At 73.7% G+C, this 57,671-nt stretch carries 48 protein-coding genes and 1 tRNA gene; 23 read left to right on the top strand and 26 right to left on the bottom strand.

Annotated elements, in window-relative coordinates; translation table 11 throughout:
- The first annotated feature begins 293 nt into the window (after positions 1-293).
- From RM812_RS21740 to RM812_RS21725, 4 genes are all read left to right on the top strand, one after another.
- Positions 294-803, top strand: coding sequence for a tyrosinase family oxidase copper chaperone (locus RM812_RS21740; RefSeq protein ID WP_311574890.1), 510 nt, complete (start codon positions 294-296; stop codon positions 801-803).
- Positions 787-1,653 carry a tyrosinase family protein gene (locus tag RM812_RS21735; protein WP_311574889.1) on the top strand — a complete coding sequence of 289 codons (867 nt, stop codon included), beginning with the start codon at positions 787-789 and terminating at the stop codon, positions 1,651-1,653. The genes RM812_RS21740 and RM812_RS21735 overlap by 17 nt, the downstream gene beginning before the upstream one ends.
- A 254-nt stretch (positions 1,654-1,907) precedes the next feature.
- Positions 1,908-2,177, top strand: a complete 270-nt coding sequence (locus RM812_RS21730) for a hypothetical protein (protein ID WP_217142668.1) — start codon at positions 1,908-1,910, stop codon at positions 2,175-2,177.
- A gap of 149 nt (positions 2,178-2,326) precedes the next feature.
- Positions 2,327-2,599 carry a hypothetical protein gene (locus tag RM812_RS21725; RefSeq protein ID WP_311574888.1) on the top strand — a complete coding sequence of 91 codons (273 nt, stop codon included), beginning with the start codon at positions 2,327-2,329 and terminating at the stop codon, positions 2,597-2,599.
- A gap of 227 nt (positions 2,600-2,826) precedes the next feature.
- Here the strand turns inward: RM812_RS21725 and RM812_RS21720 are convergent, their stop codons facing one another.
- Together RM812_RS21720 and RM812_RS21715 are read right to left on the bottom strand one after the other, a co-directional pair.
- Positions 2,827-3,801, bottom strand: coding sequence for an alpha/beta fold hydrolase (locus RM812_RS21720; RefSeq protein WP_311574887.1), 975 nt, complete (start codon positions 3,799-3,801; stop codon positions 2,827-2,829).
- A gap of 330 nt (positions 3,802-4,131) precedes the next feature.
- Positions 4,132-4,204, bottom strand: a tRNA-Arg gene (locus RM812_RS21715).
- Positions 4,205-4,525: 321 nt separating this feature from the next.
- On the opposite strand from RM812_RS21715, the gene RM812_RS21710 reads away from it, so the two are divergent.
- The 4 genes from RM812_RS21710 (at position 4,526) to RM812_RS21695 (ending at position 10,703) form a co-directional block, all read left to right on the top strand.
- A complete protein-coding gene (locus RM812_RS21710; protein ID WP_311574886.1) occupies positions 4,526-6,139 on the top strand; it encodes a dynamin family protein in 1,614 nt (537 codons plus the stop codon).
- Positions 6,140-6,142: 3 nt separating this feature from the next.
- Positions 6,143-8,353 carry a YfjP family GTPase gene (locus tag RM812_RS21705; protein ID WP_311574885.1) on the top strand — a complete coding sequence of 737 codons (2,211 nt, stop codon included), beginning with the start codon at positions 6,143-6,145 and terminating at the stop codon, positions 8,351-8,353.
- A gap of 222 nt (positions 8,354-8,575) precedes the next feature.
- Complete coding sequence (locus tag RM812_RS21700) at positions 8,576-9,043, top strand: single-stranded DNA-binding protein (RefSeq protein WP_311574884.1); 468 nt, start codon at positions 8,576-8,578, stop codon at positions 9,041-9,043.
- A gap of 250 nt (positions 9,044-9,293) precedes the next feature.
- Entirely contained in the window at positions 9,294-10,703 is a 1,410-nt protein-coding gene (locus RM812_RS21695; RefSeq protein WP_311574883.1) for a TQXA domain-containing protein, read from the top strand.
- Positions 10,704-10,876: 173 nt separating this feature from the next.
- On the opposite strand, the gene RM812_RS21690 is transcribed toward RM812_RS21695, so the two are convergent.
- Entirely contained in the window at positions 10,877-11,962 is a 1,086-nt protein-coding gene (locus RM812_RS21690; protein WP_311574882.1) for a hypothetical protein, read from the bottom strand.
- Between the two features lie 562 nt (positions 11,963-12,524).
- Here RM812_RS21690 and ettA point away from each other — a divergent pair.
- From ettA to RM812_RS21675, 3 genes are read left to right on the top strand one after another with little or no spacing between them, the layout of a single operon-like run.
- The gene (gene ettA / locus RM812_RS21685; RefSeq protein WP_311574881.1) at positions 12,525-14,189 is read left to right on the top strand and encodes an energy-dependent translational throttle protein EttA; all 1,665 of its coding nucleotides are present in this window, start codon (positions 12,525-12,527) and stop codon (positions 14,187-14,189) included.
- Positions 14,190-14,191: 2 nt separating this feature from the next.
- Positions 14,192-14,602 (top strand): acyl-CoA thioesterase, encoded by a 411-nt coding sequence (locus tag RM812_RS21680; RefSeq protein ID WP_311574880.1) that lies wholly within the window; start codon positions 14,192-14,194, stop codon positions 14,600-14,602.
- A complete protein-coding gene (locus RM812_RS21675) occupies positions 14,599-15,342 on the top strand; it encodes a hypothetical protein (protein ID WP_311574879.1) in 744 nt (247 codons plus the stop codon). The genes RM812_RS21680 and RM812_RS21675 overlap by 4 nt, the downstream gene beginning before the upstream one ends.
- 237 nt (positions 15,343-15,579) lie before the next feature.
- Here the strand turns inward: RM812_RS21675 and RM812_RS21670 are convergent, their stop codons facing one another.
- From RM812_RS21670 to RM812_RS21655, 4 genes are all read right to left on the bottom strand, one after another.
- Complete coding sequence (locus RM812_RS21670; protein WP_311574878.1) at positions 15,580-16,542, bottom strand: ABC transporter ATP-binding protein; 963 nt, start codon at positions 16,540-16,542, stop codon at positions 15,580-15,582.
- A 98-nt stretch (positions 16,543-16,640) separates the two neighbouring features.
- Positions 16,641-19,370 carry an FtsX-like permease family protein gene (locus tag RM812_RS21665; protein ID WP_311574877.1) on the bottom strand — a complete coding sequence of 910 codons (2,730 nt, stop codon included), beginning with the start codon at positions 19,368-19,370 and terminating at the stop codon, positions 16,641-16,643.
- Positions 19,371-19,608: 238 nt separating this feature from the next.
- Positions 19,609-22,977, bottom strand: a complete 3,369-nt coding sequence (locus RM812_RS21660; protein ID WP_311574876.1) for an FtsX-like permease family protein — start codon at positions 22,975-22,977, stop codon at positions 19,609-19,611.
- Between the two features lie 233 nt (positions 22,978-23,210).
- Complete coding sequence (locus RM812_RS21655; RefSeq protein WP_311574875.1) at positions 23,211-23,624, bottom strand: globin; 414 nt, start codon at positions 23,622-23,624, stop codon at positions 23,211-23,213.
- 71 nt (positions 23,625-23,695) lie between these two features.
- Between RM812_RS21655 and RM812_RS21650 the strand changes: the two genes are divergently transcribed.
- Positions 23,696-24,670 carry a methyltransferase domain-containing protein gene (locus tag RM812_RS21650; RefSeq protein WP_311574874.1) on the top strand — a complete coding sequence of 325 codons (975 nt, stop codon included), beginning with the start codon at positions 23,696-23,698 and terminating at the stop codon, positions 24,668-24,670.
- A 48-nt stretch (positions 24,671-24,718) separates the two neighbouring features.
- On the opposite strand, the gene RM812_RS21645 is transcribed toward RM812_RS21650, so the two are convergent.
- From RM812_RS21645 to RM812_RS21595, 11 genes are all read right to left on the bottom strand, one after another.
- Positions 24,719-26,368 (bottom strand): FHA domain-containing protein, encoded by a 1,650-nt coding sequence (locus RM812_RS21645; RefSeq protein WP_311574873.1) that lies wholly within the window; start codon positions 26,366-26,368, stop codon positions 24,719-24,721.
- Between the two features lie 55 nt (positions 26,369-26,423).
- A complete protein-coding gene (locus tag RM812_RS21640) occupies positions 26,424-27,770 on the bottom strand; it encodes a vWA domain-containing protein (RefSeq protein ID WP_311574872.1) in 1,347 nt (448 codons plus the stop codon).
- Positions 27,771-27,986: 216 nt separating this feature from the next.
- Complete coding sequence (locus tag RM812_RS21635; RefSeq protein WP_311574871.1) at positions 27,987-29,351, bottom strand: PP2C family serine/threonine-protein phosphatase; 1,365 nt, start codon at positions 29,349-29,351, stop codon at positions 27,987-27,989.
- Positions 29,352-32,228 (bottom strand): serine/threonine-protein kinase, encoded by a 2,877-nt coding sequence (locus RM812_RS21630; RefSeq protein ID WP_311574870.1) that lies wholly within the window; start codon positions 32,226-32,228, stop codon positions 29,352-29,354.
- 22 nt (positions 32,229-32,250) lie between these two features.
- Entirely contained in the window at positions 32,251-33,585 is a 1,335-nt protein-coding gene (locus RM812_RS21625) for a hypothetical protein (RefSeq protein WP_311574869.1), read from the bottom strand.
- 100 nt (positions 33,586-33,685) lie between these two features.
- Complete coding sequence (locus tag RM812_RS21620; RefSeq protein WP_311574868.1) at positions 33,686-34,747, bottom strand: glutamate ABC transporter substrate-binding protein; 1,062 nt, start codon at positions 34,745-34,747, stop codon at positions 33,686-33,688.
- A gap of 89 nt (positions 34,748-34,836) precedes the next feature.
- Positions 34,837-36,252 carry a hypothetical protein gene (locus RM812_RS21615; RefSeq protein WP_311574950.1) on the bottom strand — a complete coding sequence of 472 codons (1,416 nt, stop codon included), beginning with the start codon at positions 36,250-36,252 and terminating at the stop codon, positions 34,837-34,839.
- Positions 36,253-36,484: 232 nt separating this feature from the next.
- Positions 36,485-37,456, bottom strand: coding sequence for an N-acetylglucosamine kinase (locus tag RM812_RS21610; protein WP_311574867.1), 972 nt, complete (start codon positions 37,454-37,456; stop codon positions 36,485-36,487).
- A complete protein-coding gene (locus RM812_RS21605; RefSeq protein WP_311574866.1) occupies positions 37,447-38,712 on the bottom strand; it encodes a 6-phospho-beta-glucosidase in 1,266 nt (421 codons plus the stop codon). Before RM812_RS21605 ends, RM812_RS21610 begins: the two co-directional genes overlap by 10 nt.
- A 90-nt stretch (positions 38,713-38,802) precedes the next feature.
- Positions 38,803-40,014 (bottom strand): ROK family transcriptional regulator, encoded by a 1,212-nt coding sequence (locus RM812_RS21600; protein WP_311574865.1) that lies wholly within the window; start codon positions 40,012-40,014, stop codon positions 38,803-38,805.
- Between the two features lie 154 nt (positions 40,015-40,168).
- Positions 40,169-41,269: a mechanosensitive ion channel family protein gene (locus RM812_RS21595; RefSeq protein ID WP_311574864.1), complete on the bottom strand. Its 1,101-nt coding sequence runs from the start codon at positions 41,267-41,269 to the stop codon at positions 40,169-40,171.
- 333 nt (positions 41,270-41,602) lie between these two features.
- Between RM812_RS21595 and RM812_RS21590 the strand changes: the two genes are divergently transcribed.
- Positions 41,603-42,139 carry an HNH endonuclease gene (locus tag RM812_RS21590; RefSeq protein WP_311574863.1) on the top strand — a complete coding sequence of 179 codons (537 nt, stop codon included), beginning with the start codon at positions 41,603-41,605 and terminating at the stop codon, positions 42,137-42,139.
- A 113-nt stretch (positions 42,140-42,252) separates the two neighbouring features.
- On the opposite strand, the gene RM812_RS21585 is transcribed toward RM812_RS21590, so the two are convergent.
- The gene (locus tag RM812_RS21585) at positions 42,253-42,837 is read right to left on the bottom strand and encodes a Uma2 family endonuclease (protein WP_311574862.1); all 585 of its coding nucleotides are present in this window, start codon (positions 42,835-42,837) and stop codon (positions 42,253-42,255) included.
- On the bottom strand, positions 42,834-43,328 hold the full coding sequence (locus tag RM812_RS21580; RefSeq protein ID WP_311574861.1) for an ATP-binding protein: 495 nt from the start codon (positions 43,326-43,328) through the stop codon (positions 42,834-42,836). Before RM812_RS21580 ends, RM812_RS21585 begins: the two co-directional genes overlap by 4 nt.
- Positions 43,329-43,533: 205 nt before the next feature.
- Here RM812_RS21580 and RM812_RS21575 point away from each other — a divergent pair, with 205 nt between their 5' ends.
- Positions 43,534-44,418: a helix-turn-helix domain-containing protein gene (locus tag RM812_RS21575; RefSeq protein WP_311574860.1), complete on the top strand. Its 885-nt coding sequence runs from the start codon at positions 43,534-43,536 to the stop codon at positions 44,416-44,418.
- Complete coding sequence (locus RM812_RS21570) at positions 44,418-44,597, top strand: DUF397 domain-containing protein (RefSeq protein WP_311574859.1); 180 nt, start codon at positions 44,418-44,420, stop codon at positions 44,595-44,597. The genes RM812_RS21575 and RM812_RS21570 overlap by 1 nt, the downstream gene beginning before the upstream one ends.
- A 21-nt stretch (positions 44,598-44,618) precedes the next feature.
- Here the strand turns inward: RM812_RS21570 and RM812_RS21565 are convergent, their stop codons facing one another.
- The 4 genes from RM812_RS21565 to RM812_RS21550 form a co-directional block, all read right to left on the bottom strand.
- On the bottom strand, positions 44,619-45,296 hold the full coding sequence (locus RM812_RS21565) for a class I SAM-dependent methyltransferase (protein ID WP_311574858.1): 678 nt from the start codon (positions 45,294-45,296) through the stop codon (positions 44,619-44,621).
- Between the two features lie 284 nt (positions 45,297-45,580).
- The gene (locus RM812_RS21560) at positions 45,581-46,939 is read right to left on the bottom strand and encodes an FtsX-like permease family protein (protein WP_311574857.1); all 1,359 of its coding nucleotides are present in this window, start codon (positions 46,937-46,939) and stop codon (positions 45,581-45,583) included.
- Positions 46,936-47,631, bottom strand: a complete 696-nt coding sequence (locus tag RM812_RS21555) for an ABC transporter ATP-binding protein (protein WP_311574856.1) — start codon at positions 47,629-47,631, stop codon at positions 46,936-46,938. Before RM812_RS21555 ends, RM812_RS21560 begins: the two co-directional genes overlap by 4 nt.
- Positions 47,628-48,161, bottom strand: a complete 534-nt coding sequence (locus RM812_RS21550; protein WP_311574855.1) for a PadR family transcriptional regulator — start codon at positions 48,159-48,161, stop codon at positions 47,628-47,630. Before RM812_RS21550 ends, RM812_RS21555 begins: the two co-directional genes overlap by 4 nt.
- A gap of 257 nt (positions 48,162-48,418) precedes the next feature.
- Between RM812_RS21550 and RM812_RS21545 the strand changes: the two genes are divergently transcribed.
- The 3 genes from RM812_RS21545 to RM812_RS21535 all read left to right on the top strand — a co-directional run bounded on the left by RM812_RS21545 (position 48,419) and on the right by RM812_RS21535 (position 51,209).
- Positions 48,419-48,724, top strand: coding sequence for a hypothetical protein (locus RM812_RS21545; RefSeq protein ID WP_311574854.1), 306 nt, complete (start codon positions 48,419-48,421; stop codon positions 48,722-48,724).
- 14 nt (positions 48,725-48,738) lie between these two features.
- Positions 48,739-50,862, top strand: a complete 2,124-nt coding sequence (gene malQ, locus RM812_RS21540) for a 4-alpha-glucanotransferase (RefSeq protein ID WP_311574853.1) — start codon at positions 48,739-48,741, stop codon at positions 50,860-50,862.
- Positions 50,863-50,933: 71 nt separating this feature from the next.
- Positions 50,934-51,209 (top strand): hypothetical protein, encoded by a 276-nt coding sequence (locus tag RM812_RS21535; protein WP_311574852.1) that lies wholly within the window; start codon positions 50,934-50,936, stop codon positions 51,207-51,209.
- A 177-nt stretch (positions 51,210-51,386) separates the two neighbouring features.
- Here RM812_RS21535 and RM812_RS21530 read toward each other — a convergent pair whose 3' ends face one another.
- Positions 51,387-52,019 (bottom strand): TetR/AcrR family transcriptional regulator, encoded by a 633-nt coding sequence (locus tag RM812_RS21530; RefSeq protein ID WP_311574851.1) that lies wholly within the window; start codon positions 52,017-52,019, stop codon positions 51,387-51,389.
- Between the two features lie 293 nt (positions 52,020-52,312).
- Between RM812_RS21530 and RM812_RS21525 the strand changes: the two genes are divergently transcribed.
- Positions 52,313-53,824, top strand: a complete 1,512-nt coding sequence (locus RM812_RS21525) for an FAD-dependent monooxygenase (protein WP_311574850.1) — start codon at positions 52,313-52,315, stop codon at positions 53,822-53,824.
- 15 nt (positions 53,825-53,839) lie between these two features.
- Here the strand turns inward: RM812_RS21525 and RM812_RS21520 are convergent, their stop codons facing one another.
- Positions 53,840-54,364 carry a MarR family winged helix-turn-helix transcriptional regulator gene (locus RM812_RS21520; protein WP_311574849.1) on the bottom strand — a complete coding sequence of 175 codons (525 nt, stop codon included), beginning with the start codon at positions 54,362-54,364 and terminating at the stop codon, positions 53,840-53,842.
- Between the two features lie 132 nt (positions 54,365-54,496).
- On the opposite strand from RM812_RS21520, the gene RM812_RS21515 reads away from it, so the two are divergent.
- From RM812_RS21515 to RM812_RS21500, 4 genes are read left to right on the top strand one after another with little or no spacing between them, the layout of a single operon-like run.
- Positions 54,497-55,444, top strand: coding sequence for an EamA family transporter (locus RM812_RS21515; protein WP_311574848.1), 948 nt, complete (start codon positions 54,497-54,499; stop codon positions 55,442-55,444).
- Between the two features lie 36 nt (positions 55,445-55,480).
- Positions 55,481-56,452 carry a DMT family transporter gene (locus RM812_RS21510; protein ID WP_394816499.1) on the top strand — a complete coding sequence of 324 codons (972 nt, stop codon included), beginning with the start codon at positions 55,481-55,483 and terminating at the stop codon, positions 56,450-56,452.
- Positions 56,453-56,461: 9 nt separating this feature from the next.
- Entirely contained in the window at positions 56,462-57,418 is a 957-nt protein-coding gene (locus RM812_RS21505; protein ID WP_311574847.1) for a LysR family transcriptional regulator, read from the top strand.
- Positions 57,419-57,436: 18 nt separating this feature from the next.
- A complete protein-coding gene (locus tag RM812_RS21500; protein ID WP_311574846.1) occupies positions 57,437-57,622 on the top strand; it encodes a DUF1737 domain-containing protein in 186 nt (61 codons plus the stop codon).
- Positions 57,623-57,671: the final 49 nt, after the last annotated feature.

The raw sequence follows: 57,671 nt of genomic DNA, 5'->3' as shown, positions 1-57,671 counted from the left end.
GCACGCCTGACACGGCGCCACACGAAAGCCGGCCCCCGGGCTCCCGGGAGCCGGCTTTCGTATGTCCCCGGTCGGTGACGCCGCTCTACACCAAGCGATCGGCGGACCGGTCGGCGGCGGGCCGGTCGGCGGGCCGGTCGACGGACCGGTCGGCGGACCGGTCGCTCGGAAGACTCCGAGCGACCGCCCGGCACCGCTCGCCGCCGCCGTTCACCGTCTTGCCGCACGGCGGTGACCGAGGCGTGCGTTCGTCGGTTACTGCTGGCGACAACCGCACGGACGAGGAGTGGACCATGGTCATCAACATGGGCGGGGCACCGGCGGGTGCCGAGGACGGGACGCCTGGCCCGAGGCCGCCCGAACCGGGGGGAAGAACACGGCGGGACGTGGCGCGCGGTCTGCGCGCCGCCGCACTCGCCGCCGCCCTGGCCCCGGCACTCACCGCCTTCCGGTCCGCGCGCCCCGGGCCCCGATCGGGGAGCGCCGCGCGCGACACGTCCTTCGACGTGTCCTATCGGGGACACCACATCCGTGGTGTCCGGACCTCCACCCCGGGCACGGCCGAGGACGATCGGTGGCACGTCACCGTCGACGGCCGCCCCCTGCACCTGATGCGCCGCGCCGACGGCACCTGGCTGAGCATGGTCGACCACTACTGCTCGTACGGCACACCGCTCGAGGCCGCCCGTGCCGCCGTCGACGCGCTCGGCCCCGGCCGACGGCTGCGCGACCCGGCGTCTGCGCCGACGGGCACGGGAGGCGCACACGAGCACGCGGAGGGCCGGCATGGCGTACGTGCGTAAGGACGCCGCCACGCTCACGAAGGCCGAGCGGCGCCGGTTCGTCAACGCCCTGCTGGAGGTCAAACGGCGGGGCGAGTACGACGAATTCGTGCGGATGCACATCGCGTACAACGCCCCGGACGGCGGGCGCGGACTGCGCACCGCGCACATGGCTCCCTCCTTCCTGCCCTGGCACCGCCGGCTCCTGCTCGACCTGGAGCGCGCCCTGCGCCGGGTGGACTCCTCGGTGACCCTTCCGTACTGGGACTGGACCCGCGACCGCACGACCACCTCGGCGCCCTGGACGGCGGACCTCATGGGCGGCAACGGGCGGCGCTCCGACCACCGGGTGACGACCGGTCCGTTCGCCCATCGGGAGGGCAACTGGCCCATCCGGGTGGGCGTGACCGACGGGGGCTTCCTCACCCGGGACCTCGGCCGCCGGAGCGCACCGATCGACCTGCCCGCGAAGAGCGACCTCGAGTGGGCGCTCAAGGACCCCGCCTACGACGTGACGCCCTGGGACTCGACGGTCGAGAAGGGCTTCCGCAACAAGCTGGAGGGATGGGGCACCGGCCGTGGCAGCGTCTCCTGGCGCAACCACAACCGGGTGCACCGGTGGGTCGGCGGCGACATGCTCGGCGCCGCCGCCGTCAACGACCCCGTCTTCTGGCTGCATCACGCGTTCGTCGACCTGCAGTGGTACCGCTGGCAGCGCCGCCACGCCGGGGCCCGCTACCTCCCCGCGACACCGCCGGGCTCCGGCGACACGCAGCACGGCCGCGTCGTGGCACGCCACGAGAGGCTGCCGCCGTGGAACGTGACGCCGGGCGAGCTGGAGGACGTGGGCCGGATCTACCGGTACGCGTGAGGCGCCGCGGTTGCCCTTGTCCAGGCCGCGTCCAGGCCGCGTCCAGGCCGCCTTCCGGGCCGTGTCGAGGCCGTGTCGAGGCCTTCTCCGGGCGGACTGCCGACGAGAGCCGGACGGCCCCAGACTGTGATTTCTGAAGAAATTTACGCGTTTGGGTGTTTCGACTACCAGGAGTCCCGAAGACCGCCTATAGTCGTGACTGTCGGTGAACAGCCCATAACGGGCTGTATCGACGCAACCGAAACGGAGAGGTAATGCGCAAGATCCAGAAGGCTGCGGTCGTCGCGGCCATGCTCGGCAGTGTTGGTTTCCTCGGCGCCGGCGTCAGCCACGCCGGTGAGGACCCGCACTTCAAGCTGGACAACGACCAGACCACCTCGTGCTCGGCGGACGAGTCCGCCTTCGGCGGCCTGGTGAACGTCAGCGACGTCAACGTGGTGGCCAACGTCCTCGCGGGCGTCCAGGGTCAGGCCACGGACATCAGCTCCGCGACCTGCAACGCCACCCTCGGCCTTGGCGGCTGACCATCGCTGATCCAGTGATGATCTAGGCAGGCCCGGGACTTGAGCCCAGGTGCTCGAGTCCCGGGCCTGTTCGGCTTGTGAGCCGATCCAGCATTCGGAACGACCCTGCCGTTCAGTCACGGAGGGTCGCCCGTAAAGGAAAAGAGCAGATGTTCATTTCGAAGAAGATCGCAGCGACGGTGGGCGCCCTGGGGGGCATTGCTCTGGCAGGCGTCGGTGCCGGCCATGCCTCTGCCGAGGGTGAGCCCGCGAAGTGCGTTGAGGACAGCAATGGCAACGTTCGCTGCGTTCAGAAGAGCGAGTACCGGCTGACCGACGAGGCCGGGAAGTTCGAGCTCGTCAACAAGCAGTCGCAGACCTGCTCGGGTGCGGGTTACGTGAGCTGCAGCAGCAACACGGTCGTGCAGAAGAAGAAGCCCTGACCCCACGAGGCAGCCGGGACGCCTCTGGTGGCGACGGCGCCCGTCGCGCGAGTCACTCTTGCAGCGGAGATGGCCGGGACCCGATTTCGGGTCCCGGCCATTCTCCGCGTGCTCTCCGGAAGTCCGGAAGAAGGTCCGGAAGCCCGGAAGAAGGGGGCGGACGACGCCGACCGCGTCGTCCGCCCCCTTCGGCGAGGAACGGGAGGGCACTGGATGGGGGCGAGTTCTCACCGGCATGCCGTGGTGTGCACGGGATCGGCGCACAGCGACTCGACGGCGTTGCAGTACGGCAGGTCGTCGATGGAGCGGTGGGTGACGAACCGGCCGATCAGGTCCGAGGACTCCTGCCTGCGTTCGACGGTGACGAGGTGGTCCGCTTCCTTGATGGTGGTGAACCGTGCCGCGGGCATCGTCGCGGCGAGTTCGCGCCCCATCTGCGGGGTGCACAGGGTGTCGTATTCCCCCGTGAACACCAGGGACGGCACGGCGGGGACCGGCAGGGGCCGGTAACAGCCGTGTGTCATCAGCCTCGTGTTGTGCTCGACCGCTTTCTTGATCTCGTCCGGTGTCTGGTTCAGGAACTGCTGCTGGAGCAGACGTGCCACGGCCGCGTGCTTGCGGACCCGCCCGGCTCCCGGGTTCGACATGAACAGCCGCACCAGTCCGCCGGCGGCCTCCTCGATCTCGCCGCGTTCGAGTGCCTGTGACAGGCGCGGCACGGCGTCGGTGTAGATCTCGGGAAGGTGCTTCGCCGCGCCGCAGAAGACGATGCGACGGACGAACTCGGGATGGAGCTGCGCGAAGCGGAGGCCGACGACCTCACCGAAGCAGCCGCCGAACAGATTCACTCGCGGGACGTCGATGGCCGCCAGCATGTGCCTGAGCGCGGCGGCGAGGAAATCGATGCCGTACCGGGCGGGCAGGAAGTCCGAGCTGCCGTAACCGGGAAGATCCACGGTGATCAACGTGCACAGGGGTGACAGCCATTTCTCGTGGCCCTGCCACGAGTACCTGTTCTGGGAAGAGCCTCCGAGCAGCACCAACGGGGCGGTCAGCGCCGCGGGTTGGTGGACGATGCGGCACTCGTACCCGAAACCGTCGAAGACGAGCCTTCGCTCCTCCACCTGCCCCGGCACCGGAGGCACGGGCCCGGAGCACCTGGCGGCGGGTGGGTCCTGGGCGGCGATGTCGGCAGTACGCATGAGCGGCTCCGGGAGGCGGCGGAAAGATGGCGAACCGTTCCATCATTACCAGGAACCGCACTGTCCCGGCGTAATCACTCAATTGTGGGCGATCCCCCCATGAGGCCACGTACGGGCCCAGTGGCGACCGTCCGGTGCGGTGGGTCTGTCCAGGTGTCACGGCATCGGATCGACCGTCGCGGCGTGGCTGGTCGAGACCGAGGTGGCCGACCCGGCGCGGCTCGGCCCCCTGCTGGATGCCGAGGCGTACCAGGAGTACTGCGCCGAGGCCGCACCGGGCAACCGAAGAACGCCCTCCCGGAGGGAGGGCGTGAACACGCATGAGCGGAGCGCCCCCGGCAGGACTCGAACCTGCGGCCAAGCGCTTAGAAGGCGCCTGCTCTATCCACTGAGCTACGGGGGCCTGGTGTGGTGGCCTCGGTCGTGGTGGCCGGGAATGGGCCGGTCCGTGACGTCGCCGGGGACAAGGATAGGGCTCCCGGCTCCTTGCCCGAGCTGCTTCCCCTCCGTGGCTCGATGTGGAGGTTCGGTGAAGCGGTCCCGATAATCGCAGGCAGGTACGAATCCTGCATCGCTTTTGGCGTCCAGAGCACCTGGTGTTGTGCACTCGTTATGGCTGGACTGTCCACATGCCCCACAAGTCCCTTGCGCCCCTTGTGTCCGGTCGGCACGCAGACATGCTCATATGCTTCAGAATTCGCCTAAAATTGGGCATTCTTCACATGTGGTGACATTGGACGTACGGCCTCAGCTGCTCGACGCACTCTCCGCCCTGCGCGACCGTGTCGCGGCCGCACGCTTCCCGCTGCCCCTGGCGGGGGCCCCACGCGCGCGTGCCAACCGCGACGAACTGCTCGCACAGCTCGACGACTACCTGGTGCCCCGGCTGAGGGAGCCCGATGCGCCCGTGCTGGCCGTCGTGGGCGGATCCACCGGCGCCGGGAAGTCCACACTGGTGAACTCCCTCGTGGGGCGGCGGGTCAGCGAGGCGGGTGTGCTGCGGCCCACCACCCGGACGCCGGTGCTGGTGTGCCATCCGGAAGACCAGCACTGGTTCAGCGGCCTGCGGGTGCTGCCCCACCTCACGCGCGTGTGGGAGCCGCACCGGGAATCGGACGACAACCTGCTCCTGCCGGGCGAGGGCGAGAACCCCGCGCGCGTGCTGCGTGTCGAGACAGCCGACACCCTGCCGCCCGGCATCGCCCTCCTCGACGCGCCCGACATCGACTCCCTCGTCGCCGACAACCGCGTCCTGGCGGCCGAACTGATCTGTGCTGCCGACATCTGGGTGATGGTCACCACGGCCGCCCGGTACGCCGACGCCGTGCCCTGGCAGCTGCTGCGCACCGCCAAGGAGTACGACGCCACCCTGGTCACCGTGCTCGACCGGGTGCCCCACCAAGTGGTGGCCGAGGTGTCACGGCAGTACGCGGCGCTGCTCACCAAGGCCGGGCTCGGCGACGTCCCCCGCTTCACGGTCCCGGAGCTGCCCGAGTCGGCCTGGGGCGGCGGCCTGCTGCCGGCCAGCGCCGTGGCGCCGCTGCGCTCCTGGCTCGTCCACCGGGCACAGGACGTCGAGGCTCGGCACCACGCCATGGCCCGCACGGCGCACGGCATCCTGGACTCGCTCCGGTCCCGGATGCCCGAGCTGGCCGGCGCCACCGCCGCGCAGTACGCCGCCGCGCTGCGGCTCACCGCCGCCGTCGACGGTGCGTACGACGGCGAGCACGCGCGCGTGCAGGGGCGGTTGCGGGCGGGGGCGGTGCTCGCCGGGGACGCGCTGAAGCGGTGGCGGGCCTTCCCGCTCGACTGCTCCCCCGGGGAACTCCTCGACTCACTGGTGGAGAGCCTGGGAGCCCTGCTGCTGTGCGCCGTCACCGCCGCCGACGAGCGCGTCGACGAGGTCTGGCGGCACGAACCGGCGGCGGCCGCTCCGGAGCTCGCGGGCCGCGACCCCGTACCGGAGCGGGCCGAACACCGCATCGGGGTGGCCGTACGGCGGTGGCGGCGGGAGCTGGAGGAGTACGCCGAGGAAGAAGTACGCCCGCTCGACCGGAGCACGGCACCGGACCCGGAGGTGGTCGCCGCCCTGGTCGCCACCGCGCTGCTCGGCGGGCGGCGGGCGCGCAGCGCCGGGGAGAGACTCGCGGAGCGGATCGGCGCCCAGGGTGCCGTGCGGCTGCGGGACCGGGGCGGGCGGCTGCTCACCGAACACGTGGACCGGGTCATGCACGTCGAGCGCGAGCGCCGGCTGGCGCCGCTCGACGGGCTGGAGATCCATGCCGAGCCACAGGCCGAACTCATCGCCGCGTTGTCCGTACTGCAGAAGGAGAGGTGACCGGTGACCACCGTCACTGATCAGGACCCCACCGAGCACACCGACCACGGGACTGGGGAGATGCACCAGGCGGCTCAGGCGGCTCAGGCGGCACTGGGGGCTCAGGCAGCTCAGAGGGCTCCGGCGGCTCAGGCCGGTCAGGCCGGTCAGGCCGGGCGGGCCGGTCGGGTGGGCACTGCGGGCTCTGCGGACCCCCGGGGCGGGCGGAGCGGAGAACGGACCGCCGGGGAGGACACCGCGCGGGAAGGTGCCGCCGTGGACGCTTGGCGGGAGGGGCGGACGCAGGAGCGCGAGAGCGAGCCGGCTCGCGGCTTCCACGCGCGCGTGAAGGACGTCGGAACGCCCCGCCGCACGGACCGGGACCAGGACTGTGAGGACGAGCGGCGGGAACGTGTGGAGCGCGGCGCGGCCGATCGGGGGCGTACGGCGGGTTCGGAGCGTATGGCGGGCACGGGGAGCGCGGCGGGTTCGGGGCGCGCGGTCGGCGGGTCGTCCGGTACCGGGGACGGGGAGGACGCGTGGGGCGACGGGCTGATCGCGCGGCGGGTGGACGAGAACGCCGGGCCGGAGCAGTGCGCCGTCGTGACGAGCCGGCCCGCCGGTTCCGCGGCCCTGATGCCGCTGGCGTACGACGGTCAGCTCCGGTCGCGGCTCGACGCGCTGCGCGAGCTGGTGGGGCTCTCCCGCGCCCGGCTCGACAGCGAGACCCTGGCCGAGGCGGGCCGGGTCCTCGACGAGGCCGCCGCGCGGCGCAGGCTCTCCGGGCAGCACACCGTGGTGGCCATCGCGGGCGCGACCGGCAGCGGCAAGTCGCAGCTGTTCAACACGCTCGCCGGGGTGACGATCTCCGAGACGGGCGTCCGCCGGCCGACCACCGCGGCGCCCATCGCGTGCAGTTGGAGCGACGGCGCGGCCAGCCTCCTGGACCGGCTCGGCATTCCCGGCCGGCTCCGCCGCCGCCCGCTGCAGCACCCGGACGCCGAATCGCCGTTGCGCGGGCTGGTCCTGATCGACCTGCCCGACCACGACTCGGCGGCCGTGCAGCACCGTGAGCAGGTCGACCGGATCCTGGCGCTCGTCGACGCCGTCATCTGGGTCGTCGATCCGGAGAAGTACGCCGACGCCATGCTCCACGAGCGCTACCTGCGGCCGATGGCCGGCCACGCGGAGGTCACCTTCGTCGTCCTGAACCAGGTCGACCGGCTCCCCGGAGAGGCCGCCGAACAGGTCCTCGACGACCTGCGGCGCCTGCTCGACGAGGACGGCATCGCGCTGGGGGAGCACGGCGAGCCCGGCGCGGCCGTGCTCGCCCTGTCCGCGCTCACCGGGGACGGCATCGGCGAACTCCGTGAGGAACTGGGACGGTTCGTGGCCGAACGGCAGGCCCCCGCGCGCCGCATCGCGGCCGACGTGGACGCCACCGCCCGGCGGCTGCGTCCCGTGTACGTCGCCGGACGGCGGACCGGACTCAGCGAGGAGGCGCGGGAGGAGTTCGCGGACCGGCTCGCGGACGCGGTGGGCGCCACCGCGGCGGGCGAGGCGGCCGAACGCGCCTGGCTGCGCAACGCCAACCGCGCGTGCGGTACGCCCTGGCTGCGGCTGTGGCACTGGTGCCACGACCGGCGCGAACCTCCCACGGGACGGCTCCCGCTGCGCGCCCAGGCGGACGAGGAGGCCACGGCCCGGCAGCGGGTCGAGCAGGCGGTGCGCACGGTGTCCGACCGGGCGTCGGCCGGACTGCCGGCGCCGTGGGCGCAGGCGTTGCGCGAGGCGGCCGTCCGCGGCGCCGACGGGCTGCCGGAGGCCCTCGACGAGCTGGCGGTGCGCACGGGCCTGCCGCCGGGGCGTCCGCCGCGGCCGGGGTGGTGGCCGGTGGCCGTGCTGGCCCAGGCGTCCATGACCCTGCTGCAGGTGGTGGGCGGACTGTGGCTGCTGGGTCAGATCATCGGCTTCCTCCCGCCGTACCTGAGCGTGCCGGTCCTGCTCATGGTGGCCGGCATCGTCGGTGGTCCCCTCATCGAGTGGAGCTGCCGCATGGCCGCACGCGGACCGGCGCGGCGCTACGGACACGAGGCGGAACGCCGGTTGCGGGAGGCGGCCGCGGGGTGCGGCCGGGCCCGGGTACTGGATCCGCTGGCGGCGGAACTGCTGCGGTACCGGGAAGTGCGGGAGCAGTACGGGCGGGTCATGGGGGTGGGGGCGGCGGTCAGGTAGGTCCCGTGTCCCCGCCCGGCTCACCCGCCGGGATGACGGAGTTCTCCACAGGTGGGGAGGCGGTCCACAGCGCTCAGCGGGCTCGCCCGGACGGGGGCAGTCTGGCCTCGCGGCGATCGCGACGGACGCGGTCGTCGCGCCGGCGGCGGCGTACGGAACAGGACGACCGCCGCGGCAGACGCAGCCGTACGGGACGGGCCCGTACGCGAGGAAGGACTCGCGATGAACGAGACGATGATCTGCGCCGTGGGCAACGTGGCGACGCAGCCGGTCTTCCGGGACCTGGCGAACGGGCCGTCGGCGCGGTTCCGGCTGGCGGTCACCGCGCGCTACTGGGACCGGGAGAAGAACACCTGGACGGACGGCCACACCAATTTCTTCACGGTGTGGGCCAACCGGCAGCTCGCCACCAACGCGTCGGCGTCGTTGGCGGTGGGCGACCCGGTGGTCGTGCAGGGCCGTCTGAAGGTGCGGACGGATGTGCGCGAGGGGCAGAGCTGGACGTCGGCGGACATCGACGCGGTGGCGATCGGCCACGACCTCGCGCGCGGCACCGCGGCGTTCCGGCGCACCGGCAAGGCGGAGCCGACGGCCTCCCCGCCGCGGCCGGAGCCCAACTGGGAGACGCCGGCCGGTGAACCGGCCGATGCGGCAACGGAACAGCGGCCGGAGCCCGCCGTGGTGGCGTGACACCGCTGGTGACCGAGGTGCGGCTTATCGGCGCATGCGCCCCGGACGGTCCTGGGTTGATTTGTCGATAAGCCCTGCTCACGAGGCTGTCGGCGATAACGATTCCGATTCGGATCACCGTGCGGACGAACATCACCGGCAGCACGGTGTCGTCACGTCCTTAGGATGCCGAACGAGCCTTGAGGGGCTGCTGATTCTGCAGGTGGGACCGTGCCCCCCACGCCAACGGGTCCTGCTCGAAGGGGAATTTGTGTTTTCTTCGCTCACTGCGCCGTCTCCGTCCGGCCGAGGGGCGGCGCGCCTCGCCGCCGCGGCGCTGGTGTCCGCGCTCGCCGTCGCCGGAGTGGTGACCGGTGCCGCCCCGGCCGCCGCGCAGGGGGCGGTGCAGGGTCAGGGCGGGGCGACGGCCACCATCGGCGGCCTCAAGACGTACGGCGCCGCGGTCATCCACGGGGACGGTGGCGACCAGGAGGTGTCCGCCGGCCTGTTCGAGATGTCCGTCGAGGGCGGCGGGATGCTGCAGACGTACGGTGTCGACGTCCAGAACCCGACCCAGAAGGACGCCAGGTACCACGAGACGCCCTGGAGCGGCACCTCGCTGGGCGCCGACAAGGACGCGGGACGCATCCGTTGGATCCTGCAGAACTCCTACCCCCAGGTCAACAATCTCGCCGCGCTCGCCGAGAAGGCGGGCTTCCGCGGCGGGCTGACCGAGCAGGACGCGGCGGCCGGCACGCAGGTGGCCATCTGGCGCTACTCGGACGACACGGATGTCGAGGCCGTCGACCCCCAGGCCGAGCGGCTCGCCGACTATCTGGAGAAGAAAGCCCGCGACCTCGCCGAGCCCGCGGCGTCCCTCACCCTGGACCCGCCCGCGGTCTCGGGCCGCCCCGGTGAGCGGCTCGGCCCGGTGACGGTGCGCACCAACGCCGGCGCCGCGACGGTGACACCGCCGGTGGACGCCACCACCAACGGCGTGCGGATCGTCGACAAGAAGGGTGACCCCGTCACCTCCGTCGCCTCCGGCACCCAGATCTTCTTCGACGTGCCGCAGGACGCCGCGGCCGACACCGCCGAGCTGACCGTCCAGGCCTCGACCACCGTGCCGGTCGGCCGCGCCTTCGCCTCCGAGAGCCGCAGCCAGACCCAGATCCTGGCCGGCTCCAGCGAGTCGACGGTCGCGGCGACGGCGAGGGCCACCTGGGCCGAGCAGGGTGCCATACCCGCCCTGTCCGCCGAGAAGAACTGCGCCGAGGGCGCCCTGGACGTCACCGCGGTCAACAAGGGCGACGAGGCGTTCGCCTTCGAGCTGCTGGACAGCGAGTACACCATCGCGCCCGGCGAGACCCGGACCGTGACGGTCCCGTTGCCGGAGGACCAGGCCTACGACTTCACCGTCCGCAGCCCGGCCGGCTTCGAGCAGCGCTTCACCGGCGTCCTCGACTGCCGGACCCGGAGCGCCGCGGCGGGCGACACCACCCGCACCCTCGCCGAACCGGCCCCCACCACCGTCGTCACCCCCTCCGCGAGCCCCAACCTCGCCGAAACCGGCAGCTCCGGGACGACACCCCTGATCGGCGGCGCGGCCATCGGCCTGGTCGTGATCGGCGGCGCGGTCCTGCTCCTCCTCCGCAGGAAGGGCGATCCGGGCCAGGACTGAACGCCACCGGACCGCCTGTCGGGCGCCGACCACCTGTGGGGCAACTCGCCGAGCCACCTGCAAGGCACACCCTCCGCGCACGCGTGACGGGCGAACACGTCGGACAGTCCGTGCCTCCCACGTCAGCGCGTTCCACGTCAGCGCGTTCCACGTCGGCGCGGACCGCGCGGAGGTCAGCGCACCGGCTTCTCCCCCGTCACGTCCGTCTCGCCGACGATCCAGGAGGGCCACGCATGGAGCCCCGAGTCGCCTCCTGGGACGAGGTGGTACACCTGCCACAGCCCGGTCTCGTCCCGGGCCGTGGCGAGGGCGCCGCCGTCCTGGGCGACGGCCACCTCGCTCTGCGCGGGATCGAGCACGGTGCGCCGGGATCCGTCGAGGGCGGACACCGTGCTCACCCGCGCGGGCGCGCCGGAGTCCGGCTCGGCGCCGCCCAGTACGAGGTGGTCCCCGACGACGGCGCGCAGCTGGTAGGGACCGGCGTCACCGAGTGCGGTGGGCTCGGTGCCGGGCACGGAACCGACGCGCACCACGCGCAGCGTGTGCTCCGGTCCCTCGTCGGTGGCGAACCACCGGTCGTTGTAACGGATCTGGGCGCTGGTCGGCAGGCCGGTGGCGTACGGGGTGAAGGCGTCCGTGGTGAGGTCGACGAGCCCGACCGTGGAAACGCCCTGGTACCGGTAGGCGACGGCGACGTACCGCACGGAGCCGCCCGGCTGGACCCGGTACACCGTGGCGCCGGAAGGTATCCCGGTCACCGGCATTCCCCCGATGCTGTTCGCGACCGGCAGCAGGGCGGTGGCGCGCCACACGCGCAGCGGGCCGCCGCCCACATTCCCGCCCGCCAGGACACTCCACCCGGTGGCGGCCCGGAAAGCCTGCCCCCTGGGCAGGGTGAACCGGGTCGCGTCCCCGCTGGACCGGTGGGCCTGGGAGACGGTGGTGACATCACCCTCGCTCGTCACGGTGCTGCGCACGTCCGCACCGCTGGCCAGGTCGCTGGGCTTCGCAGAGGAGAGCGGAGGCTCCAGGTTCTGGTAGTAACCGGTCTGAGTGGTCGCCCCACCGTCGAGGCTGAAGTCGAAGGTGTGCGAACCGGCCCAGAGGTATGCCACCGAAGGCACGGACGCCTCCGCCGCGACCCGGACGGACGGAACCGGCCCCCCGGCGGCCGGCTCCCCGGGCGCGGCGCCGAGCACGGCGGCCCCTACCAGTACGAGGGCGGCGAGGGCCTTGGGAGAGCTACGCGGGTGGTTCACTGCGCCTCCGGACGGTGTCATGTACAGGCACCCGGTGGTGCCCCGAGGCCAGCCAACCACGTGGGCCGGGAGAGCAGGAGGGACACATCAGCGCCGCGGCGCCCAGGCCTGTCCCCAGTGCGGCCGGCCCCTGAAGTCGGGCGGTCACGTGCCGGTCAAGCGAGAGGACGACGGTCGGAAAACCTGCCGATCCCCATGGCGGTGCGCTGATCGGCACCTCTGGTGGCGGTGTCGACGACGGCACCAGGGGAGGGCGTAGGTCGGATCAGCGGGCCGTCGACGTCGGGGAAGAGGAGAGGACGCTCCGCTGAGCTGGTCACGGCCAGACGCTGAGCCGGCGCGGTGGAGGAGCGGCACCCCCGGGCTGAGCCGTCCCTGGGCCGTGCCAGGGTGGCCGAGGCCGACCGGCGGTGACCGAGAGCGACACGTGAGGTTCGGGCGGCACCCGGGAAAGGCCAGGTCAGGGGCGTCGGGCGGAACGCGTTTCCTCACAGGGGTGGCGGTGCGGCAAGATGGGGTGTATCTGCCCACTGCCTGATTTCAAGCTGCCGGACGGTTTCTCTTGGCTGAGTACATCTACACCATGCGCAAGGCGCGCAAGGCGCACGGCGACAAGGTGATCCTTGACGACGTCACGCTGAACTTCCTTCCCGGCGCGAAGATCGGCGTGGTCGGCCCGAACGGCGCCGGTAAGTCGACCGTACTGAAGATCATGGCGGGGCTGGAGCAGCCGTCGAACGGCGACGCGTTCCTGTCGCCGGGCTACACGGTCGGCATCCTGCTGCAGGAGCCCCCGCTGAACGAGGAGAAGACCGTCCTGGAGAACGTCCAGGAGGGTGTCGCCGAGGTCAAGGGCAAGCTCGACCGGTTCAACGAGATCGCCGAGCAGATGGCGACCGACTACTCGGACGCGCTGCTGGAGGAGATGGGCAAGCTCCAGGAGGAGCTCGACCACGCGAACGCCTGGGACCTCGACGCCCAGCTGGAGCAGGCCATGGACGCCCTGGGCTGCCCGCCCGGCGACTGGCCCGTGGACAACCTCTCCGGTGGTGAGAAGCGCCGCGTCGCCCTCTGCAAGCTGCTGCTCGAGGCGCCCGACCTGCTGCTGCTCGACGAGCCCACCAACCACCTCGACGCCGAGTCGGTGAACTGGCTGGAACAGCACCTCGCCAAGTACGAGGGCACCGTCGTGGCCGTCACCCACGACCGGTACTTCCTGGACAACGTCGCCGGGTGGATCTGCGAGGTGGACCGCGGCCGCCTCCACGGCTACGAGGGCAACTACTCCAAGTACCTGGAGACCAAGGCCACCCGTCTCAAGGTCGAGGGTCAGAAGGACGCCAAGCGGCAGAAGCGCCTCAAGGACGAGCTCGAGTGGGTCCGCTCCAACGCCAAGGGGCGGCAGGCCAAGTCCAAGGCGCGTCTGGCCCGGTACGAGGAGATGGCCGCCGAGGCCGACAAGATGCGGAAGCTGGACTTCGAGGAGATCCAGATCCCGCCGGGCCCGCGACTGGGCAACGTCGTCGTCGAGGTGAACAACCTCACCAAGGCCTTCGGGGAGAAGGTCCTGATCGACGATCTGTCGTTCACGCTTCCGCGCAACGGCATCGTCGGCGTGATCGGCCCGAACGGCGCCGGCAAGACCACCCTCTTCAAGATGATCCAGGGGTTCGAGGAGCCGGACTCCGGGAGCATCAAGGTCGGCGACACCGTCAAGATCTCCTACGTCGACCAGAGCCGCGAGAACATCGACCCGAAGAAGACGCTGTGGGCCGTCGTCAGCGACGAGCTCGACTACATCAACGTCGGACAGGTCGAGATGCCCTCGCGGGCCTATGTCTCCGCCTTCGGGTTCAAGGGTCCGGACCAGCAGAAGCCGGCCGGCGTCCTGTCCGGTGGTGAGCGCAACCGGCTCAACCTCGCCCTCACCCTCAAGCAGGGCGGCAACCTGCTGCTCCTCGACGAGCCGACCAACGACCTCGACGTCGAGACCCTGTCGAGCCTGGAGAACGCGCTGCTGGAGTTCCCCGGCTGCGCCGTGGTCGTCTCCCACGACCGGTGGTTCCTCGACCGCGTCGCGACCCACATCCTCGCCTACGAGGGTGACTCCAAGTGGTTCTGGTTCGAGGGCAACTTCGAGTCGTACGAGAAGAACAAGGTCGAGCGGCTCGGTGCGGACGCCGCGCGTCCGCACCGCGCCACCTACAAGAAGCTGACCCGGGGCTGATCTTGCGGCACATCTACCGCTGCCCACTGCGCTGGGCGGACATGGACGCGTACGGCCACGTCAACAACGTGGTCTTCCTCCGCTACCTGGAGGAGGCCCGTATCGACTTCCTGTTCCGCCCGGACAAGGAGTTCAAGCAGGGGTCGGTGGTGGCACGCCACGAGATCGACTACAAGCGGCAGCTCGTGCACCGGCACGCCCCCGTGGACATCGAGCTGTGGGTCACGGAGATCAGGGCGGCGTCCTTCACGCTCGCCTACGAGGTCAAGGACGGCGACCAGATCTACGTCCGCGCCTCGACGGTGATCGTGCCGTTCGACTTCGAGTCGCAGGCGCCCCGCCGTATCACCGCGGAGGAACGCGAGTTCCTCCGCGAGTACACGGAGAAAGAGGAGGAGGCCGTCGCCGCATGACGGTGCTCCACCTCGCCGACGAGGGGGAGGCCGCGGACCTCGCGGCCTTCCTCTCCCGGCTGCTCCACTACGACCGTTCGGCCGCGGTGCGCCTGCAGGCGGCCGGCACGGCCCTCGCCGTCTTCGGCCGGCCGCCCTCCTTCGAGGTACTGGCCGTGCGGGCGGTGCGGCTGGCCAAGCCGTACGAGAACGGGCTCGACGTCACGCTGGACGTCACCGTGTCCGCCGGTGAACTCCTGGAGACCGTGGACGAGACGGCGGCCACCGCCGGCGTCCCGGGCGCGGTGACCGGGCCCCCCTGGGCCGGGATGCTGCCTCCCCGCGGCGGCTGGCGGACCGAGCCAGGGCTGCCCGCCCCGGACGAGCTGCGCACGCTGGTCGCCGCCGCGGTGGCCGAGTTCCGCTCCCGCACGGGGGAGCTGGCGCCCGAGCGGCGTACCCGGGCCGAGCTGGACCGGATCGGGCGGGAGATATGGTCCCGGACGGTCGGGGACACCGGGCTGCCGGTGCGGGCCGTGCACGCGGCCCAGTCCCTGGGCTTCCTGCGGCCCACAGGGGCGTACGAGGCGGGTCAGGCCGAGGCTTCCGGGGCTCCGGAGGTGTCCGGGGCCTCCGGGGCATCCGGTGAGGATGCGCCGCGGCTGTTCTCCTCGGGCGCGTGGCTGCGGCTGCGCACCCCCTTCGGGTCCGTCGCCCTGCGCCGGGCGGGGAGCGGAGCACTGGGCATCAGCGTCCGCTGAAACTCCCTGGGCCGTGGGCTGTGGGCCGTGGGCTGTGGCCCCGGAGCGAGCCTTGTGCCCTGGCCCGGGAGCCTTGTGGCCGTGGCCGTGGCCGTGACCCTTCGCCTGTCGCCCGTGGCCCGTTGCCCGGAAGTCTTGTGCCCCGCGGCCCCCTTGCCCCGGCGATCCCGGCGCCCTGGGTCCGAGAGGTCGTGGCCCGAGAGCCGGAGCCCAAGACCCCGGCGCGGATCGGGCCGTTCAGTTTCGGTCGCTGTTGTCCGGCCATACGCCGATGTGATCCGGCTCCAGTTCCAGGGCGACGCGGTCGCGCATGCCGAGGGCCCGGGTGTACTCGGTGGGGAGCTGGAGCCGCCCGGCGCGGTCGAGCATGGCGTACTCGCGGGCCACCACCGTCTCGTGGCCGGTCGCGGCGTCCACCTCGCTGCGGCGCAGGACCTCCGTGGAGGTGCGGCCGTCGCGGATGGCGACCGTGCGGCGGACCTCGCCGGCCACCGCCTGGTCGTGGGTGACGACGACGATGGTGGTGCCCAGCCGCTCGTTCGCGGTGCGGAAGGCGGCGAAGATCTGTTCCGCGGTGTGGGAGTCCAGCTCGCCCGTGGGTTCGTCGGCCAGCAGGACCGCGGGACCGCCCGCCAGAGCCACCGCGATGGCGACCCGCTGCTGCTGCCCGCCGGACATCTGGTGCGGGCGGCGGTCGCGGCAGTCGGCGACGTCCAGGAGTTCCAGGAGCTCCAGGGCGCGTTCGGCGCGCGCCCGCCGGCCGGTGCGGCCGCGGGTGCCCGCCAGGTGCACGGGCAGGGTGACGTTCTGCGCCGCCGTCAGGTACGGCAGGAGGTTGCGGGACGTCTGCTGCCAGACGAAGCCGACCACCTCGCGCCGGTAGGCGAGACGGTCCTTCGCGGTCATCGTGAGCAGGTCGCGGCCGGCCACGCGCGCCGCCCCGGCGGTCGGGGTGTCCAGGCCGGCGAGGATGTTCATCAGCGTGGACTTGCCGCTGCCGGAGGCGCCCACCAGGGCCATCAGCTCACCCTCGCGGACCAGCAGGTCGAGGCCCTGAAGGGCCTGCACCTCCACGCCGTCCGCGCTGAAGACGCGGACGAGTCGGTCGCAGGTGATCAGGGCGTCGTGGCCGTAGGCGGGCCGGTCGCGGGACGCGGCCGCGCGGTCGGCCAGGTCGGCGAGAGTGGGGTTCGTCGTCATCGTGCCTCCTGCGCGGGTGTGAGCTCATGGGGTGCGGTGGGCGGCTCATGGGGCAGGCGCCCGCCTCGCGTGTCCGACGCGTCGCGTGTCCGGCGCGCTCACCGCGTGTCTCCCGCCCTCAGCTCGGTGACCGACGCACGCCTGCCCGACCACCACGCCTGCACCCCCGCGACACCCACGGCCACCACCAGCACCGCGACCGCCGGCACCGCCAACGACCACGGGTCCGTGCGCAGCTGGGCGCGGCCCACCGGGGACGAGGTCGTCGCCAGGGCGATCGTCGTCAGGTCGATGCCGGGCGAGAGGAGACGGACGGTCGCCCAACCCGTCAGGGCACCGCCCGCCGCGGCCGGCACGGCCAGGGGCAGGGACTCCAGGACGAGCAGGCGGCGGCCCTGGGACCGGGTGAGGCCCATGGTGCGGAGGCGGGCGAGGAGGGCGGCGCGTTCCGGTGCGGCGCGCAGCAGGGACAGCAGCAGGGCGAGGACGGCGTAGCCGGCACCCGCCGCCACGGCCGCCGTGTAGACGCGTTCGGCGCCGGACTGCAGGGGTGAGTCGACGTACCGGGCCCGGTCCTCGGACCGCAGGTGCAGGGAAGCGGCGTCGCCGGTCGCCCGGCGCAGCGCGCCCGTGTCCAGGTGGTCGCCGGTCAGCAGCAGCACGGTCGGGCGGGCCGCCTCGGCGGACAGTCCGGCCCGGTCCACGACCAGGAAGGCGTCGCCCGTGACGGCCGGGGTGAGGTCGCGGACGAGGGCGGCCCGGAGGGTGACGGAGGTGCCGTCCTCCAGGCGCATCGGGAAGGGCTCGGTGCCGAACCGTTCGGCGACCGCGGGAGAGACCAGCGCCCGGAGCGGCTCCGCGGGGCCGCCGCGCCGTTTCAGGTCGTCCGCCGGGAAGGCCCCCATCCCCGTCCGCGCCGCCAGGGCCGCGTAGGTGGCGGGGTCCACGCCGGCCAGGGGCAGGGTCTCGCGGCCGTCCTCGGTCTTGGCCTGGTAGGCGAGGCCGACCTCGGTGACCTCGCGCACGCCGGACGTGCCGCGCACGCGGCCCGGCAGGCCGGACGGCAGCGGCCCGGTCGCCTCGATCCGGGCGTCGGCGCCGATGGTGAGCAGCGCCGCGCGGTCCCGGGCGTCCGCCACGCCGGCCAGGACCGAGCCGCCGAAGGCCGCGGTGGTGAGCGCGGTCAGCAGGGCGAGGAGGGGAAGCACGGCGGAGGCGGACGTACGGCCTGCCCGGGCCAGGGCCAGATGCCCCACCGCGCCGCGCAGCCGCCCCGCCGGGCGGGTCAGCCGACGCAGGGGCAGCGGATAGAGGCGGACCAGCACCAGCGCGGCGATCACGCCGACCAGCACCGGTGCCAGCGACACCAGGTCCCCGGCGGAGCCCGTCGCGCCCCGTCGGCGCAGGGTCTCGACGGCGCCGAGCGCCAGGGCCACGGCCGTGAGCTCGGCGACCGTACGGCGCCGGGACGGACGTACCGAGGCCACGTCCTGCCGGCCGCCGTGGACACGCACGGTGCGGTGTTCGACGGCGGCCCGCAGGGGCAGTCCGGCGCAGGCCACGACGGTGACCGCGACGGCGGCGCCGACGGCGGGGGCGGGGCGGCCCCCGGGGAGCGCGAGCAGTGCGGCGGCGAGGCCGAGGGCGCCCGCGGGCAGCGCCACCACCGCCGTCTCCGCCAGCAGCCTGCCCGCCAGCCCTGGCAGGGAGGCGCCGCGGGCGCGCAGCAGGGCCAGTTCGGCGCGGCGGCGGTCGGCGGCGAGGCCGCCCGCCATCAGCAGGACGACGCCGGCGACCGTGGCGGCGCCGACGAAGGCGACCGCGATCAGCGGGCCGATGCTCGACCGCAGTCCTTCGAAGGAAGCGAACACCTCGTCGAGGTCGGTGCTGACGTCGGTGGCCGGGTCGACCGCCGAGCGCACCTCCCGCAGCCCCGGCCCGGTCTCCAGGGCGGCGACGGCCGAGCTCAGGCGGCCCAGGTCGCGGGCGTGCAGTGCGGCCGTGTCGGGGGCCAGCTGCCAGTAGCGGAGGGGGTTCCCGGCGGTGCCCAGCAGCGCGGGCGCCGCGTCGGGGGCGAGCAGCAGGGTGCCGACCCAGTACTTGTCGTTGTTCGGGTCGGGCGACCCCGGCACGGTCTTCAGCGCAGGGGTGCGCAGCGCGGGCTGGGTGGCCCAGTAGGCGCCGTCGCGGTCGCGGGGGGCGAGGACGCCGGTGACGTGGACGGTGAGCGGGGCGCGCACCACGCCGGGTATGTGCAGGACCGACCCCACCTTGATGCGCAGACTCCTGGCCGTCTCGGTGGTGACCACCGCCTCCACCCGGTCGGTCGCGGCGGTCACCGGGGCGCCCGGTGCCCGCGGCAGCCGACCGGAGCTCAGCCCGGCATGGTCGCCGAGGCCGTGCTGGGCGGCGAGGAAGAACTGCGGCGGCAGCCCGCTCGGCCGCGGAAGCCAGGGCTCCGGCACCTCCAGGCTCCGGGTGGTGCGCACCCCGTACGTGGACCGCGCCCGGTCGACGACCAGCCGCCCGTCCACGGCGGCGAGCGCCTTGGCGTACCGCTCGCCCAGCGGGCCCGGGCGCAGCGCGTCCTGCCGCTGCTCCATCGACCAGCCGAATTCGGGCTGGGGGGCGGTCAGCAGCACGCTGGTCCGATCGGGGCGGCCCTGCTCCAGGGCGGCGCCCAGGCCCGCGTCCGCGTACCGGTCCAGTGCCCTCGGGAACGCGGCGGCCAGGCACGCGGTCAACGCCACCAGCAGTGCCAGCGCGCCCGCGGCACCGGGCGCTGCCCGCAACCGGGTGCGCACCCACGGCACGGCTCCGGAATTCACCGTGGCTCACCTTCCTGTCTCCGGACGAGCGGGGCCGCCGGGACGGACGGGACTGGCAGGACAGGCGGGACGGGCGGGACGGGCGGGGTGGACGGGCGCGGGCAGCGGCCCGTCGACGGCACCCGGTCTCCTCGGATGCCGGGTGTCACCTTCGGCGGGGACGCGGTCGCGGGGTGGGTGAGGGAGGGGAGTGTCCGCGCGCGACTCCCGGTGGTCCCTGCCGCGGGACGGTCGCGGTTCACCGCGCCTCACCTCCCTGTTCCCTCAGGGTTGCCGCCGGGTCCGCCCGGCGGAGGGCCAGGGCGGCCGTGACCAGCAGCGGCGTGAGGGCCGTGGCGGCCAGGAGGACGGCGACCCGGGTGGCGGGCAGGGCGACGAGCACGTCGGGCACCGGGTGAGTGGCCTCGGGGGTCAGCACGATCAGGGGGATCACCGCACGGGCCAGGACGGCGCCCAGTGCCGTACCCACCAGCAGGGCGATGGCCAGCAGGACGCCCTGCTCGACGGCGACCGTGCGGGCCAGCCGGCGACGTGGGGCGCCCAGAGCGCGCAGGATCGCGAACTCGGCGCCCCGCGCCCGCAGCGACCCCGTCGCGCTCACCGCGAACCCGACCGCCGCGAGCGCCGCCGCCACCCCGGCCGCCGCGGCGAACGCCGTCTCCGGGCCGGCGCCGAACGGGTCGTCGCGCAACTGCCCGGCCAGCTCGTCCCGCACCACGACCTGGCCGGGCTCCAGGTCGGGGAAGGCACGCAGCGCCGCGGCGACCCCTGCCGCGTCGCCCGGCTCCGTCCGCAGCCACCACTCGGTGGGCGGGAGGCTCTGGCCGTCCTTCGCCTGGAGCACCCGGTTCACGGACCGCAGGTCGACCAGCAGGCCTCCGCCGTCCTTCGCCCTCGCGTCCGTCGCTTCCGTCGCGCCTGCCGTGCCCGTCGGTTCGGTCGCGGCGGTGGTCGGCAGGGCGCGGACCGAGCGCACGATCCGTACCGGGAGGCTCCGGCCGGCCAGCGTGACGTCCACGCGCTGTCCGGTGCGGGCGCCCACGGAGTCGAGGAAGCGGTCGGTCGCCACCGCCGTGATCTGCGGTGGCGGGGGCTGTACGACGTTCAGTCGCACGGTCACCGCAGGCATCGCCCAGGTCTCGTCGGTCGGGACGTACCCGGTGCCGTACTCGACCGACGGCGCCCCGGACGGCCGCATCCGGGGCTTGGTCGGGCTGGTGTCCGCGTTGGGCGACGAGACCTGCCCGTCGCCGCGCACCGAGGCCGTCCAGGAGGCGGGCAGCGGCAACCGCCGCACGGTCCCGTCGGCCGCCGTGGCGGTCAGCTGCTCCAGGGTGAGGCGGTGCTGCTCCGCGCGGCCGATCGGCTGGACCATGACCAACTCCAGGCCGGTCACGGTCAGCGGGCCGGCGGACACCGCGAGGTCGAGGGTGCGGCTGCGGCCGTCGGCGGCCAGCTCCCCGGCCGGCAGCCGGAACGGGGTGCCGTAGCCGTCCTGCACGGTGACCGTCACGTCCGCCGTCGTGGCCGCGTGCCCATCGGTGCCCGCGTCTGCGTCCCCGCCCGTGGGCGTGCCCGTGTCGGCACCGGAACCGTGCAGGGTCGCCGTCACGCCCAGCCGCGCGGTGCCCCCGGGTACCTTCGCGCCGGCCGGCGCTCCCTCGGAGTCCAGCGGGGACAGCAGCGAGCGCGCCGGCTCGGGCGACAGGTCGGGGCGCAGCAGCAGCGTGTCCTTCGCGTGCGCGGTGTCCAGCGCCAGCACCGTCGCCGTCCGGCCGCCGGACAGGGGCAGCGCCGCACGGGCCGCGGGGGCCGCTTCCGTCACGCCGGGGACGGCCGCGTACGTCTCGGTGCGGCCCGGCTCCACCGACCCGGCGGCCAGCAACCGCACCGGTGCGCCGGCCCGGAAGTCCGCCTGGTCGTCCTGCGAGCGGTCCCAGGACGCGCCCTGGCCGACCGCCAGCATGCCCAGGGCGACCGCGAGCACCAGCAGCAGTACCGGCCCGGCCCCGCGCATCGGACGGCGGCTGAGCTGCCAGCCCGCCAGCGCCGAGGTCAGCCCGCGCCCACCCGCAGCCCGGCGCTCGGCGAGCCGCGCCACCGGAGGCAGCAGCCGCAGCGTCAGTACCGTCCCGGCCAGCAGCGCCAGCGCGGGCGCCGCGACGAGCAGCGGGTCGATGCCGAGCGCGCCCGTGCTGTCGCCGGTCACCGCGCCCGAGGTCTGCCGGGACAGCTGCCAGTAGGCGACGCCCGCCACCACCAGCAGCCCGACGTCCGCTCCCGCGCGCAGCGGGGCGGGCAGCGCCCGGGCGCGCCCCCGGGCGGCCAGGGACGCGGTCAGCGCGGGCAGCGTCACGGCCAGCGCGCACCCCAGGGCGGCCACCCCCGCCACCAGCCACACCGTGCCGCCGCCCCACGACGGCACCTGGAGACGCAGCCCGATCCGGGCCAGCGACCCCTGCCCGGCCAGCAGCCGGGTCAGCGGCCCGGCGAGCAGCGGCGCGCAGACCAGTGCCGGCACGGCCAGCAGCAGTGCCTCCAGCGCGGCCAGCCCCGCGATCCGCGCCCGGGAGGCGCCGCGTGCCCGCAGCAGCCGCAGCTCGCTCGCGCGCTCGGCGCTCAGCAGCCGGGCCACCAGCAGCAGCGCGCAGCCCGCGAGCAGGGCCAGCTGGAGTGCGACCACGAGCAGCGTGGAGCGCGAGACCAGCAGGGAGCGGTCGAGCCGGTCCAGGACCTCGGGCAGGGAGGTGCCCGCGGCGGTGGTGCCGCTGAGGACCGGGCGCCCGCGCAGCCAGGCCGTTCCGTCACGGGCCGCCGCGCGCAGCGCGTCCGTCCGGTCGGTCGTCACCGAGGAGAAGTCGGCCGTGGCCAGCCACCCGGAGGGCCCGCTGCTCACCTCGCCCCCGGTCAGCACACCGGGGGCGGCGAGCAGCGGCCCGTACGTCGTGAAGCCGCCCTGCTTGACGCCGCGCCCGGCGAGGTCGTCCAGCCGCCAGTACGGCGCCGTGGCCTCGGTGGGCCGGTACAGGCCCGTGACCTCGACGCGTACCGGCGGGCCGCCGAGCCGGTCGGTGAGGGCGAGGCGGGTGCCGGGCCGGACGTGGAGGCGTTCGGCGGCGGCCGTCGGCAGCGCGGCCTCGATCCGTCCGTCGGCCTGTCCGTCGGCCTCCCGGGGCATCCGTCCCTCGGTGACGCGGACCTGGCCCGGGTCCAGCGCCGCGAAGTACGTCAGGTTCGGGTCGTCGGACCGCTCGCCGCGTGGGCGCAGCGTCTCCGGCAGGCCGTACGGGCCGGACCGCACCAGGGGCCGCACGGTGACCGGCAGCCCGTCGAAAACGTCCCGGGCACCGGTGCGTACGGTGCGGTCGGCGTCCTCGCGCCCGCCCTTCGGCACGTCCGCCTTGACGATCAGCGCGGCGTCGGCGGTGTTGCGGGGGTCCCGCAGGGCGTGGCGCAGCGCCGCGTCGCCGATCGCGCCCGAGTACGCGGTCAGGGTCGTCAGCACCGCCGTGGTGAGCAGCACCGTGAGCAGGGCGGCGGCGAGCAGCAGGCGGTGCGCCCGCGCGCGCAGCAGCACGAACCCCGCGAGTCCCCCGAACCCCGTCACCCAGCCCCCCGCCACCCGTCACCCGGTCCCGGCCCCCGGCGTTGTCGTCCAGACTTGCGGGCGATGCTGTCAGAGTGGGTGCGGCGGAAGTAAGCACTTGGGAACGGGACTTGACCGGATTGTGACCGGATTCCGGGGACGGCTGACCGGAATCCGCGCCTCAGTCCCTACGGCGGGTTCGGTGGTCGTCGGTGGTCAGTCGGCCGGTCCGGTCCGGCGGTGGGACCCGCGGGTCAGTCCGCCGTGTTGATCATCGAGGCCGCCGCGTACGTCAGGTACTTCCACAGCGTCTGCTCGTGCTCCTCGGACAGCCCCAGCTCGTCGAGGGCGACCCGCATGTGCTTCAGCCACGCGTCGTGCGCCGCCCGGTCGACCGCGAAGGGGGCGTGGCGCATCCGCAGCCGCGGGTGGCCGCGGTTGTCGCTGTACGTCGTCGGACCGCCCCAGTACTGCATCAGGAAGAGCGCGAAACGCTCCTCGGCCGGGCCCAGGTCCTCCTCCGGGTACATCGGCCGCAGGATCGGGTCCTCGGCGATCCCCTCGTAGAAACGGTGGACGAGCCGGCGGAAGGTCTCCTCCCCGCCGACCTGCTCGTAGAAGGTCTGCTCCTGAAGCGTGCCGCGCCGAATCTCATTCACGTCGTCCATGGTCTCAGACGCGTGGACATAGGACTTGAGGCTTAGGACCCCTGCTCCTGTCAGGCCCGTACTGTGGAGGCATGGGCGGGCACCAGGACCTGGACGGCCTCGCCGCCTCCGCGCGGGCGGAGCTGGTGCGGGAGATCGAGCTGAGCGGCGCCTGGACGGCCGACCCGGTGTGGCGGGAGGCCTTCGCCACGGTCCCGCGCCACCTCTTCGTGCCGTACTACTACGTCGGCGTCCTCGGCGGCTACGAACGCCGGTGGGGCGAGCACCCCGACCCGGCGGCCCGCGAGCGCTGGGTGCTCGGCGCCTACGCCGACACCCCGCTGGCGACCCGGATGCGCGACGGTGAACTGCTCTCCTCCAGCAGCCAGCCGTCGCTGATGGCGATGATGCTGGTGGAACTGGGCGTGACGGACGGCGACCGGGTCCTGGAGATCGGCGCCGGCACCGGCTACAACGCCGCCCTGCTCGCCCACCGGCTCGGCGACGACGACCTGGTCACCACCGTCGACCTGGACCCGGAGATCACCGAGTCGGCCCGCCGGCACCTGACCGCCGCCGGACACCACCCGGTCGTCGTCACCGGCGACGGGGCGCGCGGCGTACCCGAACGCGCCCCCTACGACCGGATCCTCGCCACCTGTGAGCTGCCCTCGGTCCCGCGCGCCTGGCTCGCCCAGTGCCGCCCCGGCGGCCGGATCCTGACCCCGCTCGCCACCGGCCTGGTCGTCCTCACCGTCCGCGACGCCGAGCACGCCGAGGGGCACTTCCTGCACACGCCCGCGTACTTCGTGCCGTTGCGCGGCGCGGAACGGCACGAGCCGGAGACGCCCAACCTCGGCGGAGTGCCGCGCCGGGCCCGGGACGACGACCTGTTCCGCTTCCTGCTGACGCTGACCCGGGGCAGCCTCGATCCGCAGGAGGCTTACGCGCTGTGGGACCGGGAGGACGCCCCGCGCCGCGAGCGCTACGGCATCACCGTCAGCGGCGAACGGGCCTGGGCGTGGCTGGACGACCCGGAGGGCCCGTACGCCTGGCCGTTCACCTGACGGGCCCGACAGGCCGACCGGCCTGACGGGCCCACGGGCTCCGCCCGGTCATCCCCGACGGATCGTGATCGTCGTCCAGGCGCCGACGTGCACCCGGTCGCCGTCCTGGAGCGGCACCGGCACGAAGGGCTGGATCGGTTCCTCGCCGCCGTTGACCGTCGTGCCGTTCGTCGAGTTCTGGTCGACGACGGCCCAACTGCCGTCCGGCTGCTGCACCAGTACCGCGTGCTGGTGCGAGACGCCCGGGTCCTCCGGCGGCACCGCCAGGTCGATGTCCGGGGTGTCGCCGGTGGAGTGCCGGCGGCGGCCGATGGTCATCTGGTTGCCGGTGAGCGTGCGCTGCTGCTCGGGGGAGTACGCGGGCAGGTTCAGGCCCGCGGCCTCGGGGCCGGAGCGCTGCATCATCGCCATGAAGTAGTCGCGGTCCGGACCGATGGTCGCCGTCCAGGTCGCCGGCTGCTGGGGCCGCTGCGGTTGCTGGGGCTGCTGTGGGAAGCCGGGGCCGGGCGGGGGCGGCGGGGCCTGGGTGGCGCCGGGCTGCGGGTAGCCGTAGCCGCTGCCCTGGGCCGGACCCGGGCCGTTCGGACGACCGGGACCGCCGGGACCGCCGGGACCACCGGGACCACCGGGACCGCCCGGTCCCGGCTGCCCGGTGGACGACGGCGGGGAGAGCACCCAGTCGTCGTCACCGCCGCCGAAGGACGGGCCGCCCTGCTGCGGCCGGTTGGTCTCCCGCGGGAAGGCGGGCGGGGCCTGCGGACCGGACTGGTACGCCTGCGGGGCGCCTCCCGGACCACCGGGACCGGGTGGCGGCGGAACGGGCCCGGGCGGCGGCGGAACCGGCCGCGAGGGGTCGGCACCGAAGCCGGGCGGGGCGGGCGGACCGGAAGGACCGTTCGGGCCACCGGGGCCACCGGGGCCGCTGGGACCACCATGTCCGCCGGGTCCGTTCGGGCCACCCGGACCACCGGGTCGGCCACCAAAGGCACCGGGGCCACCAGGACGGCCGCCGAAGCCGCCGGGACCACCAGGGTTGTAAGGGTCGGAGGGACCATGCGGACCGCCCGGACCACCGGGACCGCCGCCCGGACCACCGGGACCGCCGTTCGGACCACCGGGACCGCCGTTCGGGCCACCGGGCCTGCCCTGGCCACCCGGACCACCCTGGCCACCGGGACCGCCCTGGCCGGCCGGACCGCCGGGGCCCGACGGGTCGCCGCCGAACGGCGGTCCCGGCGGGATCGGCTCGGCGGGCCGGTTCATCTGGGACGGGCGGGAGCCCTGGTAGTCATACGAGTCACCGCCGCCGTACGACGGCCCCGTCGGCGGCTGCTGGAAGCGGGGAGCCGGACCGGGCGCCGGCGGGCGCGGGGCGGCCGGGGTGTACGAGGTGGCGGTGTTGGTGAGGAAGTTCCAGCGGCACTCCTCGCAGAACGGCGCACCGCCCTCACGCGGCGTGCGGCACTGCGGGCACAGCTGCGGCTCGGCGGCGGGGCCACCGCCCGGACCACCGGGACCGCCGGGGCCCCCAGGGCCACCAGGGCCTCCGGGACCCGCGGGTCCGCCGGGCGGCGGGAAGCCGTAGCCACCGCCGGGGGGCGGCGGGGGAGGGGGCGGCACGGCACCGGCCATGCGGTGACCGCAGACCTCGCACCAGTCGTCGGAACCCGACTGGTGTCCGTTCGGGCAGGTCGGCATGTCGGAGCTTCCCCCTCTTGCGGAGCTTGTCGCTGTGTTGTCCTGCGTGACTTCTCTACTTCTTTACACGAACAGTCTTTGTCGACCGGGTCTCGAGAGTCATCTCGTCGGCCTCCTCGACCTTCGCTTTCAGTCGCACAGTACCTGCCGCCGCGTCCACCACGTCCACCACCTTCGCAAGCAGTTTCGCCGTATCCGCGTTTCCGGAGGCTCCGGCGAGCTGGACCGCCCGGCCCAGTTTGGCCGTTGCTCCGTCGATGTCTCCCGCTTTGCGCAGATCGAGGCCCTGTTGGATGACTTGCGCCAGTTCGGCCTGCCCGGTGTAGTGGGCCACTTGCGGGTTGATCGACGTGGAGGCGGTCATGTCGTCCGTCCACACGGCCCGTACGAGACCCTGCGCGCCGAGGTTCCGGACGGTGCCGTCGGGCTCCGGAATGACCAGGGACACACGGGCGGCCAGCATCTCCTGGCCGATGTTCGCGGCCGGTACCCGCACGCAGACGTGGTAGTCGCGGGACTCGTCGCCCCAGGAACCGGTGGGGTAGTCCCCGGCGCGCGGTCCCGCCTCGGTGCGACGGTCGGTCAGTTCCTCGACCGTGGGGGCGACCTGTTTGACGAACCTCACCGTGGTGCCGACCGGGGTCCACAGGCGCAGGGCGACGTCCGCCACCTCCTTGCCCATGGCCGTCTCCATCATCTGCGTGAAGTCGGCGGCGAGACCCGCCGGGTCGGCGACGATGTCGGCGGTGCCGAGCAGGGCGGAGGCGATCCCTGTGACTTCTTTCACTTCCCAGTCGGTGCCCACGCCGCGGGCGTCACAGGTGAACCGCCCGGCGCAGGTGTCGAGCGCCGCCTTGAGGTCCTCGGGCGACTCGTGTTCGTTGCGGCCGTCGGTGAGCAGGATGCCGTGCCGGATGGAGACGTCCGCGGTGGCCAGCAGCCGGTCGGCCAGCCGGAGCCAGGTGCCGATGGCCGTGCCGCCGCCCGCGCTCAGCCTGCGCAGGGCCTGTTTGGCCTGCTCCCGGGTGGTGGCGTCGGCGACCGCGAGGCGGCCGCCGCCCGGGTAGACCTCCTTGGCCACGTGCGTGCCGCCGACCACGGCGAAGTGCACGCCGTCGCGCAGGGTGTCGATCGCGGCGGCCGTCGCGTCCCGGGCGTTGCGCATCTTGGTCGGCGGGTAGTCCATCGAACCCGAGCAGTCGACCATGAGCGCCACGGCCGCGGACGGGCCCTGGCCCGGCGAGTACAGGTGGGGCGCGGCGACCACGCTCCCCATCGTGCCGCCGCCGGTCGCGGTGACCGTCACGATGGCGTTGACCTCTACTCCGCCCTCGGGCAGGTACTCGTTCTGGTAGACGTCCACCGAGAACTGCGGCACGTTCGACTTCGAGAAATTGGCCATGCCGGGTCGCATCCCCCTCTACGTCCCCACGGTGGTGGGGTGATGGCTACTGGCGCGGACCGCCCCCTGCGGCCCGCGAGACCGCCCCGCGTGCGTACCGAGCCGTACCGAGTACTGCTGAGCCGTGCTCGGCCACGTCGTCACGTCACCACGTCACCACGTCGTTACGGCGTCACGCGCCACGTCGCCACGTCGCCGTGACGCCGTGACACGGCCTCAGGCCGATCCTGCCCCCTGTGACGGGGCGGGGAACGGCAGCAGCGCCACTGTTACGTTGTCGTGGCCCCCGCCGTCCAGGGCGTGGCCGACCAGAACGCGGGCGCTGTGCAGCGGGCGCTGGGCGGCGTCGAGAGGTACGGCCTCGGCCATCTCCTCGGCGGACTCGGCGTAGTTCCACAGGCCGTCCGTGCAGACCACGACCACCCCGGGGCGGTCCGGCTTGAACGACGCGGTGTGCGGCTCCAGTTCGTACGCGTCGGCGCCGAGCCAGCCGGTGATCGCGTGGGCGCGCTCGTCGGCGTACGCCTCGGCCTCGCTCATCAGACCTGCGGCGACCATCTGCGCGGCCCACGAGTCGTCCTCGGTGAGCCGGGCGGGCGGGGTGCTCCGGTCGACCGGCACCCAGTAGACGCGGCTGTCGCCGACCCAGCCGACGACGAGCAGGCCCGAGGCCACCACGGCGCCGACCAGGGTGCAGGCGGGGGCGTTCTGGTGCGGGGCCTGTTCCAGGGCGGTCCTGGGCTCCTCGGCCAGCGCGTTGACGGCGTGCGAGGCGGCGAGGATGGCGTCGTGCATGGCCTGCTGCGGGTGCGTGCCGCGCGGCAGGGCGCCCAGCAGCGACTCGCCGGCCGCCCGGGACGCGGCGAGCGAGGCGTCGTCGGGGCGGGTCGCGGAGGACACGCCGTCGCAGACGATCGCCACGGTCGCGGGCGCGCCGTCGGGCAGCGCGGTGCAGCCGACGGAGAACGCGTCCTCGTTGCGGTGGTGGCGCAGGCCGCGGTCGCTGACCGCGGCGACGGGGCCGGACTCCTGCTCCATGTGGTCGCGTTCGCGGGGCTGGGCGTGGCCGCAGTTCTCGCAGTAGCCGTCGTCGTCGACGCGGCCGGCGCGGCAGGCCACGCAGACCTTGTCGCCCGCGGCGGGCACGGACGCGGCCGGCGTGCCCGCGGCCGGCTCCGCGGCCAGCCTCGGGTCGGGCGCCTGCAGCGGGTATTCGTCGGGCTCCTGCCGGTCGGGACGGTCGAACCGCACGCCGGGCGCGGGTGGCTCCGGCGGTGTCGGCGGCAGCGGGGAGCCGCCCGAGTCGGTGCCGGGCAGTTCGGCCGCCGCGTGCACCGGGGCGGGGTGGCCGTGGCCGTCCGAGTCCCGTGCCACGGGCCAGTCCACGCCGTCCGGCGCCGGCGTCGGCGGTGGGGCGGGCGCCGCGCCGTTGGCGGCGATCGTCGGGCTGTCCACGGGCCGCGCGGGCACGGCGGACAGGTCGTATCCGCACGCACCGCAGAAACGGTCGCCCGACTCGAGGGGTTCCTCGCAGCTCGGGCACTTGGACACAGCGGCCTGCTGGGGCATCTGCGACATCAACTACACCCACGTCCGGGGGCGGTAACGATTGGCACGTTCCACCAGGTCGATCCTTTCCTCGCCGCCCCGCGCCAGCCGGGCCAGCGTGCGGTACGAACGCTCCAGGCCGAAGCGCAGGCCTCGTTCGTCCAGGCCGCTGCCGAGCAGCGTCCGTCCCCCGGCGGCGGGTGGGACGGAACCCCGACCTCCGGAGAGTACCCAGTCCAGCGCGCAGCCGAGGACCTCGGCCGACAACTGCTCGCGGCGCGCCGGATCCAGACCGTACACGTCCAGCGCCTCGACCTGCCGCGCCGCGGCGACCAGATCGTCCAGGAACGCCACGTCGCCCGCGGTCGCGGTGCGTTGCCGCAGCCGTGCCCGCACGGCCGCGACGCGCGCGCCGGTGTAGTGGATGGACGACTCCGGCACCGACTCCAGCGTCCGTACGGCACCGGCCCGGTCGCCGCCGGCGAGCTGGACCCGGGCCAGCCCGAACGCGGCGCTCACATGGCTCGGGTCGGACGACCACACCAGGCGGTAGTACTCGGCGGCGTTGTCGAGCTGGCCCAGTACCTCCGCGCACAGGCCGAGCGCCAGCTTGGGCGCGATCTCGCCCGGGAAGGCGTCGTAGATCGCGTCGAAGGCCAGCGCGGCGCCCTCGTGGTCGCCGGTCACCAGCGCGGCCAGCCCCCGGTACCAGACCACCCGCCAGTCGTCCGGGCGTTCGTCCTCCAGCGATCCCAGGGTCTCCAGCGCGCCGGGCGCGTCGTCGTTCTCCAGCCGGGCCCGGACCTGCCGCAGCCGGGTCTCGGTCGACGGCGCGGGAGCGGCGGCCAGCGCGATCAGCAACTCGGCCGGCGCGGACGCCATGAGGCCCGCCAGGAAACCCGCGTTGGGGTCGCCGGCGTCGACCCGGGGGACCGGCAGGGCGAGCGCGGCAATGGGCGCGTCGGCCGACTTGACCAGACCGGGGGCCCCGCCGCCCGGGCCCGCCCCGCCGGACGCTGCCACACCCGTGCCTCTCCCGCCGCCCGGCCCGACACCGCCGCCCGGCCCGACACCGCCGCCCGGCCCGACACCGGCGCCCGGCCCCGGCCCGGTGCCGGCAGCCGCACCCACGCCGGCACCCGGCCCACCGGCCAGTCCGGCACCCGGGCCCGTTCCGCCCGTTCCGCCCGTTCCGCCTCCGGCACCCGGGCCCGTTCCGCCTCCGCCGCCCGGTCCGGCAGCCGCGCCGATCCCGCCGTGCGGTCCGGCGCCCACGACCGTCCCGCCGGGCGCTCCCACGGCTGCTCCCGACCCGCCCGGCAACGCGGGCCCCGCGCCCGCGCCGCCCGGCAGGGGGGCCGCCGCGGGCCCGGCGCCGCGCCGCCGCCGCGTACGGGCCACCCGCGCACCCAGCCGCGACACCTCACCGTCCAGCCGGGGGAACAACTCCGTGTCCGTCACCCTCACCTCGGGTCCGAACAGCGTGGACACGGCGGGCCGGGCGCGGCCCGTCTGGACCGAGACCACCTCGCGCAGCACACCCGTCAGCTGCTCCGCCATCTCCTGCGCGGAGGCGAACCGGCGCGCCGGATCGGGTTCGGTGGCACGCACCAGCAGCCGGTAGAACGACTCGTACTGCCGGAAGACCTCGATGGAGTCCGGGTCCGGCAGGGAGTCGGCGAAGACGGTGGTGTAGCCCTGGAAGTCGAACGTCAGCACGGCGAGGGTACGGCCGACGGTGTACAGGTCGGACGCCACCGACGGGCCGACGTCGGCGACCTCCGGCGCCTGGTAGCCCACCGTGCCGTAGATGGCCGACTCCTCGTCGTCCATCCGGCGCACCGCGCCCATGTCGATCAGTTTGAGCTGGTCCTCGGCCTGTATGGCGTTGTCGACCTTGAAGTCGCAGTACAGCAGCTTGCGGCTGTGCAGATGACCGAGCGCCTCCAGCGCCTCGATGCCGTACGCGCAGGCCTGCTCCACCGGCAGCGGGTCCCGCCTGCCGTCCGGGGAGCGCCGTCCGTTGGCGATCTCCTTCAGCGACTTGCCGCCGACGTACTCCATGACGATGTAGCCGTCGAGGGAGCCGGTGCGCTGGTCGAGGTGCTCGACGAAGTTGTAGATCCGCACGATGTTGGCGTGCTCGATCTCGGCGAGGAAGCGCCGCTCGGAGATCGCCGCCGCCATCGCGTCCTGGTCGCCGGTGTCCAGCAGGCCCTTGAGGACCACCCAGCGGTCGGAGACCGCCTTGTCGACGGCGAGGTAGACCCAGCCGAGCCCGCCGTGCGCGAGGCAGCCCACCACCTCGTACTGGCCGTGCACGACGTCCCCGGCCTTCAGCTTGGGCACGAACGAGTACGGGTGGCCGCACTTGGTGCAGAAGCCCTCCGTGCGTCCCGGCCGCTCCCCGCGCGAGCGCCCGACCGGCGCGCCGCAGTCCGAGCGCGAGCAGAACCGCTTGCGCTCCGGCACCTCGGGGTTGTCCAGGACCATCGCGCGCGGGTCGGGCCGCGGGATCACCGGGACCTCGACCAGGCCGGCGCCGAGCCGTCCGCGCGCGGAGGAACCGGCGGGGGAGCCCGAGCTGCGCACCGACACCGACCGGCTCGTCGACCGGCCCGACAACGACCGCGACAGCCGCCCCGACACCGAGCGCCGGGACTTCGACGACTGCGACGACGTACGGGAACCGCTGACGCCGGAGCGTGCACTCCCGCTGCCGGACGAACCCCGCGACCCGCGCGAGCCCCGGCCGCCACCGGTGATGCCGGTGGGCGTCGAGCCCACCATGCCGTTGGAGGCGACGACCGGCGCGAGACCGCACGTGTCGCAGTACAGTTCGCCGCCGCCCATGTCCTCGTAGGCCCCGCCGCAGCCGGGGCGCTGACACGTCCGCCCTGCCTCACTCATGTCGCTGCTTCCCCCTTGTCACTCACGCGCCGGGCCCCGTCCGGTCCACCGGCCCGCCCTGGCCGGGCACGCGCGGGGCGGAGCCGAGCAGTTCGACCGCCGCGTACTGGTAGCGCAGCACGGCCTGTTCGGCGACGCGCAGATCGCAGGGCGCGCTCCACAGCATGCGGCGCGCCTTCTCGTACTTCTCGACCAGCTCGGGGTCCTCGGCGAAACCGAGCCGGGCCACCTTCGCCTTGTACGCGTCCAGCCGGCCGCGCAGCTCGGCGCGGACCGCGAGCGGCGCGGTGACCGCCGTCAACGACTCGCGGGCGCGCAGCAGCTCGTCCTCCGCCTTCTCCTCCAGGGACTCCAGGAGCGGGGACAGCCGGTGCCACTGGGCGTGCCTGCGGTACTCGGCGGCCGCCGCGAGCTGCTCCTGCAGCACGATGGGCGGTCCGCTGACGACCGGCACCTCCGTCGCGGCGATCTTCGCCAGCACCTCGCCGCGCGCGGTGCGGGCCTCGGCGAGCGTGCGGTCCGCACGGGAGAGCACGTCCCGCAGCCGCACGATCCGCTGCTCGGCGTCCTGGCGGACGGCCAGCACGGCGTCGATCTCGCGGCGCACGTCCTCCAGGGCGCGTGCCTCCCGGTCGTAGACCATCGTGTCCGGCCGGCCGCCGCCGGGCGCCGAACTGCCCTCCGCGGGCCGCCAGAAGGCCAGCGGGTCGGACACGACCTGCTCGCGCAGTTTGGCCAGGGTGCGGGTGATCCGCTCCAGGTCGTCGCCTGCCGGGTGCTCGCCGGGGCGCACGCCCACGGAGTGCGCGAGCCGGCGGGTGCGCTGGAGCTCGGCGGCGAGTAAATCGATCCGGGCGGGCAGCGCCGACCACACCGCGTCGGCGGCGACCACCATGTCGAGGGAGGTCGCGTAGAGCTGGTTCATCCGGTCGACCAGCGTCGCCAGCGAGTACCGCTCGCTGAGCCGGCCAGGACCGCCGTGCAGCGTGGGCGCGTTGGCCGTGGCGGCGGCGCTGCCCGCCACCGTGACGGCCTCGCCGCGCAGCAGCTCCGTCAGCTCCACCAGGTCCTCGCGGCTGGACCAGCGGCGCCGGGAGCGGATCTCCCGGGCCGTGCGCAGCGCGCCCGTGTAGGCGTCGAAGTAGGTCCACAGCAGCGTGATCGACGCCTCCGCGGCGGCCCAGCGCTCGCTGGTCACCCCGGTGAGCTCGGCGCCTTCGAGGAGTCTGCGGCCCGCGTGGTCCTGGAGGGCGAGGAGCGAGGTCTCGATCGCCTCGTGCTCCGCGCCGAGCCGCGCCAGCGCACGGTCCACCTCGTCCCGGTCCATCACCGGCCCGGTGGGTCCCGTGTCGCCCATCGATCACCTTTCGCTGTCGCGGACTTGCGCGTGCTCTTCTTCTGCTCCGCGGACTCTGCGGACTCTGTGGTTGCTGTGGTTGCTGTGGTGCGGCGGTCGGTCAGCTCTTGCGCAGGTACTTCGGTTTTCTCGGCGGCTCCGACTTCGCCCAGTCGTCGCCCATGGTCTCCGCCAGCCAGTCCTCGTACGACCGCTGCCAGCCCTCGGCCTCGTCCGCGCGCCACTCCACGAGGATCTGGTTGACCCGGCGTACCAGATCGTCGGCGTCCTTCTTCATCGCCACGCCGTAGTACTCGGTGGTGAAGGCGTCGCCCTTCAGCTCGACCGTGGGATCCTGCGCCGCCTGACTCGCGGCGAGCGCGCCGTCGGTGACCACCGCGTCGACCTCGCCCAGCTGGAGCCGCACCAGGCAGTCCAGTTGGTTGGGCACGGTGGTGCGGAGGTCGGCGTCGGCGGCCAGTCTGCCGTCCTTCTGGTCCCGCTGCAGCGTGCTGAGCGCGGTGGAACCCGCCGCCGTGCAGATCCGCTTGCCGGCCAGCGTGCTGTCGTAGCCGGTGATCGACGAGGACTTGGGAGCGAGCAACTGCTGGCCGGTCTTGAAGTACGGGGCGGAGAAGGCGACCTTGTCCAGGCGGTCGCAGCTGATGGTCATGGTGCGGACCACCATGTCGACCCGTTCCTCCTGGACCGCCGGCTCGCGCTGGTTGGTGGGGATCGCCTTGAACTGCACGGCGTCCCGGTCACCGAGGATGTCCTCGGCGATGCGGTGCACCAGGTCGATGTCGAAGCCCTCCAGCTCCGCGTCACCGCCCTTGTTCGGGTCGCGGTAGCCCCAGCGGTAGCTGTTCTGGTCGACGCCGACGATCAGCTTGCGCTTCTCGCCCTCACGGCTCCGGATCTTCTCGATGGTGGGGCCGTCGGCGTCGTCCGGGGACAGGGTCTGCTGCTCCGGGGCCGTGCACTCCTGCGCGGCCCGTGCCTGGCTGCCCCGGGCGGCGCCCCGGCCGCCGCTGTCCGCGCCACCGCCCGCGCCTCCGCCCTCGCCGTGCGAGCGGACCACCGGCAGGAGCAGGGCGAACAGCATCGCGAGGGCGCAGGCGAACGCCATCGCTCCCACACCGCCCCAGCCCTTCAGGCCGGTTCGAAACCGCTGTGCACGCATCCTCACACCCCCTTTCACGGGTTCCCCTTCCCGCCGGTCCGCCCACCGGTCCGTCGGGTCCCACCGGTCCGCCGGGTCCGCACCCCGCTTCACCGGTACTCCGACAGCCTGCGGCCGATGCCCAGCAGCGCGACGGCCGCGCCCAGCACCGCGAGGACGCCGGCGCCCTCGGGCAGGTACTTCATCGCGCCCAGGCCGTCGCCCGCGGCCTGCTTGAACTCCGCCTTCTCGTGGGCGAGTGCGGTGGCGAGCGCGGCGTCGACGCCGTCGAAGCACTCGGCCGTCGCGCCCTTGCCGCCGATCACCAGGTCCAGCGCCTGCTGGTAGTTGCCGTTGTCGTCCTGCTCACGGGCCGACGCGTGGCGCTTCTTCCACTCCGCCATGTTGCCCTTCGCCGCGCCGACGGGCTGCTTGCCCGCCCCGTCGTCGGCGAGCCGTTCCGCGTCCGCCAGGCTCTCGCCGAGGGCGTCCATGTTCTTGCCGAAGGCCACGTCGTAGGCGTCGAGCGTCTCGTCGCCCACCTTCTTGGTCTCCGCGCCGCGCGCCACCAGCGTGAGGTTCTCGTTGCCGCGGGCCTTGAGGGAGGCTATGCGGGCCGCGTTGAGCGCGTTCAGGGAGCGCACGCCGTGCTCGTGGGAGTCGGTCAGGTTCGACCGGGCGACGCTGTGGCCGACGACCAGCCAGAGCAGGACGATCGTGGTGGCGGTCGTGGCGGCGACGAGGCCGTGGTTCAGCACGCGGTTGGTGCGCCGGTAGTTGCGGTGCTGGGACCAGCCCAGCGCGGCGAGCGCGAGGACGCCGATGACGATCGCCGCCCAGGGATACGGCTTGGCGTCGCCGTAGTCGGCGCTCAGCCGCTGGTTCTCCTTCTGGTAGAGGTCCTCCGCCGCCGGGAGCATCTCCTTCTGCATCTTCTCGTTGGCGTAGCGCAGATAGGCGCCGCCGACCGGGAAGCCCTGCCGGTTGTAGGTGCGGGCGCGCTCGACCAGGCCCTTGTACTGGGGCAGCAGGCGGTTGAGCTTGGTGATGGTCGCCGCGGCGGGGGAGTCGGCGTCGGAGTTGGCGGCGGCCTCCACGAGCCCCTCGGCGGCGGTACGGATGCCCTTCTCGTACCCGTCGCGGGAGTCCTTCGTCTCCTGGCCGCCGGCGAGGAAACCGCTGGAGGCCGCGGTGTTGGCCTCGGCGAGGGAGCGGTAGATCTCGGCCGCGGCGGTGCTGAGCGGCTGGCTGCTGTGCAGCACGTCGTCGGCCGCCGTGGACCGCTCGTTCATCTGCCAGGCGGTGACGGCGCCGAAGGCGACGACGAGCGCGGCGAGCAGCGCGCCGATGATGCGCAGCCGCCCCGGCTCGGTGACCGCCGTCGCGCGCAGCCGGTCCAGGCCCTCGGCGAACGCGGTGCGGCGGGGTGCCGGGGGCGGGGGCGGGGGCCCGGCGGGAGCGCCGCCGCCCGGTCGCTGCTGCGGTACCGGCCGGGAGCTCGGCGGCACGGCGGGCGGGGTGGGCATGCCCGTGCCCGGCGGCGGCGCCGCGCCGCCCTTCGGCGGTTGAGTCACTGCTGACCTCCCCCATGGTCATCCGTCGCCGCAAGTATCGCTGCCCGCACCGACATTCGCACCGGCCTTCACCCGATCTTGTTCGACCCAGGTGTGACGCACCACCACCCCTGCCCATGAATACGCCACCGGAACCGGTTCGGTTCCCCCGGCCGGGACCCGACCGGAACCCGGCCGGGGAACCTCAGACGGCGAAGTGCGCCCGCACCCGCTCCCGGGCCCCCTCGGCCGCCCCCGTCCGGTCCAGCCCCAGCAGCGCCGCGCCCAGCACGGGCCGCGCGGTCACCACCCGCGGCACGGCCTTGGGGGCACGGGCCGCCAGCAGTTCCCGTACCCGGTCGTCGAGTTGCGGGTGCCGGGCGGCCAGCACACTGCCGCCCAGCAGGACCGGTGTCTCCTCCGCCAGCAGGTCGAGCCGGGTGAGCGCGACCGTGGCCATGGCCACCACCTCGTCGGCCTGTCGCTCGACGATCGACCGCGCCAGCGGGTCGCCGTCCTGAGCAGTGGCGAACAGCACGGGGGTCAGCTCGTGGCGCCGGACGGGCTCGATGTGCCGCAGGTGCAGGGCCTCGATCAGGGCGTACATCGAGCCGAGCCCGAAGTGGGCCGGCAGGGCGCGGGCGAGTTCCGTGGGCTGCCCGCGCCCGTCCTCCGCCCGCGCCGCGTGCCACAGCGCCTCCTCGGCCAGCGCCCAGCCGCCGCCCCAGTCACCGGAGAGGCGTCCGACGGCGGGGAAGCGGGCGGTGCGGCCGTCGGGACGCATGCCGACGCAGTTGACGCCGGCCCCGCAGACGACGGCGACCCCGCGCGGTTCGGACACACCGGCCCGCAGGATCGCGAACGTGTCGTTGCGCACCTCCACACGCGTGCCCCACGCGCGCGCGTGCAGCGCGGCGGCCAGCTCCTCCTCCTCCACGGGCAGGTCCGCGTTGGCCAGACACGCCGAGACGTGGTCGACGGAGGTGACACCGGCCGCCGCGAAGGCCCGCGCCACCGCGTCGGCGAGGGCGTCCACCGCCCGCTCGACACCCACGGCGGGCGGACGGAAACCGCCCCCGCGGGCGGTGGCGAGGACCTCCCCGTCGGCCGTCACGACCGCCACGTCGGTCTTGCTGTTCCCCGCGTCGACGGCGAGGACACGTGCGGTCAGGCCCACGCCAGGTGCTCCCGGTTGTGCGCGATCAGCCGGTCGGTGAGCTGCTCGGCGTACGCGTACTGACCGACCAGGGGGTGGGCGAGCAGCGCCCGGAACACCCGCTCCCGCCCGCCGCGCAAGGCCGCCTGGAGGGCCAGGTCCTCGTACGCCGTCACACTCGCCATCAGCCCCGCGTACAGCGGGTCCACGGCCGGTACGGGCAGGGGAACCGCGCCCTTGGCGCCCACCGCGGCCGGTACCTCGATCACCGCGTCGTCGGGGAGGAAAGGGAGCGTGCCCCGGTTGCGGGTGTTCACCACCTGGTACGGGGAGCCCGCGCCGCCGAGCAGGGCGGCGGCCAGGTCCACGGCCGCCTCCGAGTAGTAGGCGCCGCCCCGCTTCGCCAGCAGGGCGGGCTTCTCGTCCAGGGCCGGGTCGCCGTACATCCGCAGCAGCCGCCGCTCCATCTCCGCCACCTCGGCGGCCCGGGAGGGCTTGGTGCGCAGCTCGTCCACGACCTCGTCGTGCGCGTAGTAGTAGCGCAGGTAGTAGGAGGGGACGACACCCAGGCGGTCCAGGAGGGGCCGGGGCAGGCGGAGGTCGGCGGCGACCGCGTCGCCGTGCTCGGTCAGCAGCCGGGGCAGGACGTCCTCGCCCTCGGGGCCGCCGAGGCGGACGCCGGTCTCCCAGGTGAGGTGGTTGAGGCCCACGTGGTCCAGGTGGACGTCGGCGGGCGCCACGCCGAGCAGCGCGGCGAACTTGCGCTGCAGGCCGATCGCCACGTTGCACAGGCCGACCGCCCGGTGCCCCGCCTGGAGGAGGGCGCGGGTCACGATGCCGACCGGGTTGGTGAAGTCGACGATCCAGGCGTCCGGGTTGGCGCGGCGGACCCGCTCGGCGATGTCCAGCACCACCGGCACCGTGCGCAGCGCCTTGGCCAGGCCGCCCGCACCGGTCGTCTCCTGGCCGACGCAGCCGCACTCCAGCGGCCAGGTCTCGTCCTGCTCGCGGGCCGCCTGCCCGCCGACGCGCAGCTGGAGCAGGACCGCGTCGGCGCCGTCGACGGCAGCCTCCAGGTCGGAGGTGGTGACGATGCGGCCGTCGTGGCCCTGCTTGGCGAAGATGCGGCGGGCGAGGCCGCCCACCAGCTCCAGCCGGTCCGCCGCCGGATCGACGAGGACCAGTTCCTCGACCGGCAGGGTGTCCCGCAGCCGGGCGAAGCCGTCGACGAGTTCGGGCGTGTAGGTCGAACCGCCGCCGACCACGGTGAGTTTCATGTCGTCATCAACCCTTTACTCCGGTGATCACAGGGGCCATGTGGTGCAGAGGGACGGGTGCTGTGCGGTGGTGCCGGGGGGCGGGTGGGCTCAGCGCGAGGTGTCGAAGACCTCGTCGCGGGTGGTCGCGAGCGCGCTCTCCAGCGCGCCGCGCAGTACGGGGTGCTCGGTCACGCCACCGACGACGAGCCGGGGTCTGGACGCGGCCAGCTCCTCCAGCTCGTCCTGGACCAGGGCACGCAGCGGCTCGCCGCCGGCGGTGAGCGAGGTGCCGCTGAGGACCACCAGCTCGGGGTCCAGGACGGAGACGAGGGAGGCCAGGCCGGTGGCCAGGCGGGTGGCGTAGGTCTGGAGCAGCCTGCGGTGCGGGTCGTCGTCGGCCCGCGCCGCGCGGGCGACGAGGGCGGCGGCGACCTCCGGGTACGGCCCCGCGGGTACGGGAGCGACGCCGAGCTCCCGGGCCAGCCCCGGAACCGCCTGCGAACCGGCCAGCTCCTGGAAGCCGCCGCTGCCCGTACGGCTGACCTCGCGGACCAGCGGCGCGCCCGGCACGGGCAGGAACCCGACCTCACCGGCGCCTCCGGTCCAGCCGCGATGCAGCCGGCCGCCGAGGACCAGGGCGGCACCCAGGCCCTCCTGGTTCCACAGCAGGACGAAGTCCCCGTGGCCCCGGGCCGCGCCGAGGCGCTGCTCGGCCACGGCGACGAGGTTCACGTCGTTCTCGTACTCGACCGGCATCGGCAGGGCGGCGGCGATCTCGTCGAGCAGGGTGGGGGAGTGCCAGCCGGGCAGGTGGGAGGCGTAGCGCAGCCGCCCGGTGCCCGGATCGAAGGCGCCCGGGGTGCCGATGACGAGGCGGTGGACGACGCCCGGGGCGAGTCCGGCCGCCTTCACCGCGCCGTCGAGGGCGTCGGTGACCTGCCGGACCACGGGGGTGGCGGGGCGCCGGACCGGGGTGGGCAGTTCGTGACGGCCGACGGTGCGCCCGGTGATGTCGGCGACCGCGGCGACGATGCGGTCCCGGGTGACGTCCAGTCCCGCGGCGTACGCGGCGGCCGGGTTGACCTCGTACAACTGGGCGCCCGGGCCCGGCCGGCCCTCCGTGGTGCCGCCGGCCAGCACGAGCCCCGCCGCCTCCAGGCGGGCCAGCAGCTGGGAGGCGGTCGGCTTCGACAGGCCGGTGAGCTCGCCGATCCGGGTGCGGGACAGCGGCCCGTGCTCCAGCAGGAGGTCCAGGGCGGCCCGGTCGTTCATGGCGCGCAGGACGCGCGGGGTACCCGGCGTACCGGCGGTTCCAGGCATGCGTCTCCACCCGTGGGAGTGACTGTAAGGAAAGTTTCCTGTCGGTCCTGGCCTAGAAACCTAGGTCCGCCGGGGACGGGCGTCAAGACACCGCCCCCGAGGTGACGCGCGTCGTCACCTCGGGGGCGGTGGGGCGTGCGGAGCGCCGGGCCGGTTACTTCGCGGTGCTCGGCGGCGGGATCGGGGACGCCGCGACGGACTGCGGCGACGCGGTGCTCGCGTACGCCGACGGGGCGGCGACGCCCGCGGTCGGGTCGGGGGCCGCGGGGGCGTCCACCGGGACCGTGGCACCGCCGACGATCGGGATGTCGGCCGCGTCGAAGGCGCGCTTGATGCGCCAGCGCAGCTCGCGCTCGACGGTGAGGGACTTGCCGGGCATGGTCTTCGCGGAGACCCGCACCACCATGGAGTCGAGCAGCACGGAGTCCAGGCCGAGTACCTCGATCGGGCCCCAGAGCATCTCGTTCCAGGGCTCCTCCTTGCTCATCCGCTCGGCGACCGCGCCGATGGTCTCCCTCACCTTGTCCAGGTCCTCGTCGGAGCGGACGGTCACGTCCACGCCGGCCGTCGACCAGCCCTGGGAGAGGTTGCCGATCCGCTTGACCTCGCCGTTGCGGACGTACCAGATCTCGCCGTTGTCGCCGCGCAGCTTGGTCACCCGCAGCCCGACCTCGATGACCTCGCCGGAGGCCACCCCCGCGTCGATGGTGTCGCCGACGCCGTACTGGTCCTCCAGGATCATGAAGACGCCGGAGAGGAAGTCGGTCACCAGGTTGCGGGCGCCGAAACCGATCGCCACGCCCGCGACGCCGGCGGACGCCAGCAGCGGGGCCAGGTTGATCTGGAAGGTGCCGAGGACCATGAGGGCCGCGGTGCCGAGGATGAGGAAGCTGGCCATCGAACGCAGGACCGAGCCGATGGCCTGGGAGCGCTGGCGGCGCCGCTCGGCGTTGACCAGCAGCCCGCCCAGGGCGGTGCCGTCGACCGCCCCGACGGTGCGGTTCATGCGGTCTATCAGTTTGGTGATCGCCCGCCGTACCACCGCCCTGAGCACGGCCGCTATCACCACGATCAGCAGCACCCGCAGCCCGATCGCGAGCCACGTCGACCAGTTCTCCTCGACCCAGCCGGCGGCGTTGGACGCGCGCTCCTGGGCGTCCTGGAACGAGGGCACCGCCGGGGTGCCCGTCGATTCCGACGGGGACGGGGACGGCGACGGACCGGCGGCCCGTAGGACGGCGGTGGACAGGGACACGGCGGATACCTCCAGATACGGCGGCCCGTCCCGGCGCGGACGGTCCCGGCGGGGCCGGGTCCGCAGTCCGGTCCAAGGTCACGGAAGGGTCACCGGACGGGCAGAACCACCACACTAACGGGGCACCACGGAGGGAACGGCGCGAAGTGCGCGGGAGAGAGGGGGCTCACCCGCGCTTGAACTGGTCACGGTCATGGGGATGCATCCCCTGTGGTCGAAAACACTCCCAGCCCGTTACCGGGACATGGTGGCGCTTCCACCAGGCATGAGGGGAGACTGACTACGGATCGTCCCGGCGCGAGCCACGCGCCGCCGGCGTACAAGGAGGCATCCGTGCCGCATGTCCTGGTCCTCAACGCGTCGTACGAGCCACTCGGCGTCGTACCGCTCCGCCGCGCGCTCGTCCTCGTCCTCGAGAACAAGGCCATATGCCTTGAGGAGTCCGGCGCCCATCTGCACAGCGCGACCGTCACCGTGCCCGCACCCAGCGTGGTCCGGCTCAAACGATTCGTGCGGGTTCCCTACCGGGGGCCCGTCCCGCTCACCCGCCGGGCGCTCTTCGCCCGCGACGGAGGCCGGTGCATGTACTGCGGTGGCGTCGCCACCAGCGTCGACCACGTCGTCCCGCGCAGTCGCGGGGGCCTGCACGCGTGGGACAACGTGGTGGCGTCCTGCCGCCGCTGCAACCACGTCAAGGCCGACCGGCACCTCGTCGAGCTGGGCTGGCGCCTGCGCCACAAACCCGCCCCGCCCACCGGACTGGCCTGGCGCATCATCGGCACGGGCCACCGGGACCCGCGCTGGCTACCGTACTTGCAGCCGTACGGCGCGGACGACGCCATGGCCCGGATCGACGGCATTTCCGCCTGACGATCCGGGCCTTCGTGTGCGGGCGCTCCCGCGAGGGCGTGAACACTTGGGGCCGAAGTGTTCACGTTTTCGCGGAGGGGGCCGGGCGCTGGGGGCCCTGCGCACTGGGGCGCTCAGCGCACCCAGTTCTTCAGCGGTTCGGTGTCCAGGGTGATCCCGACCGGCTCGGGCAGGACGACCTCCTTGCCGAAGGGCAGCGTCTGCACGGTCTCGTACCGTCCGCCGTCCGGCCGGCTGTGCACCTTGACCTCGCAGGTGTCCCGGTCGATCAGCAGGTACACCGGAATACCGGTCCCGGCATAGGCGCGGGGCTTCTCGACGCGGTCGCGCCGGTCCGTGTCGGAGTCGTACGAGGTGACCTCGACGACCATGAGAACGGGGGCGGCGTCGGCCCACTCCCCCTGGCCGACGAAGGCCTCCGCCGAGGCCAGGGAGCCGTCCGGGCGGGCGCGACCCTCCCGATAGGTCTCGACCACGAGCCCCTGTGTGGGATCCAGCCACAGATCGGGCCGGTGCTGCATGCAGATGCGCGTCAGCCACTGAATGACGCGTCCGTGATCGCCGTCGGGCACGGCCTTCCCCCCCAGATGTCCGTTGATGAACTCGAGCCGTGCGCCTTCTATGCTCCGGGCGGCGTGGCGGGCGAGTTCCTCGAACTCGGTGACGAGCATCTGGGGCCTGTCGGCGGTCACGGTCACAGGGCTCCTCCGGGTTTGCGGGGGTCCACATGGTCAGCGTAGGGGAAAGGGGTCTGGCAGGCGGGGACATCCCACTCGGCGTACACGGTCTTGCCGACGGTCCGCGGCCCCCAGCCCCACCGCGCGGCCAGTGCCCCCACCAGCACCAGTCCCCGCCCGAACTGCTCGGCCACGTCCCCGGCAGGGCGCGGGCTCGGCAACCGCTCACCGCGTGGGTCGGTCACCTCCACGCGCAGGACGCGGTGACCGAGGCTGACGCGTACGCGGATGAGCCGGCCCCGGAGGCTGCCGTGCAGCAGGGCGTTGGTCATCAGCTCCGACACGACGAGGGCGACGTCCCCGGCGACACCCGCCTGCCCCCACTCGCTGACGAGCCGCGCGACTCTGCGCCGGGCGAGGGGGACGCTGCGCTGGGTGGGGGTGTAGTCGAGGCGGTCTTCGTGGAGGAGCGGTCCGGGCTCGGGGTCCACGCAGGGTTCCGGTTCGGTCATGGGGGATCCGTCTCCTGGTACGGACGGCGGTGTCTCTGCCGCACCTGAGTGAGGGCAGGGCGGTGCGCTTCCGCCGTCGGGCGGAGCCGTCGAGTGAGCGGCTGGGCACTCACCGTAGTCATGAGGAGGCTCCTGGAGCAATCTATTCGGGGAAGATATGTCCCAGAGTTGGACTCGGCGGCAGCTCGGCGGACACACTGTGACCGTGACGCGATCAACTCAAGCGGCAGGCAACCGGATCTCGACGGTTCTGGGGCGCAAGCTGGGTGCTGAACTACTGCGGCTGCGAGACGCCTCGGGTAAGACGCAGCAGCAGGCGGCGGGTGCCATCTCCGCGACCGCGACGAAGGTCGTGAAGATGGAACGCGGCTGGGTTCCCATGCGGGACCCGGACATCCGCGCGCTGTGTGACTTCTACGAGGTGCGCGACGGCAGGACGGTCGGCCGGCTGCTCGGACTCGCCCGGCTGGATCGGGAGCGCCGCAAGGCGAAGGGGTGGTGGCGGCAGACGCCGCAGGCCGAAGCGGTCGCGGAATACATCTCCATGGAGGACGTGGCCAGTCAGGTGCGCACGTGGCAGCAGGCCTTCGTCCCTGGCCTGTTGCAGACACCCGAGTACACGAGGGCGCTCGTGGTGAGCGAAGGCGTCTGGACGGACCCTGACGAGATCGAAGGTGTCGTCGAGGTCCGCATGAAGCGCCAGGAGCGTCTTGAGGGGAGCGAGCCGCTCCAGCTGTACGCGGTCATCTGGGAGGCGGCGCTGCGGCAACAGGTCGGTGGGCCGGACGTGATGCGCGCGCAGTTGCGGTACATCCTGGAATTGGCTCAGCTTCCGAACGTGCGGCTCCAGGTGTTGCCTTTCCGCGCGGGCGGGCATGCTTGCATGGCCGGAGCCTTCAGCATTGTCTCGTTCACCGAGCCCGAGTCTGTGGACGTGGTCCACGTCGACACCATCGCGGCTACCGTGTGGGTCGAGGACGCGGTCGAAAGCGCCACCTACAGCGCCTTCTTCGACCGCACCGCACGACTGAGCCTGGCTCCCAAGGACTCGCTCGGATTGATCGAGAGCATCAGCGAGGGCATGCAGTGATGAACGGCTTCGAGTTCGTGAAGTCCAGCTACAGCAGTGGAAGTGGCGAGTGCGTCGAGGTCGCCCGGAACATCCCCCGCACGGTGGTCGTCCGTGACTCCAAGGGGCCGGGCGGCGGCCCGATACTCCGTCTCGCGCCGCAGGCCTGGGCGGCGTTCGTGAGCTCATTGGGCCGGTGACCCGTGCGAGGGCCCCGGAGGTCACTCCGCAGACACCACTTCGGCACCGGCCGCCCAGACGAGCGTGTAGCGCCAGAACAGCCGACGGCGTGACCGCGTGCCGGGCAGGGCGTCACGGGCCTCGCCGACGATCTCGGCGAAGGTCATGCCCGCGGGTCGGGTCGGGGCCGTCACGGAGAGCGGACGGGGCGTGCTGCCGCCCCTGTTCTTGAGCCACCCGGTGGCGGCGTTCAGCGGGGCGGCCACCGCGCCGAGCAGATGGTCCACGGCGGTGTCGGCCCGGTACAGGCCGACGACCACCAGAGTGCCTCCCGGGGCCAGGTGCCGCCGGAGGACGGTGAGCGTCTCGGTGAACGGCAGGTGGTGGAGGGTGGCGACGCACGTGATGACGTCGTAGGGCCCGGCGGGGATACCGTTCGGAGCCTCGGCGACCGTGAAGGTCACCGGGGTCGTCGGAGAGGTCAGCCGCTGCGCCTGGGCGGTGATCACCGGGTCCGAGTCGATTCCCCGGACCTCGTCGGCGCGGGTGGCCAGGAGCCGGGCCAGGTCGCCGCTGCCGGAGCCGATGTCCAGCGCCCTGCCGAAGCGTCCGGGAAGCTGCCGCAGGATCCACCGGTGGTAGTGGGCGTTGTGGTCCCAGGGATGCGCGGCGTTGAACCCGTCGAGCGCCTGGAGGAGCCGATGCGGCAGTGACGTCATGTGTTTCCTCCGACCATTCGTTCGCTCCCGGGCCGGAAGCCCGCGTGCAGGCGGCTTCCCCAGCCCAGCACACCGCCCCAGAACCGTGAACACTCTCGCCCCCACTGTCCCCAAGCCGCTCGTCTGAGCGCCGAGATGACAGCCACCCGCCGACTGCTCACGCCTTTCAGTACGGCCCCCGCCCTGCACCCCGCGGCAGCGGGACGTCATCCGGCATGGTCGCCGGCGTGCGACGTGCGTGCGACGTGCGTGCGACGTGCGCGCGTCCCGGCGTCGGGCGCCGTTCACACGTACCGCAGCTCCCCCGGCCGTACCGAGCGGCCCAGCAGGGGCAGGGCCGTCGCCGCGGCCAGCAGGCAGGTCGTGTACACCGCGGGCGCGACCAGCAGGGCCGTCCACGGGATCGAGCCGTCGCCTCTGAGGGAGGAGTACCAGACGCCGATCGCCAGGCCCCCGCCGCCGGCCAGCAGTAGGGCGGGTGCGAGAGGGAGGGCGGTCTCCAGGAGCAGGGCGCGGTTCAGGACCGGGCGTGGGACGCCGGCGGCGACCTGGACGGCCAGCGCCCGGCGTCGGGTGGTCAGGGACTCGGCGGTGCCCACGGCGAGGCCGGAGAGCGTGATCGCCAGGGCGACGAGGAGCGCGGCGCCGGTCAGGTCGAGGCCGGTGGTGTAGTACGCCATGTCGGCGCCGAGGTGCTCCTCTTCGATACGCAGTTCGTCGAGCATCGCGTGCCGGACGCACAGGAAGGCCGTTCCGGCGACCGTCACCACCAGGACGGCGGCGTGGATGCGGGCCGGGGCCCACGGGTCGTCGCGCAGCCGTGCCGCCGCGAGCAGCGTCGTCGCCGTCCGGGCCCGCTCGGCCAGGAGCCGGCCGGTGATCCGGGCCGTGGACCCGGCCAGCCACACCGCGCCCGCGCCGAGCGCGACGACGAGGGCGAAGACGGTCAGCGGAGTCTGCCAGTCGAACCGGTTGCCCGCCCTGCGACCGCTGTCCATGACGAGCGGAGCCACCCCGGCCAACAGGACGAGGCCGCCCAGGAACAGCATCCCCGGCCCCCGGCCCGTGCCCGGCCCCACCCGGCGCACCCACCCCAGTGGCGAGGCCACCACGCGGCGCAGTGCCAGCGCACCCGCCACCGCGCCCAGCACCGGTACGCCGACGGCGGCCAGCGCGATGCCCGCCCAGGTCACCGCGGTCGGCCCGCTCCACACGCGCACCACCACCAGCACCGAGAAGACGGTCGCCACCGCCGAGCCGAGCGAACAGGCGAGCCCGGTCTCCAGCGCCGCGATCCGCCGCACCTGCCACGGCGTCGCCCCGGCCAGCCGCAGCGCGGCCAGCCGCCGGTCGCGGTGCACCGCGCCGATCCGCGTGCACTGGCCGAGGAAGGCCAGCACCGGCACCAGCAGCAACAACAGGCCCGCGATCACGCCGGAGCGGGTACCCGACTGGCTCACCAGGCCGTGGAAGAGCGAGACGGCGTAACCGTCCCGGACCGACGCGAGCACGACGGCCGCCGACGCGAAGCCCGTCGCGAGCGCCGAGCCCGCCGCCGTGAGCGTGATCCGCCACCACTCCCGCCGGTCCGAGCCGTGCAGCAGCTGCCGGGCCAGCCGGAGATCCGATCCCACCGCGCTCACGCCGCCACCCCCTGCGCCGTCACGGCACCGTCCCGCAGCCGGACCTCGCGGTCCGCGTACGCGGCCACCTGAGCGTCGTGCGTGACCAGCAGCACCGCGGTGCCCGACTCGCGGGCCGTGTGCGCCAGCGTCGTCATCACCTGCTCGCCCGCCAGCGAGTCCAGCGCCCCGGTCGGCTCGTCCGCGAACAGCGCCTTCGGCCCGGTGACCAGCGCGCGGGCCAGCGCCGCCCGTTGTGCCTGCCCACCGCTCATCTCGCCCGGCCGCAACTCCTCCTGACCGCGCACCCCGAACCGCTCCAGCCACTCCCCGGCCCGCGCCCGCGCCTCCGCCCGGCCGGTTCCGGCCAGCAACAGCGGCAGCGCCACGTTGTCCAGGGCCGTCAGCTCCGGGATCAGCTGGCCGAACTGGAAGACCACGCCGAACTCGGTGCGGCGCAGCTCGCTCAGCCGCTTCTCCGGCAACTCCTCCAGCCGCTGCCCGTCGTACGTCACCGAGCCGGCGTCCGGCCGGACGATCCCGGCCAGGCAGTGCAGCAGCGTCGACTTCCCGCTGCCACTGGCTCCGGTGACGGCGAGGATCTCGCCTGCCCGCAGCTCGACATGGGCACCGCGCAGGGCCCGCGTGCTGCCGTGCGTCTTGACCAGCCCGGCGGCCGTGAGCAGCGGCCCCCTCGTGTCCCCGTTCGTCATGTCGCGCAGACCTCCGCGGTCAAAGTGGTGAGCCGGGCCGCCGTGGTGGTCATCCAGCGGAGGTCGGCGTCGAGGTGGTTGAGGGCGTAGTCGGCCGAGAGGACGGTCGTCAGGTCCGTGCCCGGGGCCGTCTTGACCACCGTGAGCTCCCGCATCCGCGCCATGTGGGCGGTGCGCTGGGCCAGCAGGTAGGCGCCCGCGTCGCCGCCGGTCAGGATCGAGACGACGACCTTGGCGAAGATCTCGTTCGTCACGAAGGGCGCGGGCGGGGCGATCTCGGCCGCCCACCGCGCCAGTTCGCGCGCGCCCTCGTCCGTCGCGCGGTACGCCGTCCGCTCCGGACCGCCGTCCGACGCGGTGCCGTCGACCTCCGCCAGGCCGTCCCGGACCAGGCGCTGCAGGGTGGTGTAGACCTGCCCGTAGGCCAGCGGGCGGGCCTGCGGGAAGCGTTCGTCGTGGCGTCGCTTCAGGTCGTAACCATGGCTTGGCCCCGAAGCGAGCAGGCCCAGCAGAAGATGACGGGTGCTCATGGGGAGCAGTATTCACCGAGTACATGTACTGAGTGAATAGTTGCTCGGGGGGTTTTCGGAGGCGGGCGGCGTCGGCGTGACCGGTTTGCGTGATCCGTGAGCGGGTTAGGTGATTTCTTGGCCCGGATACGGACCGATTTCGGGGAGCCGGACGGTGACCAGGGTCACGTTGTCGGCCCCGGGGCGTCTGTCCTCCCGTCGACTGGGTAGGGCTGTCGTAATCCGCCGAAAGCGTGCTCGACACAAAGGAGACCCCCGTGGCTGCACAGGCACCCCTTCTGCTCCCGGCCCCTTCCAAACGCGTGGCGGAGCCGTCCACGCCGTGGGCGGAGTCCTCCGCCGCCTCCGACACCCCGCACTACTGCGTCTTCGGCGCCACCGGCAGCTGCGCCGAGACCCCGCTGACCAGCGAGCCGCCGCTGCCCGACGCCGAGCCCCTCACCAGCGAGTCGCCGTTCGCCGACGCCGTACCGCTGACCAGCGAGTCCTCGCCCGAGCTCACGGCGGACGTGCCGGAGCAGGGCGGCCCCTCCTTCGCCGTTCCGGAACCCACGAGGTCATAGGGGTCAGGTCGTAGATGACAGCTGCCCGGCCGGCCGAGCCCCCCACCGAGGACCTGCCCGAGGACCTGACCCGGCTCGCCGCCCTGCACGGCGTCGCCACCTCCTACAGCCCCGCCCCGGACCGCACCGTCGCGGCCTCGGCCACCGCCGTCACCCTCGCCCTGGCCGCCCTCGGCGTGGACGCGAGCACACCTCGGGCCGTACGGGCCGCGCTCGCCGCCCGTGAGAGCGAGCTGCGCGACCGCCTGCTGCCGCCCACCGTCGTCGGCCTCGTCGGCCGGAGCGACGGCGGCACACCGGCGGCCCTCGCCGCACTCCCCGAGGGCACCCGGCTGCGCGTCGACACCGAGCAGGGCGAGACCCGTACCGACGCCCGGCAGCTCCCGCCCGGAATCCACCGACTGACGGCCACCGCGCCCGACGGCCGCACCGCGCGGGCCCACCTGATCATCGCGCCCGCCCGGCTGCCCACCCCCGCCGCACGCTCCTACGGACTCCTCGTCCAGCTCTACTCACTCCTCTCCCGCCGCTCCTGGGGCATGGGCGACCTCGGCGACCTCGGCGAACTGACCGCCTGGGCCGCACGCGCCCTCGGCGTCGGGTTCGTCCAGGTCAACCCGCTGCACGCGGCCGTGCCCGGCGCCCCCACGGACCCCTCCCCGTACCGGCCCTCCTCGCGCCGTTTCCCCGACCCCGTCCACCTGCGGATCGAGGACGTGCCCGAGTGCGCGTACGTCACCGACCACGAGCGGGTCCGGGCACTCCAGGAGCGGGCGGGGCGGCTGCGCGAGGCCGTACTGGAGAAGGGCGCCCTCATCGACCGGGACGCCGTGTGGGAGCTCAAGCGCGACGCCCTCGAACTGCTCCACGAGGTCCCCCTCGGCCCCGGCCGCCGCGCCGCCTACCGCGACTACCTCGCCGAACAGGGCACGGCCCTGGAGGACCACGCCACCTGGTGCGCGCTCGCCGAGGTCCACGGCCCCGACTGGCACCGGTGGCCCGAGGGCCTGCGCGACCCCCGCTCGGCCGACACCGCCCGCGCCCGCGCCGAGCTGACGGACCGCGTCGACTTCCACTCCCGCCTCACCTGGCTCACCGACACCCAGCTCACCACCGCCCAGCGCACCGCCCGCGAGGCCGGCATGCCGGTCGGGGTCGTCCACGACCTCGCGGTGGGTGTCCACCCGCGGGGCGCCGACACCTGGGCCCAGCAGGAGTACTTCGCCGCCGGCATGTCGGTCGGCGCACCGCCCGACGCCTTCAACGCCCGCGGCCAGGACTGGGGCCTGCCGCCCTGGCGCCCCGACCGCCTGGCCGACTCCGGCTACGCACCCTTCCGGCGCCTGCTGCGCGGCCTGTTCCGCTACGCCGGAGCCCTGCGCATCGACCACGTCATGGGCCTGTTCCGGCTCTGGTGGGTCCCCGAGGGCCACCCGCCCACCGAGGGCACGTACGTCCGCTACGACGCCGAGGCCATGCTCGCCGTCCTCGCCCTGGAGGCCACCCGGGCCGGCGCCGTCGTCATCGGCGAGGACCTCGGCACCGTGGAACCCGGCGTGCGCGAGGCGCTGCGCGAACGCGGGGTGCTCGGGACCTCGGTGCTGTGGTTCGAGCGCGACTGGTCGGGCGACGGCCGCCCCCTGCCCCCCGAGCGGTGGCGCGCCGACTGCCTGGCCACCGCCACCACCCACGACCTGCCGTCCACCGCCGCCCGCCTCACCGGAGACCACGTCGAACTCCGCGACCGCCTGGGCCTGCTCACCCGCCCGCTGGAGGAGGAGCGGGCCGAGGCGTCGGCGGACACGGCCGAGTGGCTGGACGTACTGGCCCGGCTCGGCCTGCTGCAGGGCACCGGTGATGCCCCGGGCGCCCCTTCCGGGGACCCTTCCGAGGAGGCCCGGATCCAGGCCGTCCACCGCTTCCTGCTGCGCACCCCCGCCCGCATGGTCGGCATCTGGCTCCCGGACGCCGTCGGCGACCGCCGCCCGCAGAACCTCCCCGGCACCTGGGACCAGTATCCGAACTGGCGTCTGCCCGTCGCCGGCGCCGACGGCCGCCCGGTGACGCTGGAGGACCTGGCCGCCTCGCCCCGCCTGCACGCCCTGATCGACGTCGTACGGGATCGGGCCGGCGGCTGAGCGGGACGCCCGCGGGCCCCGTACGGCACCCCGGGCGCGCGCTCCCTCGGGCCGTTCGCTAACTTTGCACCGTGGACAAGAAGAACGCCCTGCGCGCCGGCGCCCTGGCAGCCGGTACGACGCTGATGATGCTGCTCATGTCGTCCCCCGCCTCCGCGCTGACCCGCGACGACGGCGACGACCCCGGCACGGGCCTGAGCGTCGTCGAGACGCTGGGCCTCTACGTCCTGGCCCCGATCGCGCTGTTCGCGATCATCGCGGGCCTGGTCCTGGTCCTGGACAGGTCCCAGGAGAAGCACCGGGTGACCAGCCGCAACGTCAAGACCAAGGCCAACGCGAAGGCCTGACACCCACTTTCGCCACACCGAGGGCGCCGACCCCGCCACGCGTACGCACCAGCCGTACGCAGCGGGGGCGGCGCCCTCGGTGCTGTGCTGGTTGGGCCGGTACGCGGGGCGCCCGCGGGGCGGCCCGGAATCAGCCCCGCCTGATCGGGTCGGGCCGGGCGGGCGGTACGGCCTGCTTCACCGCCGGCGGCTCGGACCGCCCGGGTGGTCCGGAAGGCCCGGGTGAGGCGCCGTCAGGTACCGCTGCAGCGTCGGGCCCAGCCATGCCACGATCTCCTCCCGGGCCAGATCGGCGGCCGAGGGAAAGCGCAGGACGTAGCGGGTGAGCGCCAGCCCCAGCAACTGGGAGGAGACCAGTGCGGCGCGCTCCGGGACCTGCTCCGGGTCGGGGCAGACCTGCCGGGCGACCGGGAGGACCTGGTCCCGGAAGATGTCCTGTGTGCGTTCGGCCCCGGCCCGGCTGGTGGCGGCGACCCGGAGCAGAGCGGTGAGGACCTCGTTCTCCTCCCACATCGCCAGGAAGTGCCGCGCCAGGGCCTGCCCGACCTCCTGCCGGGGCAACGCGCTCAGGTCGGGCATCTCGAGGTCGATGGCGACGGCCGCGGCGAACAGGCCCTCCTTCGTGCCGTAGTAGCGCATCACCATCGACGGGTCGATCTTCGCGTCCCGGGCGATGGCGCGAATGGTCGCCCGCTCGTAGCCGTCGGAGGCGAACCGCTCGCGTGCGGCGCGCAGGATGGCGGCGCGGGTGGAATCCGAGCGGCGGGCGGTGGTTCGGGTCTCGCCGGGTTCGCTGTCGTTGGTGTACATGCCCCAGAGCGTAGGTCAACAGGCGTAGGCCAACAAGTGTTGACCCGCCGCCGAGGGCGGCTTATCGTGGTCTACGAGCGTTGGTCAACGAATGTTGGCAAACGCGTGTGGGCCGAGCGGCAATGAGCGTTGGTGAACCGCCGTTGGCAAGCCGACGTTGGCCCATATGCCCGTTGGTGACCAGCCGTTTGCAAACAGCCGTTTGCATACAGCCGTGTGCCCACAGGCGTTGGCACGCAGCCGTTGGCCCACATGCGTTGGCATTCCGCACGTCGCCATCCCGGGAGGCCCCGATGAACGACAACCGCGTCAACCTCGGCAAACACGTCAACCGCGTCAACCGCGACACCGACGTCACCGACGTCACCGACACCCGCACCGTCCTCGTCGTCGGCTCCGGCCCCACCGGGCTGCTGCTGGCCGGTGACCTGGCCACCGCGGGCATCCCCGTCACCGTCGTCGAGAAGCGCCCGGCCGGGATCAGCAACCTCTCCCGCGCCTTCGTCCTGCACGCCCGCACCCTCGAACAACTCGACGCCCGGGGCCTGGCCGACGAACTGGAGGCGCTCGGCCGCCCGCAGGACCGACTGCCCCTCTTCGGCGGGCTCGCCCTCGATTTCGCCGCGCTCCCCTCCCGCTTCCGCCACGTCCTCGTCATCCCGCAGTACGAGGTCGAGAAGGTCCTGCTGCGGCGGGCCCGCGAGGCCGGCGCCGACATCCGGTACGGGACCGAGATGACCGCCCTGAGCCAGGACGCCGACGGCGTGACCGTCGACGTCACCGGGTCCGGCGGGGAGCGCGAGCGGCTGCGGGCCGCGTACGTCGTCGGCGCCGACGGGATGCGCAGTGCCGTGCGGAGCGCGGTCGGGCTGCCGTTCCCGGGGCGTTCGGTGGTCCGGTCGGTGATCCTGGCGGACGTACGGCTCGCCGAGCCGCCCGAAGCCCTGCTCTCCGTGAACGCCGTCGGCGACGCCTTCGCCTTCCTCGGCTCCTTCGGCGACGGCTACCACCGCGTCGTCGCCTGGCGCCGGGACCGGAGCGCTCCCGACGACGCGCCCGTCGACCTCGACGAGGTCAGGGAGATCACCCGGTACGTCCACGGACGTGACTTCGGCATGCACGACGCCCGCTGGCTGTCCCGCTTCCACAGCGACGAACGCCAGGCACCCGCCTATCGCGTGGGACGCGTCCTCCTCGCCGGGGACGCAGCGCACGTCCACACCCCGGCCGGCGGGCAGGGCATGAACATCGGCCTGCAGGACGCGGCCAACCTGAGCTGGAAGCTCGCCCAGGTGGTGGACGGCCACGCCCCCGACTCGCTGCTCGACACCTACCAGGCCGAACGGCACCCCGTCGGCAGGGCCGCGTTGCGCAGCAGCGGCGGGATGATCCGGCTCGTCATGGCCCGGCGCCCCTGGACGCCGGCGCTGCGCAAGACCCTGGTGGCGGTGCTCGGCCGTGTCGGCCCGGCCCGCCGCAGGGTGGCCTACCAGATCACCGGGATCGGGGTGCGCTACCCCGCGCCTTCCGGCGCCCACCGGACGACGGGCGCCCGCGTCCCCGACGTGGCGCTCGCCGGCGGGCGCCGCCTGTACCGGGCGCTGCGCGGAGGCCGGTTCGTGCTGATCACCCCGGAGCCGTACGACGACCGGGGCGCGCACGGGGAGCGGCTGGCGGTGGAGCGCTGGGCCGGGGACAGGCGGACCAGCGTGCTGGTGCGGCCCGACGGGTACGTGGCATGGGCGTCGGACACCGCCGGGCCGACGGCCGGGATCGAGGCCGCCCTCGCCGCTCACCTCGGCTGAAGAGGCAGGCAGTCCCTACCGCTCGGTCGCGAGCAGCAACTCCCTCAGCAGTCCGGCCAGTTGCGCAGCCCGTTCCCCGTCCAGGGCGGACAGTGCCTCCGTCTGGACGGCGAGGCCCGCGCCGACCGCCTCGTCGACCAGGCGCAGCCCCTGCTCGGTGAGCGTGACCCGCAGCCCACGGCGGTCGTGCGGGTCGGGGGAGCGGCTCAGCAGCCCGGCCTGCTCCAGTTTGTCGAGGCGGCCCGTCATGCCGCCGGTGGTGAGCATCAGCGTGGCCGAGAGCTGCCGGGGGGAGAGCGCGTAGGGCTCGCCGGAGCGGCGCAGGGTGGCCAGGACGTCGAACTCCCCGCGCGAGATCCGGTACGCGGCGTACGCCTTCTCCATCCGGTCACCCATGGCGCGCGCGAGCCGGGAGACGCGGCCGAACACCTCCATGGCGGCCGTGTCCAGGTCGGGCCGCACCGTCGCCCACTGGTCGACGATCGCGTCGACGGGGTCCTGGCGCTGTGCGGGCCGCGGTTCGGCGGGGCGTTCAGTCATGGAACGAGTATCGACGGCCCTCCGGTCGGCCGCAAGAAAGTAGCTTGACGGAAACTTGCTTAGAGCTAAGCTACTTTTAGCTAAGCCACTCAGGACCAAGCCACTGCTTTGCCTCTCCCGAAGGGTGCCTCCATGGCCGCCGGCCGCACCGCCGTCATCACCCTCACCGCCCTCGCCCCCGTCTCCTGGGGCACCACCTACGCCGTGACCACCGAGTTCCTGCCGCCCGACCGGCCCCTGTTCACCGGGCTGATGCGCGCCCTGCCCGCCGGTCTGCTGCTGCTCGCCCTCGCCCGGGTGCTGCCGCGCGGCGTCTGGTGGGGGAAGGCGGCGGTGCTGGGCGCGCTGAACATCGGTGCGTTCTTCCCGCTGCTCTTCCTGTCCGCGTACCGGCTTCCGGGCGGCATGGCCGCCGTCGTCGGCTCGATCGGCCCGCTCTTCGTCGTCGGGCTCTCGGCGCTGCTGCTCGGGCAGCGGCCCACCACCCGCTCCGTCCTCACCGGCGTGGTCGCCGCGTTCGGCGTCAGCCTGGTCGTGCTGGAGGCGGCCGGGGCGCTGGACGTCCTCGGCGTGCTCGCTGCCCTCGCCTCCACCGCCTCCATGTCCCTCGGCACCGTCCTCACCAAGCGGTGGGGACGTCCCGACGGCGTCGGCCCGCTCGCCCTCGCCGGCTGGCAGCTCACGGCGGGCGGGCTGCTCATCGCGCCACTCGCCTTCCTGGTGGAGGGCGCCCCGCCCGCGCTGGACGCACCGGCGATCGGCGGCTACCTCTGTCTCGCGCTGGCGAACACGGCGGTGGCGTACTGGCTCTGGTTCCGCGGCATGGGCCGGCTCTCCGCCACCCAGGTCACCTTCCTCGGCCCGCTCTCCCCGCTGACCGCCGCCGTCGTCGGCTGGGCGGCGCTCGGCCAGTCGCTGACGCCGGTGCAAGTGGTGGGCATGGCGCTGGCGTTCGGGGCGACGGTCGCGGGGCAGCGCGCACCTCGCACGGAGGCGACCGCCCGCCGATCTTTCAGTTCTCCTTCAAAGAACGGTCGAAACGATTCGATGGACCTGACGGGTACGGCGCTGCGACGGTAGACCGACCGCGATCGCCGCCCCCGTGAAAGGACCTCCGTGGCCGCAGCCGACCACCGGACCACCACCCTCGCCCCCACCCACGCCTCCGCCCATACCCACACCCCCACCCACGCCGGCACGAGCCCGGTTCCCGGGGTGACGGCCGCCCCCGTCGCCCTCGGTATCGGGCTCGCCGTACTCGCCACCCTCGTCTGGTCCGGCAGCTTCGTCACCTCCCGCGCCCTCGGTGACAGCGTGCCGCCCGTCCAGCACGCGTTCTGGCGCTGGGTGCTGGCGCTCGCCGTCGTCGCCCCGTTCGGCGCCCGGCGGGCCTGGCGGCAACGCGCGCTGATCCGGCGTCACCTCGGCTTCGTGCTCCTCGCCTCCCTGCTCGGCGTGACCGTCTACAACACGCTCGTCAACCAGGCCGGCGTCACCACCCCCGCCGCCAACATGGGCATGATCATGGCGGCGTCCCCGGTGCTGATGGCGGTCTACGAACGGGCGGGCGGCGTACGGCTCGGCGCCCGCCGGGTCGCCGGACTGCTCGTCGCCTGCGCGGGTGTGCTGCTGCTGGTGGGCGGTGACGGGGCGTCGTTCTCGGCCGGGGACCTGTGGATGATCGCCGCCGCCTGCTGCTTCGGGTCGTACAGCGCCCTGCTGCGCCGTAGGCCGGCCGGACTCGACGGCGCCGCCTTCCTCTTCACCACGTTCCTGATCGGCACGGCCCTGCTGCTGCCGGCCCAGGGCGTCAGCCTCGCCGTCGAGGGCGGCTTCACCCCGACACCGGACACCGTCCTCCCCCTCCTCTACGTCGGCGTCACCTCCTCGGCGGTCGCCTTCTTCGCCTGGAACAAGGCGATCTCCCTCATCGGCCCGTCCCGCGCGGGCGTCGTCTACTACCTCCAGCCGGTGTGCGTCGCCCTGCTGTCCTGGGCCCTGCTCGCCGAGCCGACCGGCTGGGCGCAGGTGGGGTGCATGGCGCTGATCCTCGGCGGCGTCGTCCTCGGCGCGGGCGCACGCCGGTAGGTTGCCGCCATGGCCGAATGGGACATCCGCAAACTGCAGATCCTGCGGACGCTGCGGGACCGGGGCACGGTGACCGCGACCGCCGAGGCGCTGCACATGACACCGTCGGCCGTGTCCCAGCAACTGACGAACCTCTCCCGACAACTCGGCGTGGAACTGCTCCAGGCCCACGGCAGACGGGTCCGGCTGACGGACGCGGCCCGACTCGTGCTGCGGCACGCCGAGGCGGTGTTCGAGCAACTGGAACGGGCGGACGCCGAGCTGGCGGCCCACGCGCGCGGGGACGCCGGCGAAGTGAGGGTGGGCGCCTTCTCCACCGCCGTATCCGCCCTCGTCGTACCGGCGGTGACCACCCTGCGGAACACACACCCCGCGATCACGGTGCGGGTGCGCGAGGCCGAGGCGCAGGAGGCGTACGAACTGCTGCAGGCCGGCGAGGTGGATCTCGCCCTCTCCCTGGCCGCCCATGCCCCGACCGCCGCCGACCCCCGCTTCACCCGCGTCCCGCTCCTCGCCGACCCCCTGGACGTCGCCCTTCCCCAGGACCACCCGCTCGCCTCCGCCGAGGAGCCACGGCTGGCCGACCTCGCCGCCGAACCGTGGATCTACGGCAGCAGCGGCCCCTGGTCCGACATCACACGCGCGGCCTGCGAGGCGGCCGGGTTCCGCCCGCACCAGGCGCACGCGGCGGCCGGCTGGACGGCGATCCTCGCGATGGTCGAGGCGGGCATGGGCGTGGCCCTGGTACCGCGCATGGCGGCCGTGCCGCGGGACGGGGTGGTGATGCGCGAGCTGCGCGCGGACCGCCCGGCCCGGCACGTCGTCGCGGCCGTCCGCACGGGGGCGGGCGAAGGAGGAGCCGTGGGCAGGGTCCTTGAGGCACTACGACGGGCCGCGGGGGCCCCGGCGCATGAGCCGCCCCTCCCGGGGCCGGCCCGGCCGCCCGGCTGCCCGGTCGGCGGGTGAGTCTGAGACCCTTCACCCATGACCACGCCACCAGACGGACTGCCCCGCTACCGAGTCCTCACCGGCCCGGACGACGCCGCGTTCTGCCAACGTGTGAGCGAGGCGATCGCCCTCGGCTACGAACTGCACAAAGGCCCCGCCATCACCTTCAACGGTGAGAACGTCATCGTCGCCCAGGCCCTGATCTGGCCGACGCGGCCGTAGCGCCGGCGGTGCCGTCCCCGCGCCCGGCCCCGCCCCCGTCCCCGCGCCC

Source organism: Streptomyces lancefieldiae (assembly GCF_031845825.1).
Taxonomy (GTDB): domain Bacteria; phylum Actinomycetota; class Actinomycetes; order Streptomycetales; family Streptomycetaceae; genus Streptomyces; species Streptomyces lancefieldiae.
Note: the sequence above shows the minus strand (reverse complement) of the source record. Positions and strands in the feature narration are given on the sequence as shown.

Coding starts and splice junctions, on each gene's coding strand:
- RM812_RS21700 (WP_311574884.1), top strand. CDS start 8,576: ATGAACGAGACGATGATCTGCGCCGTGGGCAACGTGGCGACGCAGCCG.
- RM812_RS21615 (WP_311574950.1), bottom strand. CDS start 36,252: ATGCCCACCCCGCCCGCCGTGCCGCCGAGCTCCCGGCCGGTACCGCAG.
- RM812_RS21670 (WP_311574878.1), bottom strand. CDS start 16,542: ATGACGACGAACCCCACTCTCGCCGACCTGGCCGACCGCGCGGCCGCG.
- RM812_RS21565 (WP_311574858.1), bottom strand. CDS start 45,296: ATGACGTCACTGCCGCATCGGCTCCTCCAGGCGCTCGACGGGTTCAAC.
- RM812_RS21555 (WP_311574856.1), bottom strand. CDS start 47,631: ATGACGAACGGGGACACGAGGGGGCCGCTGCTCACGGCCGCCGGGCTG.
- RM812_RS21655 (WP_311574875.1), bottom strand. CDS start 23,624: ATGGACGACGTGAATGAGATTCGGCGCGGCACGCTTCAGGAGCAGACC.
- RM812_RS21740 (WP_311574890.1), top strand. CDS start 294: ATGGTCATCAACATGGGCGGGGCACCGGCGGGTGCCGAGGACGGGACG.
- RM812_RS21515 (WP_311574848.1), top strand. CDS start 54,497: ATGGCCGCCGGCCGCACCGCCGTCATCACCCTCACCGCCCTCGCCCCC.
- RM812_RS21500 (WP_311574846.1), top strand. CDS start 57,437: ATGACCACGCCACCAGACGGACTGCCCCGCTACCGAGTCCTCACCGGC.
- RM812_RS21530 (WP_311574851.1), bottom strand. CDS start 52,019: ATGTACACCAACGACAGCGAACCCGGCGAGACCCGAACCACCGCCCGC.
- RM812_RS21620 (WP_311574868.1), bottom strand. CDS start 34,747: ATGCGTGCACAGCGGTTTCGAACCGGCCTGAAGGGCTGGGGCGGTGTG.
- RM812_RS21735 (WP_311574889.1), top strand. CDS start 787: ATGGCGTACGTGCGTAAGGACGCCGCCACGCTCACGAAGGCCGAGCGG.
- RM812_RS21720 (WP_311574887.1), bottom strand. CDS start 3,801: ATGCGTACTGCCGACATCGCCGCCCAGGACCCACCCGCCGCCAGGTGC.
- RM812_RS21600 (WP_311574865.1), bottom strand. CDS start 40,014: ATGCCTGGAACCGCCGGTACGCCGGGTACCCCGCGCGTCCTGCGCGCC.
- RM812_RS21605 (WP_311574866.1), bottom strand. CDS start 38,712: ATGAAACTCACCGTGGTCGGCGGCGGTTCGACCTACACGCCCGAACTC.
- RM812_RS21520 (WP_311574849.1), bottom strand. CDS start 54,364: ATGACTGAACGCCCCGCCGAACCGCGGCCCGCACAGCGCCAGGACCCC.
- RM812_RS21650 (WP_311574874.1), top strand. CDS start 23,696: ATGGGCGGGCACCAGGACCTGGACGGCCTCGCCGCCTCCGCGCGGGCG.
- RM812_RS21645 (WP_311574873.1), bottom strand. CDS start 26,368: ATGCCGACCTGCCCGAACGGACACCAGTCGGGTTCCGACGACTGGTGC.
- RM812_RS21730 (WP_217142668.1), top strand. CDS start 1,908: ATGCGCAAGATCCAGAAGGCTGCGGTCGTCGCGGCCATGCTCGGCAGT.
- RM812_RS21505 (WP_311574847.1), top strand. CDS start 56,462: ATGGCCGAATGGGACATCCGCAAACTGCAGATCCTGCGGACGCTGCGG.
- RM812_RS21630 (WP_311574870.1), bottom strand. CDS start 32,228: ATGAGTGAGGCAGGGCGGACGTGTCAGCGCCCCGGCTGCGGCGGGGCC.
- RM812_RS21550 (WP_311574855.1), bottom strand. CDS start 48,161: ATGAGCACCCGTCATCTTCTGCTGGGCCTGCTCGCTTCGGGGCCAAGC.
- RM812_RS21580 (WP_311574861.1), bottom strand. CDS start 43,328: ATGACCGAACCGGAACCCTGCGTGGACCCCGAGCCCGGACCGCTCCTC.
- RM812_RS21525 (WP_311574850.1), top strand. CDS start 52,313: ATGAACGACAACCGCGTCAACCTCGGCAAACACGTCAACCGCGTCAAC.
- RM812_RS21640 (WP_311574872.1), bottom strand. CDS start 27,770: ATGGCCAATTTCTCGAAGTCGAACGTGCCGCAGTTCTCGGTGGACGTC.
- RM812_RS21675 (WP_311574879.1), top strand. CDS start 14,599: ATGACGGTGCTCCACCTCGCCGACGAGGGGGAGGCCGCGGACCTCGCG.
- RM812_RS21725 (WP_311574888.1), top strand. CDS start 2,327: ATGTTCATTTCGAAGAAGATCGCAGCGACGGTGGGCGCCCTGGGGGGC.
- malQ (WP_311574853.1), top strand. CDS start 48,739: ATGACAGCTGCCCGGCCGGCCGAGCCCCCCACCGAGGACCTGCCCGAG.
- RM812_RS21625 (WP_311574869.1), bottom strand. CDS start 33,585: ATGGGCGACACGGGACCCACCGGGCCGGTGATGGACCGGGACGAGGTG.
- RM812_RS21570 (WP_311574859.1), top strand. CDS start 44,418: ATGAACGGCTTCGAGTTCGTGAAGTCCAGCTACAGCAGTGGAAGTGGC.